The 56,198-nt window shown below is 51.6% G+C and carries 58 protein-coding genes and 1 pseudogene (1 of these 59 only partly in view); 20 read left to right on the forward strand and 39 right to left on the reverse strand.

From position 1 onward, the window contains the following. Window positions 1-250: 250 nt before the first annotated feature. On the forward strand, window positions 251-340 hold the full coding sequence (gene cydH, locus OGV69_RS12740) for a cytochrome bd-I accessory subunit CydH (protein ID WP_003029209.1): 90 nt from the start codon (window positions 251-253) through the stop codon (window positions 338-340). A gap of 175 nt (window positions 341-515) precedes the next feature. Then, a complete protein-coding gene (locus tag OGV69_RS12745; RefSeq protein WP_069324203.1) occupies window positions 516-1,685 on the forward strand; it encodes an MFS transporter in 1,170 nt (389 codons plus the stop codon). 39 nt (window positions 1,686-1,724) lie between these two features. On the opposite strand, the gene sodB is transcribed toward OGV69_RS12745, so the two are convergent. Then, window positions 1,725-2,306 (reverse strand): superoxide dismutase [Fe], encoded by a 582-nt coding sequence (gene sodB / locus OGV69_RS12750; RefSeq protein WP_069324202.1) that lies wholly within the window; start codon window positions 2,304-2,306, stop codon window positions 1,725-1,727. Window positions 2,307-2,433: 127 nt separating this feature from the next. Next, entirely contained in the window at window positions 2,434-3,264 is an 831-nt protein-coding gene (locus OGV69_RS12755; protein ID WP_038640372.1) for a C40 family peptidase, read from the reverse strand. Window positions 3,265-3,598: 334 nt separating this feature from the next. Here OGV69_RS12755 and grxD point away from each other — a divergent pair, with 334 nt between their 5' ends. Further along, window positions 3,599-3,946, forward strand: a complete 348-nt coding sequence (grxD, locus tag OGV69_RS12760; protein WP_003832760.1) for a monothiol glutaredoxin 4 — start codon at window positions 3,599-3,601, stop codon at window positions 3,944-3,946. A 53-nt stretch (window positions 3,947-3,999) separates the two neighbouring features. Here the strand turns inward: grxD and rnt are convergent, their stop codons facing one another. The 4 genes from rnt to OGV69_RS12780 form a co-directional block, all read right to left on the reverse strand. After that, entirely contained in the window at window positions 4,000-4,647 is a 648-nt protein-coding gene (gene rnt, locus OGV69_RS12765) for a ribonuclease T (protein WP_038640374.1), read from the reverse strand. Between the two features lie 95 nt (window positions 4,648-4,742). After that, the gene (gloA, locus tag OGV69_RS12770; RefSeq protein ID WP_038640376.1) at window positions 4,743-5,150 is read right to left on the reverse strand and encodes a lactoylglutathione lyase; all 408 of its coding nucleotides are present in this window, start codon (window positions 5,148-5,150) and stop codon (window positions 4,743-4,745) included. Window positions 5,151-5,247: 97 nt separating this feature from the next. Beyond that, on the reverse strand, window positions 5,248-6,345 hold the full coding sequence (locus OGV69_RS12775) for an alkene reductase (protein ID WP_204563467.1): 1,098 nt from the start codon (window positions 6,343-6,345) through the stop codon (window positions 5,248-5,250). Window positions 6,346-6,399: 54 nt separating this feature from the next. Further along, window positions 6,400-6,999, reverse strand: a complete 600-nt coding sequence (locus tag OGV69_RS12780; RefSeq protein ID WP_038640379.1) for a TetR/AcrR family transcriptional regulator — start codon at window positions 6,997-6,999, stop codon at window positions 6,400-6,402. A 100-nt stretch (window positions 7,000-7,099) separates the two neighbouring features. On the opposite strand from OGV69_RS12780, the gene OGV69_RS12785 reads away from it, so the two are divergent. The 3 genes from OGV69_RS12785 to sodC all read left to right on the forward strand — a co-directional run bounded on the left by OGV69_RS12785 (window position 7,100) and on the right by sodC (window position 8,891). Further along, window positions 7,100-7,339: a DUF1289 domain-containing protein gene (locus OGV69_RS12785; protein WP_038640381.1), complete on the forward strand. Its 240-nt coding sequence runs from the start codon at window positions 7,100-7,102 to the stop codon at window positions 7,337-7,339. Between the two features lie 49 nt (window positions 7,340-7,388). Next, window positions 7,389-8,285 (forward strand): aldo/keto reductase, encoded by an 897-nt coding sequence (locus OGV69_RS12790; RefSeq protein ID WP_069324199.1) that lies wholly within the window; start codon window positions 7,389-7,391, stop codon window positions 8,283-8,285. 81 nt (window positions 8,286-8,366) lie between these two features. After that, on the forward strand, window positions 8,367-8,891 hold the full coding sequence (gene sodC / locus OGV69_RS12795) for a superoxide dismutase [Cu-Zn] SodC (protein ID WP_038640384.1): 525 nt from the start codon (window positions 8,367-8,369) through the stop codon (window positions 8,889-8,891). Here the strand turns inward: sodC and OGV69_RS12800 are convergent. The 3 genes and pseudogenes from OGV69_RS12800 to OGV69_RS12810 all read right to left on the reverse strand — a co-directional run bounded on the left by OGV69_RS12800 (window position 8,867) and on the right by OGV69_RS12810 (window position 12,006). After that, window positions 8,867-10,907, reverse strand: a pseudogene (locus tag OGV69_RS12800) (FUSC family protein). The gene sodC and the pseudogene OGV69_RS12800 sit on opposite strands and share 25 nt — an antisense overlap. Then, a complete protein-coding gene (locus OGV69_RS12805) occupies window positions 10,904-11,767 on the reverse strand; it encodes an efflux RND transporter periplasmic adaptor subunit (protein WP_038640386.1) in 864 nt (287 codons plus the stop codon). Before OGV69_RS12805 ends, OGV69_RS12800 begins: the two are co-directional and overlap by 4 nt. Window positions 11,768-11,769: 2 nt before the next feature. Further along, a complete protein-coding gene (locus OGV69_RS12810) occupies window positions 11,770-12,006 on the reverse strand; it encodes a DUF1656 domain-containing protein (protein ID WP_069324197.1) in 237 nt (78 codons plus the stop codon). A gap of 192 nt (window positions 12,007-12,198) precedes the next feature. Here OGV69_RS12810 and slyA point away from each other — a divergent pair, with 192 nt between their 5' ends. Beyond that, window positions 12,199-12,639 (forward strand): transcriptional regulator SlyA, encoded by a 441-nt coding sequence (gene slyA / locus OGV69_RS12815; protein WP_019076732.1) that lies wholly within the window; start codon window positions 12,199-12,201, stop codon window positions 12,637-12,639. A 46-nt stretch (window positions 12,640-12,685) separates the two neighbouring features. On the opposite strand, the gene slyB is transcribed toward slyA, so the two are convergent. Next, entirely contained in the window at window positions 12,686-13,153 is a 468-nt protein-coding gene (slyB, locus tag OGV69_RS12820) for an outer membrane lipoprotein SlyB (RefSeq protein WP_003029175.1), read from the reverse strand. Window positions 13,154-13,426: 273 nt separating this feature from the next. On the opposite strand from slyB, the gene anmK reads away from it, so the two are divergent. The 5 genes from anmK (at window position 13,427) to pdxY (ending at window position 18,007) form a co-directional block, all read left to right on the forward strand. After that, complete coding sequence (anmK, locus tag OGV69_RS12825) at window positions 13,427-14,548, forward strand: anhydro-N-acetylmuramic acid kinase (protein ID WP_069324196.1); 1,122 nt, start codon at window positions 13,427-13,429, stop codon at window positions 14,546-14,548. A gap of 93 nt (window positions 14,549-14,641) precedes the next feature. Next, window positions 14,642-14,965, forward strand: coding sequence for a C-type lysozyme inhibitor (gene mliC / locus OGV69_RS12830; RefSeq protein ID WP_038640393.1), 324 nt, complete (start codon window positions 14,642-14,644; stop codon window positions 14,963-14,965). Between the two features lie 59 nt (window positions 14,966-15,024). Then, window positions 15,025-15,681, forward strand: coding sequence for a pyridoxamine 5'-phosphate oxidase (gene pdxH / locus OGV69_RS12835; RefSeq protein ID WP_038640396.1), 657 nt, complete (start codon window positions 15,025-15,027; stop codon window positions 15,679-15,681). A gap of 126 nt (window positions 15,682-15,807) precedes the next feature. Next, window positions 15,808-17,082 carry a tyrosine--tRNA ligase gene (gene tyrS / locus OGV69_RS12840; RefSeq protein WP_038640399.1) on the forward strand — a complete coding sequence of 425 codons (1,275 nt, stop codon included), beginning with the start codon at window positions 15,808-15,810 and terminating at the stop codon, window positions 17,080-17,082. Between the two features lie 64 nt (window positions 17,083-17,146). Further along, entirely contained in the window at window positions 17,147-18,007 is an 861-nt protein-coding gene (gene pdxY, locus OGV69_RS12845) for a pyridoxal kinase PdxY (RefSeq protein ID WP_038640402.1), read from the forward strand. Between the two features lie 107 nt (window positions 18,008-18,114). Here the strand turns inward: pdxY and gstA are convergent, their stop codons facing one another. The 12 genes from gstA to blr form a co-directional block, all read right to left on the reverse strand. Then, entirely contained in the window at window positions 18,115-18,720 is a 606-nt protein-coding gene (gene gstA, locus OGV69_RS12850; protein ID WP_069324194.1) for a glutathione transferase GstA, read from the reverse strand. Window positions 18,721-18,824: 104 nt separating this feature from the next. Then, entirely contained in the window at window positions 18,825-20,330 is a 1,506-nt protein-coding gene (dtpA, locus tag OGV69_RS12855; protein WP_038640405.1) for a dipeptide/tripeptide permease DtpA, read from the reverse strand. Window positions 20,331-20,943: 613 nt separating this feature from the next. Then, window positions 20,944-21,579, reverse strand: coding sequence for an endonuclease III (nth, locus tag OGV69_RS12860; protein ID WP_038640407.1), 636 nt, complete (start codon window positions 21,577-21,579; stop codon window positions 20,944-20,946). Further along, window positions 21,579-22,271 (reverse strand): electron transport complex subunit E, encoded by a 693-nt coding sequence (locus OGV69_RS12865; protein ID WP_038640410.1) that lies wholly within the window; start codon window positions 22,269-22,271, stop codon window positions 21,579-21,581. Before OGV69_RS12865 ends, nth begins: the two co-directional genes overlap by 1 nt. Before the next feature lie 3 nt (window positions 22,272-22,274). Next, complete coding sequence (gene rsxG / locus OGV69_RS12870) at window positions 22,275-22,895, reverse strand: electron transport complex subunit RsxG (protein WP_038640412.1); 621 nt, start codon at window positions 22,893-22,895, stop codon at window positions 22,275-22,277. A gap of 9 nt (window positions 22,896-22,904) precedes the next feature. After that, window positions 22,905-23,957: an electron transport complex subunit RsxD gene (gene rsxD / locus OGV69_RS12875; RefSeq protein ID WP_038640414.1), complete on the reverse strand. Its 1,053-nt coding sequence runs from the start codon at window positions 23,955-23,957 to the stop codon at window positions 22,905-22,907. Beyond that, complete coding sequence (gene rsxC, locus OGV69_RS12880; protein ID WP_069324193.1) at window positions 23,958-26,075, reverse strand: electron transport complex subunit RsxC; 2,118 nt, start codon at window positions 26,073-26,075, stop codon at window positions 23,958-23,960. It abuts the gene before it with no gap. Beyond that, window positions 26,068-26,646 carry an electron transport complex subunit RsxB gene (gene rsxB / locus OGV69_RS12885; protein WP_032943340.1) on the reverse strand — a complete coding sequence of 193 codons (579 nt, stop codon included), beginning with the start codon at window positions 26,644-26,646 and terminating at the stop codon, window positions 26,068-26,070. The genes rsxC and rsxB overlap by 8 nt, the downstream gene beginning before the upstream one ends. Continuing rightward, complete coding sequence (rsxA, locus tag OGV69_RS12890) at window positions 26,646-27,227, reverse strand: electron transport complex subunit RsxA (protein ID WP_003029144.1); 582 nt, start codon at window positions 27,225-27,227, stop codon at window positions 26,646-26,648. Before rsxA ends, rsxB begins: the two co-directional genes overlap by 1 nt. Window positions 27,228-27,303: 76 nt before the next feature. Beyond that, window positions 27,304-27,744, reverse strand: a complete 441-nt coding sequence (locus OGV69_RS12895) for a DUF2569 domain-containing protein (protein WP_038640418.1) — start codon at window positions 27,742-27,744, stop codon at window positions 27,304-27,306. Between the two features lie 91 nt (window positions 27,745-27,835). Next, window positions 27,836-28,051 (reverse strand): transcription modulator YdgT, encoded by a 216-nt coding sequence (ydgT, locus tag OGV69_RS12900; RefSeq protein ID WP_008784684.1) that lies wholly within the window; start codon window positions 28,049-28,051, stop codon window positions 27,836-27,838. Window positions 28,052-28,340: 289 nt separating this feature from the next. Then, window positions 28,341-28,466 (reverse strand): division septum protein Blr, encoded by a 126-nt coding sequence (gene blr / locus OGV69_RS12905; RefSeq protein ID WP_038643149.1) that lies wholly within the window; start codon window positions 28,464-28,466, stop codon window positions 28,341-28,343. A 240-nt stretch (window positions 28,467-28,706) separates the two neighbouring features. Here blr and OGV69_RS12910 point away from each other — a divergent pair, with 240 nt between their 5' ends. After that, complete coding sequence (locus OGV69_RS12910; protein ID WP_038640423.1) at window positions 28,707-29,747, forward strand: oxidoreductase; 1,041 nt, start codon at window positions 28,707-28,709, stop codon at window positions 29,745-29,747. A 77-nt stretch (window positions 29,748-29,824) separates the two neighbouring features. Here the strand turns inward: OGV69_RS12910 and add are convergent, their stop codons facing one another. From add to OGV69_RS12940, 6 genes are all read right to left on the reverse strand, one after another. Then, window positions 29,825-30,826 (reverse strand): adenosine deaminase, encoded by a 1,002-nt coding sequence (add, locus tag OGV69_RS12915; protein WP_038640426.1) that lies wholly within the window; start codon window positions 30,824-30,826, stop codon window positions 29,825-29,827. Window positions 30,827-30,987: 161 nt separating this feature from the next. Next, window positions 30,988-31,998, reverse strand: a complete 1,011-nt coding sequence (gene cydB / locus OGV69_RS12920; protein WP_069324192.1) for a cytochrome d ubiquinol oxidase subunit II — start codon at window positions 31,996-31,998, stop codon at window positions 30,988-30,990. Further along, entirely contained in the window at window positions 31,998-33,404 is a 1,407-nt protein-coding gene (locus OGV69_RS12925; RefSeq protein ID WP_069324191.1) for a cytochrome ubiquinol oxidase subunit I, read from the reverse strand. The genes cydB and OGV69_RS12925 overlap by 1 nt, the downstream gene beginning before the upstream one ends. 50 nt (window positions 33,405-33,454) lie before the next feature. Then, on the reverse strand, window positions 33,455-33,961 hold the full coding sequence (locus OGV69_RS12930) for a ferritin-like domain-containing protein (protein ID WP_038640433.1): 507 nt from the start codon (window positions 33,959-33,961) through the stop codon (window positions 33,455-33,457). A gap of 24 nt (window positions 33,962-33,985) precedes the next feature. Continuing rightward, window positions 33,986-34,483, reverse strand: coding sequence for a YciE/YciF ferroxidase family protein (locus tag OGV69_RS12935; protein WP_038640435.1), 498 nt, complete (start codon window positions 34,481-34,483; stop codon window positions 33,986-33,988). A gap of 92 nt (window positions 34,484-34,575) precedes the next feature. Beyond that, window positions 34,576-34,761, reverse strand: a complete 186-nt coding sequence (locus OGV69_RS12940; RefSeq protein ID WP_006684659.1) for a con-10 family general stress protein — start codon at window positions 34,759-34,761, stop codon at window positions 34,576-34,578. Between the two features lie 484 nt (window positions 34,762-35,245). Between OGV69_RS12940 and OGV69_RS12945 the strand changes: the two genes are divergently transcribed. Next, on the forward strand, window positions 35,246-36,445 hold the full coding sequence (locus tag OGV69_RS12945; protein WP_069324190.1) for a zinc-dependent alcohol dehydrogenase: 1,200 nt from the start codon (window positions 35,246-35,248) through the stop codon (window positions 36,443-36,445). Between the two features lie 68 nt (window positions 36,446-36,513). Here OGV69_RS12945 and OGV69_RS12950 read toward each other — a convergent pair whose 3' ends face one another. After that, window positions 36,514-37,686: a MalY/PatB family protein gene (locus tag OGV69_RS12950; protein ID WP_069324189.1), complete on the reverse strand. Its 1,173-nt coding sequence runs from the start codon at window positions 37,684-37,686 to the stop codon at window positions 36,514-36,516. 10 nt (window positions 37,687-37,696) lie between these two features. Next, entirely contained in the window at window positions 37,697-39,289 is a 1,593-nt protein-coding gene (malX, locus tag OGV69_RS12955) for a maltose/glucose-specific PTS transporter subunit IIBC (RefSeq protein ID WP_038640441.1), read from the reverse strand. Window positions 39,290-39,458: 169 nt separating this feature from the next. Between malX and OGV69_RS12960 the strand changes: the two genes are divergently transcribed. Further along, entirely contained in the window at window positions 39,459-40,487 is a 1,029-nt protein-coding gene (locus tag OGV69_RS12960; protein WP_038640443.1) for a Mal regulon transcriptional regulator MalI, read from the forward strand. 45 nt (window positions 40,488-40,532) lie between these two features. Here the strand turns inward: OGV69_RS12960 and OGV69_RS12965 are convergent, their stop codons facing one another. Both OGV69_RS12965 and manA read right to left on the reverse strand, forming a co-directional pair. After that, window positions 40,533-42,041, reverse strand: coding sequence for a YdgA family protein (locus tag OGV69_RS12965; RefSeq protein WP_069324327.1), 1,509 nt, complete (start codon window positions 42,039-42,041; stop codon window positions 40,533-40,535). A gap of 106 nt (window positions 42,042-42,147) precedes the next feature. Continuing rightward, window positions 42,148-43,323: a mannose-6-phosphate isomerase gene (gene manA, locus OGV69_RS12970; RefSeq protein ID WP_069324188.1), complete on the reverse strand. Its 1,176-nt coding sequence runs from the start codon at window positions 43,321-43,323 to the stop codon at window positions 42,148-42,150. Window positions 43,324-43,585: 262 nt separating this feature from the next. Here manA and fumB point away from each other — a divergent pair, with 262 nt between their 5' ends. Beyond that, window positions 43,586-45,232, forward strand: coding sequence for a class I fumarate hydratase (fumB, locus tag OGV69_RS12975; RefSeq protein ID WP_061381392.1), 1,647 nt, complete (start codon window positions 43,586-43,588; stop codon window positions 45,230-45,232). 140 nt (window positions 45,233-45,372) lie between these two features. Continuing rightward, a complete protein-coding gene (gene fumC / locus OGV69_RS12980) occupies window positions 45,373-46,776 on the forward strand; it encodes a class II fumarate hydratase (RefSeq protein ID WP_038640450.1) in 1,404 nt (467 codons plus the stop codon). On the opposite strand, the gene tus is transcribed toward fumC, so the two are convergent. Both tus and rstB read right to left on the reverse strand, forming a co-directional pair. Beyond that, a complete protein-coding gene (tus, locus tag OGV69_RS12985) occupies window positions 46,773-47,702 on the reverse strand; it encodes a DNA replication terminus site-binding protein (protein WP_038640452.1) in 930 nt (309 codons plus the stop codon). The two genes, fumC and tus, sit on opposite strands and share 4 nt — an antisense overlap. Before the next feature lie 74 nt (window positions 47,703-47,776). Then, a complete protein-coding gene (gene rstB / locus OGV69_RS12990) occupies window positions 47,777-49,078 on the reverse strand; it encodes a two-component system sensor histidine kinase RstB (protein ID WP_069324187.1) in 1,302 nt (433 codons plus the stop codon). Window positions 49,079-49,143: 65 nt separating this feature from the next. On the opposite strand from rstB, the gene OGV69_RS12995 reads away from it, so the two are divergent. Next, window positions 49,144-49,488, forward strand: coding sequence for a DUF1294 domain-containing protein (locus OGV69_RS12995; RefSeq protein ID WP_069324186.1), 345 nt, complete (start codon window positions 49,144-49,146; stop codon window positions 49,486-49,488). A gap of 25 nt (window positions 49,489-49,513) precedes the next feature. On the opposite strand, the gene OGV69_RS13000 is transcribed toward OGV69_RS12995, so the two are convergent. Beyond that, window positions 49,514-50,305: an MBL fold metallo-hydrolase gene (locus tag OGV69_RS13000; protein ID WP_069324185.1), complete on the reverse strand. Its 792-nt coding sequence runs from the start codon at window positions 50,303-50,305 to the stop codon at window positions 49,514-49,516. A gap of 344 nt (window positions 50,306-50,649) precedes the next feature. On the opposite strand from OGV69_RS13000, the gene OGV69_RS13005 reads away from it, so the two are divergent. Then, on the forward strand, window positions 50,650-51,678 hold the full coding sequence (locus OGV69_RS13005) for a HoxN/HupN/NixA family nickel/cobalt transporter (protein WP_038640460.1): 1,029 nt from the start codon (window positions 50,650-50,652) through the stop codon (window positions 51,676-51,678). Window positions 51,679-51,732: 54 nt separating this feature from the next. Here the strand turns inward: OGV69_RS13005 and OGV69_RS13010 are convergent, their stop codons facing one another. Both OGV69_RS13010 and rstA read right to left on the reverse strand, forming a co-directional pair. Beyond that, window positions 51,733-53,073: an L-cystine transporter gene (locus OGV69_RS13010; RefSeq protein ID WP_069324184.1), complete on the reverse strand. Its 1,341-nt coding sequence runs from the start codon at window positions 53,071-53,073 to the stop codon at window positions 51,733-51,735. 264 nt (window positions 53,074-53,337) lie between these two features. After that, entirely contained in the window at window positions 53,338-54,060 is a 723-nt protein-coding gene (gene rstA, locus OGV69_RS13015) for a two-component system response regulator RstA (RefSeq protein ID WP_069324183.1), read from the reverse strand. Window positions 54,061-54,177: 117 nt separating this feature from the next. On the opposite strand from rstA, the gene OGV69_RS13020 reads away from it, so the two are divergent. Continuing rightward, window positions 54,178-54,513 carry a GlpM family protein gene (locus OGV69_RS13020; RefSeq protein WP_069324182.1) on the forward strand — a complete coding sequence of 112 codons (336 nt, stop codon included), beginning with the start codon at window positions 54,178-54,180 and terminating at the stop codon, window positions 54,511-54,513. On the opposite strand, the gene folM is transcribed toward OGV69_RS13020, so the two are convergent. Both folM and OGV69_RS13030 read right to left on the reverse strand, forming a co-directional pair. Next, complete coding sequence (gene folM, locus OGV69_RS13025; RefSeq protein WP_069324181.1) at window positions 54,510-55,232, reverse strand: dihydromonapterin reductase; 723 nt, start codon at window positions 55,230-55,232, stop codon at window positions 54,510-54,512. The two genes, OGV69_RS13020 and folM, sit on opposite strands and share 4 nt — an antisense overlap. A gap of 36 nt (window positions 55,233-55,268) precedes the next feature. Then, window positions 55,269-56,198, reverse strand: partial view of an amino acid permease gene (locus tag OGV69_RS13030; protein ID WP_069324180.1) — the 3' portion only. 453 nt of this gene lie beyond the right edge of the window; the window shows 930 of its 1,383 coding nt (coding positions 454-1,383); the start codon falls outside the window, past its right edge; it ends in the stop codon at window positions 55,269-55,271.

Genomic DNA, 56,198 nt, shown 5'->3' on the forward strand with positions numbered 1-56,198 from the left:
TAAACGTTTGCCTTCACACACCCTTAACGCAACGTAGGGGTTGCGGCACGCCGGGAAAACGACACGGAACGTCAGGAAGGGGTCAATGGCCGGTACGCTAATCAAGTAAGCGTGGAATTTTGTCTGATCTTAACGAAAAGGGGAAGAGTTAAAAGCAGTTATCAATATAAATCGTGAGAGATTTTTGCTTTCAAGTGTGTAAAAATGCGCAATATCACTTTTTGTGTGGGAATAAAAAGGAGAAAACTTGATGAGCACCGATCTGAAATTTTCGTTAGTGACTACCATTATTGTTCTGGGTTTGATCGTCGCGGGTGGCCTGACCGCAGCGCTGCATTGATTTCCCCGAGGGAGTTAGCTCTCCCTCATCCTTTCCGCATCTATTCCCCCTCTATTGTTTGCGAATAAGCAAAAGTCTTTTGCAATTTTGTTAACTTTATTAATTTTGCGATCAATGTCATGCTTTTGACTCTTATTTTATGTCGCGCCACGGCTCGACGTTACGGAGTCGATATATGAAAATCAATTATCCCTTACTGGCGCTGGCGATTGGCGCGTTTGGCATTGGCACCACCGAATTTTCGCCAATGGGATTATTGCCCGTGATTGCCAAAGGGGTGGATGTCTCGATTCCCGCGGCCGGGATGCTGATTAGCGCGTATGCGGTTGGCGTGATGGTGGGGGCTCCGCTGATGACACTGCTGCTGTCCCATCGCGCGCGACGTAATGCGCTGATATTCCTGATGACTATTTTCACGCTGGGCAACGTGCTTTCCGCTATCTCGCCGGATTACACCACGCTGATGCTGTCACGTATTTTGACCAGTCTTAATCACGGCGCCTTTTTTGGTCTCGGCTCTGTGGTCGCCGCAAGCGTGGTACCTAAACATAAGCAAGCCAGTGCCGTGGCAACCATGTTTATGGGGTTAACGATTGCCAATATTGGCGGTGTTCCCGCGGCGACGTGGCTTGGTGAGACAATCGGCTGGCGGATGTCGTTTATGGTGACGGCGGGTCTGGGCGTCATCGCTATGGTCAGCCTGTTCTTCTCATTACCGAAAGGTGGGGCAGGAGCGCGCCCTGATGTCCGCAGTGAACTGGCGGTACTTATGCGCCCACAGGTGCTGTCGGCTCTGCTGACCACTGTGCTGGGCGCAGGCGCGATGTTCACGCTTTATACTTACATCTCGCCGGTGCTGCACAGCATTACCCATGCCACACCGGCGTTTGTGACCGGAATGCTGGTATTAATTGGCGTCGGATTCTCGATCGGAAACTATCTTGGCGGCAAACTGGCGGATCGTTCTGTCAACGGTACGCTTAAAGGCTTTTTGCTGTTGTTGATGGTTATTATGCTGGCCATTCCCTTCCTCGCGCGTAATGAGCTAGGGGCGGCGGTCAGTATGGTCGTCTGGGGCGCGGCGACGTTTGCGGTGGTTCCGCCGTTACAGATGCGGGTGATGCGCGTTGCCAGCGAAGCGCCAGGGTTATCATCGTCAGTCAACATTGGCGCGTTTAACCTGGGAAATGCGTTAGGTGCGGCAGCCGGTGGGGCGGTGATTTCCGGTGGTCTGGGCTACAGTTTTGTACCCGTGATGGGAGCGATTGTGGCGGGGCTTGCGTTACTGCTGGTCTTTATCTCGGCAAGAAGGCAATCTGAAGAAGTCTGCACTGCCTCCAGCTAAGGCTAAAACGCAGAAGGGGGGCCCTTCTGCGTTATCATTTTATGCTGCGAAGTTCATCGCAACAAATTCCCAGTTCACCAGCGCCCAGAAGTGCTCCAGGTAGCCAGGACGGGCATTGCGATAATCGATGTAGTAGGCGTGTTCCCATACGTCAACGGTCATCAGCGGCGTCGCGTCGGTCGTCAGCGGAGTACCTGCGTTGGAAGTAGAAACGATAGCCAGTTTGCCATCCGTTCCTTTAACCAGCCAGGTCCAGCCAGAACCGAAGTTTTTGATAGCGGCATCGGTGAATTGCGCTTTGAAATCCGCAAAGCTGCCAAAGGAGGCGGCAATTGCATCGGCCAGTTTACCGGTCGGCTCGCCACCTGCGTTCGGCGCCAGGCAGTTCCAGTAGAACGTGTGGTTCCATACCTGTGCAGCATTATTGAATACACCGCCTTCAGAGCTACGAACGATCTCTTCCAGTGATTTACCTTCAAACGCCGTGCCTTTGATCAGGTTGTTCAGGTTGGTCACGTAGGTTTGATGGTGTTTGCCATAGTGGTATTCCAGCGTTTCGGCAGAAATGTGCGGTGCCAGAGCATCTTTGGCATACGGTAATGCAGGTAATTCAAACGACATTGCTTCTCTCCTTATTATTTATATTGAGTACACACAATAGCCTCATTGTGAGTAAGGATAGGGTAGCAAATTGAAAGGTTATGCAAAAGAAGAACTTACCCTACAGCATGTTCTGTAGGGTAAGTTTTTAGCGAATTGTTTTTGGTGTCATTACCCGACGCGCGCCGACATAGTGGCGCTGCCAGTAATCTTCGCTCAGAGAAGTGATTTGAATTTCCTGACCGCTGCGCGGTGACTGAATAAATTTACCGTTACCCACGTAAACACCGACGTGATCGGCTGTGCCGCGACCTTGGGTGCGGAAAAAGACCAGGTCACCGTTTTTCAGCTCGCCACGTTCAATCGGTGCGGCGTCACGCAGGTGGTACATTTCATTCGCCGTACGCGGAATGCGGAATTTAACCAGATCTTTATAGGCGTAATAGACCAGACCGCTGCAATCAAAGCCGGTTCTTGGCGAAGAGCCGCCCCAACGGTAAGGTTTGCCGATTTGGTTCATCAGGGTGGACATAGCGGTTTTCGTCGCTTTCTGCACTTTAACTTTATGCGCCTCAGCAAGCGTTGTCGGTGCGGCGGTTTTCACTTTCACACAGCGCGGCTTATGACCTTTGCGCGGCGTGCATTTTTCAGTCCAGGTAACGGCAGCGGTCTGTGCTGCGGCATTTTTACTGCGACGGTTTACCGTTTTAGTCGATTTTGCCGGAGTGGCTGTGCGTTTTTTAGAAGAGGAGGCTGTTTTGCTACTGGTTTTGCTGGTGGTTTTTGTCGCCGATTTCTTGTTGGTCCTGGCTGTTTTTTGGCTGGTTGTTGCGCTTTTCTTTTTATCTACCGTTTTGACGGTGTGGGAACTGGTAGGTGTCGTCCTGGCCTGCTTGGAAGCATGCGCCATAGGCGTAAAAGGCAGTGTAGTAAAAAGTAAAGCACAGAGCGTGATCGAGATTCGGTTTATCCGCGCCACTGAGCAGTCCTCTGTTAAGGCAGGTCTATCATACCTGCGTGTGATTTTCAAAACTTGATGATTCTAATCTATCGAAACGGGGAAAGTTAATAGCTTTTTTTGTTTAACGCGGCGTTTCGTTACCGACCGCAAAAAAAAACAGCAAATCAAAGTGTAGCCGGTGAATAAATAATCAAAACCATACACTTCGAGCGGGTAAGTAAGATTAAGAATGCAACTTTTAACGGCAGGCGATAAAATAATAACGCGTAATGAAAATGTTATTTTCCGTTGCCTGCCTGACCCGCTACAATGTCAGACTACTGCCGTAAAAGAAGTTTAAGGAAGCAAGATAATGAGCACCACTATCGAAAAAATCCAGCGCCAGATCGCTGAAAACCCAATTCTCCTGTACATGAAGGGTTCCCCTAAACTGCCAAGCTGCGGTTTCTCCGCTCAGGCCGTACAGGCGCTGTCCGCCTGTGGTGAACGCTTTGCTTATGTTGATATTCTGCAGAACCCGGATATTCGCGCCGAGCTGCCGAAATACGCAAACTGGCCGACCTTTCCACAGCTGTGGGTTGATGGCGAGCTGGTTGGCGGTTGTGACATTCTCATTGAAATGTACCAGCGCGGTGAGTTGCAGCAGCTGATTAAAGAAACAGCGGCGAAATACAAAACCGAAGAGCCGGACGCTGAGTAATATCAGCTGAAATAAAAAAGCGACCTGTGAGGGTCGCTTTTTTTATCGGTCCGTTATGCGTCTTCCGGTACGGGGAGAGGCCAGCCGCCGAGGCGTTTCCAGCGGTTAACGATTTCACAAAACAGCACGGCCGTACGTTCGGTATCATACAGCGCCGAGTGCGCCTGAGTGCCATCAAATTCCATTCCTGCCGCCAGGCATGCTTTTGATAACACAGTTTGCCCCAGCGACAGACCGCTTAATGCCGCAGTATCAAAGGTAACGAACGGGTGAAACGGGTTACGTTTCAGTGAGGCGCGTTCTGCAGCGGCCATCATAAAACTGTGGTCGAATGTGGCGTTATGCGCCACCATGATTGCCCGATTGCAGCCGCTGTCTTTAATGCCTTTACGTACCATTTTAAAGATGGCATGCAGAGCGTCGTATTCGCTGACCGCGCCACGTAAAGGATTGTTAGGGTCAATACCGTTAAAGGCGAGCGCTTCAGGCTGCAAATTTGCCCCTTCAAACGGCTCTACGTGGAAATGTAACGTCGTGTCCGGCATCAGCCAGCCTTGTTCATCCATTTTCAATGTGATGGCTGCGATCTCAAGTAGCGCATCGGTTTTGGCATTAAACCCTGCGGTTTCGACATCAATGACGACAGGGTAAAAACCACGAAAACGGTCACACAGACCGGAAAGTTGAGCGTTATCGGACATCTGGGTCTCTTAATACGGGAAAATTGCAGCGCGTATTATGGCAAAATGATGATGATAAAACTACGGGCACAGACGATCTGCGCCCGAGGGGGAGGTTAGTCGCCCAGGCCGCGCCCGGCGTCTTTCTCTTCAATTAATTCAATTTTGTAGCCGTCCGGATCTTCAACAAACGCGATCACGGTTGTGCCGCCTTTTACCGGGCCAGCTTCACGCGTCACGTTACCACCGTTCTGACGAATACGTTCGCAGGCTTCAGCCGCGTTGTCTACGCTCAGGGCGATATGACCGTAGGCTGTGCCCAGCTCATAGTTGTCAACGCCCCAGTTATAGGTCAGTTCGATCACGGCTTCACTGGTTTCAGGACCGTAGCCAACAAAGGCCAGAGAGTACTTGTATTCAGGGTTTTCGCTGGTACGCAGCAGCTTCATGCCCAGCACGTTGGTATAAAACTCGATGGAACGCTGCAGGTCACCCACGCGCAGCATGGTATGAAGTAAACGCATCTTTTTCCCCTTCGAAAATGGCTAATACATTCAAAATGTTGTTTTAGTATAGCGGCGTTGTTACGCCGCTATCAATGGCAGAACGGAGATTGTGACGTTAGAGGGTCGGGTAATCGGTGTAACCTTCCGCGCCACCGCCGTAGAAGCTTTCGGCACGCTGTGGGTTCAGTTCCGCTTTATGTTGCAGACGCGTCACCAGATCCGGGTTAGCGATATAAGCGCGACCAAAAGCAACGGCGTCGATCAGACCTTTCTCGATCAGCGTTTCGGCTTTTTCAGGCGTGTAAGCGCCCGCGCCAATGATCGGACCGTGGAAACGGGCACGCACTTTCTCGCGGAACGCGTCGGAATACGGCTCACCACCAGCCCAGTCCGGTTCAGACATATGCAGATAAGCGATACCGCGCTTGCCCAGTTGTTCAATCAGATACAGCGCGTCGGCTTCTTCATTCGGACCGTTGTCGACGTTCTGGAAAGAGCCAATCGGAGAGACGCGAATGCCAATGCGATCGGCACCCCATTCTTTAATACCGGCATCGACAACTTCCAGCACCAGACGCGCACGATTCTCGACGCTACCGCCGTATTGATCGGTACGCTGGTTAGAGGTTGGCGACAGGAACTGGTGCAGCAGGTAGCCGTGGGCGGAGTGCAGTTCTACCATGTCGAAACCCGCTTCACGCGCGTTAGCAATTGCCTGACGGAAATCATTAACGATACCCGGAATTTCTTCCGTTTCGAGTGCGCGCGGCATAGTCGTATCGGCACGCGTCGCCAGACCGTTTTCATCGCGCAGTGAGGTGCGGGTACCGGCGCTAATCGCGGAAGGTGCTACCGGTGGCTGGCCGTTTGGCTGCAGACTGGCGTGGGAGATGCGCCCGGTGTGCCACAACTGGACAGCAATATGACCTTGCTCAGCATGTACGGCTGCAGTGATTTTCTTCCATGCGGCAATCTGCGCTTCGCTGTGTAGTCCCGGCGCACCGGCATAGCCTTTCGCCTGGGCGGAAATCTGCGTCGCTTCACTGATGATGAGTCCCGCGCTGGCGCGTTGACGGTAATACTCGGCCATCAGCGGAGTAGGGATGTCGCCAGGCTCAATGCTGCGCAGACGCGTCAATGGCGCCATAAAAACGCGGTTTGCTGCCGTAATGGCACCCACTTTCAGTGGGGAAAACAATTTTTCAGATGACATGTGGTACTCCTGAATAGACCGGTCGTCTAGTAATAAAAGAAATAAAAACGCCTGTTAAACGGCAGGCGTTGTAATGATGGTTTTAACGTGCGCCAGCGCATTTTCCAGCGGCGTGGCGCTACGAGAAATCTTGGCCTGAAGATTGGCGCCCAGCCACAGCGCATACAAAACCTGCGCCTGCTGTAATGGCTCGCCAACAAAAGACAGACAATGATTGGCCTGACCTTTCTCCAGCGCCTGCGCCAGCAACGCAATAATGTGTCGCGCGCCTTTATCCATCGCGGTACGCATATCTTCTGACAGATCGCACACTTCGGCAGACAGTTTAACGGTTAAACAACCGCTAATAATGCCGTGCTGGCTAAACTGATTCAGGGTTTCCTGATAGTAAGCCAGAATCCTGTCGCGGTAATTTCCCGCCCCCGTATCAAAATGCGTAGCCAATCGCTGATGATAAGCCGCATAGTGGCGTTCCAGCATCGCGACGCCGAACGCTTCTTTTGAGCGAAAATAGTGATAAAACGAACCCTTAGGCACTTCAGCGGTTTTCAGTAGCTCACTCAGACCCATGCCGGTGAAGCCACGCTGCATGCACAGCAGCTCGCCAGTCGCCAGAAGATGTTCGCGTGTATCGTGTTCAGTGACTTTGTTCATGAAAGAAGCATAATAGACCAGTCGGTCTAATGCAATAGCGCTTGCGAGAAATTCAGTTAACGTCTTCAATAGATATATCAATCTTACTACAGGAGGGGATGTGGCCGAACAGCTGGAATTTTTCCCCGTCCAGAGCCCATGCCGTGGTATATGTCAGTCTGACGAGCGCGGCTTTTGCCGTGGCTGTTTTCGTAGCCGGGATGAGCGTTTTAACTGGCAAAAAATGAGCGATGCCGAAAAGCAGGACGTGCTGCGTCTTTGTCGTCAGCGCCTGATGCGTAAATTACGTGCAAACAAACCCAACCCGCCGGAAGAACCGCAACAACCTTCACTCTTTTAAAAGCGTAATTGCGTATACTCGATGCACATTCATTTATAAGGAAGCTGCTATGGTTCAGCGTATTACTATTGCGCCGCAAGGCCCGGAATTTTCTCGCTTTGTGATGGGTTACTGGCGCCTGATGGACTGGAATATGTCCACGCGTCAGTTAGTCAGCTTTATTGAAGAGCATCTTGACCTGGGCGTTACCACCGTCGATCACGCCGATATCTACGGCGGATACCAGTGTGAAGCAGCGTTTGGCGAGGCGATGAAGCTGGCTCCGCATTTACGTGAGAAAATGCAGATTGTCACCAAATGCGGGATCGCCACGACGGCACGCACGGAAAATGCGCTCGGGCACTACATTACCGACAGCGACCATATTATTGCCAGCGCGGAACAATCGTTAAAGCTGTTGGCGACCGATCATATTGATTTGCTGCTGATCCATCGTCCCGATCCACTGATGGATGCAGACGATGTGGCCGACGCATTTAAAAAATTGCACCATAGCGGCAAAGTGCGCCACTTTGGCGTCTCTAACTTTACCCCTGCGCAGTTCTCGCTGCTGCAATCGCGTCTGCCGTTTACTCTGGCGACCAACCAGGTTGAAATTTCACCGGTGCATCAGCCACTCCTGCTGGATGGCACATTAGATCAATTGCAACAGCTGCGTATCCGCCCGATGGCCTGGTCCTGCCTCGGAGGCGGTCGTCTGTTTAATGACGATGCCTTCCAGCCGCTGCGCAATGAACTGGCCGCGATCGCAGAAGAGTTGAACGCACAGTCTATTGAGCAGGTGGTGTACGCCTGGATCTTACGTCTGCCTTCGCAACCGCTGCCGATTATTGGTTCGGGTAAAATCGAGCGTGTTCGTGCCGCCATTGAGTCCGAAGCGCTGAACATGTCTCGCCAACAATGGTTCCGAATCCGTAAAGCCGCGCTCGGTTATGACGTGCCTTAATCGCGTTTTTGGCGCTTCACCGTTCAAATTTGTGTCACTGGTTTACACTTATCAATCAGACACCTTTTAGACGGAGGTCTTATGAAGCGTTTGAGTTTAGCCATTATTACCTTACTGGCCTGTGCAGGTGCGCAGGCTGCCAGTGAAGAAAAAGTGACGATGAATCTGGTGACGTCGCAAGGCGTCGGCCAGGCGATTGGTACTGTCTCAATTACTGAAACCGGAAAGGGGCTGGAATTTACCCCCGATTTGAAAGCGTTGCCGCCGGGTGAACATGGTTTCCATGTGCATGCCAACGGCAGCTGCCAACCGGCGATTAAAGACGGGAAGGCGTCAGCGGCGGAATCAGCGGGAGGACATTACGACCCTCACCAAACGGGTAAACACGAAGGCCCGGAAGGTGCAGGCCACATGGGTGACCTGCCGCTGCTGGTGGTGAATAACGATGGTAACGCCACAACACCGGTCGTTGCGCCCCGGCTTAAATCCCTGGATGAGGTAAAAGGTAAGGCGCTGATGATTCATGTGGGCGGCGATAATATGTCCGATCAACCGAAACCGCTTGGCGGTGGCGGAGCGCGCTACGCCTGTGGCGTTATCAAATAATCAGCTGCTTAGCGTACCCGGTGGTGGTGCCTGTTCAAGCTGTGACAGCGAGCAATGCAGCCGCCAGACGAGGGCCGACAACTCCTGCGCAGCAGGTTGGTGATGGTGGGCGAGCGTATCGCAGATACGTTGTAGCTCGCTTAGCGTGGCATTCAACGGTCGTTGTTGGACGCCGCGCTCACTCATCACGTCGCGAAGCAACGCGATACATACGTCCCTGACGCGAGCCAGCGGATCTGAGCGCGCCTCCCAGGTACGCAGTTGCCACACCACATGCGAGCAGTTCAGCAAGACAACCCCCCAACGTAATAACCAACGCCTCGCCAGCGCATCCTGACTGTTACTCAGCTGGCTGACGTGATGATAGGTCAACGATTCAAATTCATTCTCACTGAGTGCAGGATGTCGGCTGAGCTGATCGACAAAATCCCGACGTAGGGCGCGAATATGACGGCGGCTTTTCCGCGCATCCGATCCGGGGCGTAGAATGGCGAATGCCAGCCATGACAGCGCCACGCCGGTGATTTTCGCCAAATTGTCATTCAGAAAATCAGCAAAATCGTATACCGGGGGATTCGTTACCGCGATGAATGATCCCATAAACACGATAAGCTGCCCCCAAAGCCCCGCCAGCGCAGGCATTTGTAGCTTTAACAACTGCATAGTGGCGAGGAGCGGGAAGAGAAACAGGATGAACTGCCAGAGGTCGGTAATTTGTACCATCAAACCAAACTTGACCACAAAGCTAAACAGCGACAACAGAACCAACGTGCGCATTAACAAGGAAAGTGATTTGAAGGGCGTGGCAACGGCGGAATACAACACGCTGCTGATGGCCGCGAGCGTGAGTGCGCCAGATCCTGATTCCCATTGTGCGCCAATGCTCCATGCGCCGATAAGCATCAAAGTGCAGAACGTGCGCAACCCGCTCCAGATAGCTTCCGCATTATCGGTATGGCGGGCAAGCCCTGGCGTACGAGCAACATTGATACGTTCGGCGGTAACGCCATTTTCCAGCAAATGCAGGTAATGGCTGCTACGTAAGTAGAGGCGGCAAAAATAGCGCAGCCGTTGCCAGAAGGCGACGTGTCGATAATCGCGGGCATCGACGGGCCGCAGTGGGGCGATAATACGCGCGACGGTATAGCTGTCGGTATTGGATTTGACCAGCGCGCCAAGTAATTGCTCAATGATATCGCGGGTATTAGCGGGAGGGTTAGGCCAGTTCAGCAGCATTCTGCGCAGGCTGGAAATCACGCTGGTCATACGTAGCTGCTGATGCAACAGCGAATTGAGTAAGGCATTTTGGCGGCGAAAGCGGTAGTGACTCCAGAACGCCTGTATACGCAACAGGTTCATGGTCAGAATCTGACCGATAACACCTTCATGTGCCGTGCGGATGGCATCCGTTGTCTCCGGTTGCCAGAGCAAACTGGCATGTTCCAGCAAACGCGTATGCATGTTTTTCAGTGCTGTAAGCAACGTGGTGCCATCGGAGGTGCTGGGTAGGATCATCATCATCATACCCCCGCACAAGATGCCGACAATGACCTCGCATACGCGGGCCTGCGCGATATCCCATAACTGCGTGATCTCGACGGTATTGACCATGGGAAACGCGATGATCGCCGCCGTGTAACCCGCCAGTTGAAAGGCGTAGGCGACGTTATTAGTAAAATGCGCGCAGGCCCAGGTACAAAAGCCGATCCAGACTGACATGCTCAGCAGAAAAAGCCACGGTTCATTGAGGGTATGGCCGGCAATAATCAGTGCGGCTGTCGCGCCAAGTAAACTACCAGCTACACGGCCCAGGCTTTTGCTGATCACCCCGCCGACGGTAGGGAAACTCACCACCGCCGCCGAAGTCATCGCCCAATAGGGCTCGTCCAGATTGAGATAATAGGCGAAGGTTAACGCCAGACACATTGCAATGGTGTTACGCAGCGCATAACGCCACTGTGCCGGCGTGGCTTTAAACCATGGCCAATTGCCTGGCGTCAGGGGGGGCATTTTCATTTACGCTGGCCGATGGAGACGCTACAGGTGGTACCAGAAACCAGTGTGACATCCTGCGGCAAAGCGTCAAATTCAATGCGTACAGGGACACGCTGCGCCAGACGTACCCACGGCACGTTAGGTTTGATGTCGGGAATCAGACCGGAATCGCTTTCAACACTTTGGTCATAAATTGCGCGACCGATGCTGGAGACGTGACCCTGTAACTTAACGTTGCCGCTGTAGAGCGTAATTAACGCCGGTGCGCCTTCGCGTATGTGACGCAACTTCGTTTCTTCAAAATACCCCATTACATAAAAAGAGTGGCTGTCGACAAGAGCAAACAGCGGCTTACCGGTTGAGGCGTAGTCGCCGGTGCGGGTTGAAAGGTTGGTGACCCAGCCCGCTACGGGCGCTTTGACGACCGTTTGCGACAGTTGCCATTGCGCCTGGCGCAAACTGGCCTCGGCTGCTTCAACGCTTGCCTGCATCGCTTTTACGTTGAGGTTGGCGGTATCCAGATCTTCGGCTGAGATATAATTTTGCGATAAGTGACGACGGCGATTGGCTTCGTTATTCGCTTTTGCCAGATCGGATTGAGCTTTCGCCAGCTGTGCTTGCGCATTCAGTTCAGCAATGTGAAACGGCGTCTTGTCGATAGTAAACAGGACATCACCTTTATTCACGAACTGGTTATCTTTTATATTGAGTTCATTAATGCTGCCCGAAACCTGCGGTGTGATGCTGACCTGTTCTGCGCGCACTTTGCCATCACGTGTCCAGGGCGATTGCATATAGTAATTCCACATCCACCATCCGGCAAAAACTGCGATTGCAGCGACTATAATGGTTGAGAAGTATTTAATGGTTTTGAGCGACATAATCACCACACAATCAGCAGAACAAAGGCCAGACCTACGCTAAGCGTAAAGAGAGACAGATCCATCAACAGGGGATGCCAGATCTCACCGGAATAAATCCAGTCGCGCAGCAGGCGATGAATAACCAACCAGAGAATAAACCCTGCGACAAACGCCTTGAAAATGGGAGGGAAGTAGACAGATGCACCGATCATTAAATCTTGTAGGGGCAATCCTGTTGCATTAAACATAAACTTCACGGGCAAAATCCTTGACGGAAGAGAGCATTGCTATAGGTTTAGCAAAAAAGAGACGATGAGTCTCTGTAACACATAATGTCTGAAAAAATGTCAACCGGTAAGCAAATTTGGCAATACATTTGTTTTGAGAATACAAATGCTGCACACTATTCTAAAATCAGTACAATAACTTAGCAAGCTAATTATAAGGAGATGAAATTGGAATCGCCATTAGGTTCTGATCTGGCACGGTTGGTGCGCATTTGGCGTGCTCTGATTGACCATCGCCTGAAACCTCTGGAGTTGACGCAGACGCATTGGGTTACGCTGCACAACATTCATCAGTTGCCACCGGATCAATCGCAGATCCAGTTGGCTAAAGCGATAGGCATCGAACAGCCTTCGCTGGTACGTACGCTTGACCAGTTGGAAGAAAAGGGACTCATTTCACGACAGACTTGCGCCAGCGATCGTCGGGCAAAGAGAATTAAACTGACCGAGAAAGCCGAACCACTGATCGCAGATATGGAAGCGGTTATCAACAAGACACGTGGAGAGATTCTGGAAGGGATTTCAGCTGAGGAAATTGATCTGCTGATAAAACTGGTCGCCAGACTGGAACACAATATTATTGAACTGCAGTCTCAGGGCTGAGACGAGAGATAACGTGTGGCCAGAGCCTGACCACACGTAAATTCGATTAACGTGGAGACACGGTAACCTGGCTACCGTTATTCGCCATAACAACACGCTGACCCGCAGAGAATTTGGTCGCGCCCTGTTTCTGAACCACCATGATGGTATTACCATCATCCTTACGGATTTCCAGTTCGACACCCTGAGTTTTATTCATCGCGCCTTGCACGCCCTGGCCCGCAACGCCACCGGCAACTGCGCCTGCAGCCGTCGCTAATGAACGACCCGTACCGCCGCCGACGGTGTTACCCAGGAACCCGCCAAGCACCGCACCACCGATAGCGCCAATAACGTTTGCGTCATCGCCACCCTGGATTTGCACCGGACGAACATGAACAATCGTACCGTAGGTAACGTTCTGAACTTGTTTCGCTTCGGATGCGGTATATACGTCGCCTGAAAGGCTATCATTGTTCACGCAGCCCGCTAAAGATACGCCCATTAATGAAACAATCAGCACACGTTTAATCATTTACAAATCTCCTTTGTCACCACGAAACGCTAATAAAGCCCCATCATGGTTAAATTATATGGCATTTGTGAGCCTGAGGTCACATGTTCCACTGGCACAATATGAAAATCTTAACCGAAATCGGATCAACCGAGTATAAACGAATCATTCATATAATTGATGTAATTAAGCGACCGTTGGCATGATTTCCTCTCAAAAATCATTCAGGAAGCATGGCATTAGTCTGCACTTTATGGTTGAGTGTCAAGGCTAATTTGCTTAAAAGGATGACGTATGAAATCGGGCCGTTTTATCGGTGTTATGTCTGGAACCAGCCTTGATGGCGTCGATGTTGTGCTGGCGACAATAGATGAAACGATGGTTGCACAGCAGGCGAGTCTGACCTGGCCTATCCCTGGTCATGTAAAACAGGCGATTCTGGATATCTGCCAGGGGCAGCAGCTTACGCTTTCTCAGTTTGGTCAATTGGACGCGCAACTGGGTTATCTTTTTGCTGAGGCGGTAAATGCGCTACTGGCGAAGGAAAAATTGAAACCGCAGGATATCGTGGCGATTGGTTGCCACGGACAAACCGTGTGGCATGAACCGAACGGCGCCGCGCCGCACACGCTGCAAATTGGTGATAACAACCAGATTGTCGCGCGTACCGGGATAACCGTCGTCGGCGATTTTCGTCGACGTGACATCGCGCTCGGTGGGCAGGGCGCGCCACTTGTTCCTGCGTTTCATCAGGCACTGTTGGCTCATCCTACGGAACGGCGGATGGTGCTGAACATCGGCGGAATTGCCAATTTGTCTCTGCTTATTCCGCAACAACCCGTTCGTGGATACGACACCGGGCCGGGCAATATGCTGATGGATGCCTGGATCTGGCGGCAATGCGGTCAACCCTACGACAAAGATGCGCAGTGGGCCATTTCAGGAACGGTAGTCCTGCCGTTGCTGCAAAATATGCTTAACGACCCTTATTTTTCCACGCCCGCGCCCAAAAGCACTGGTCGTGAGTATTTCAATTACGGCTGGATAGAGCGTCATCTGGCGCAGTTCCCGGGAATCAGCCCACGCGATGTACAGGCAACGCTTGCCGAGCTGACGGCCGTCACCATTTCAGAGCAGGTCTTGTTAAGCGGCGGTTGCGATCGCCTCATGGTATGTGGAGGTGGAAGCCGTAATCCCCTGCTGATGATGCGTCTGGCGGCGTTATTGCCAGGTACCGAAGTTACCTCTACCGATGAAGCCGGGATCAGCGGCGACGATATGGAAGCGTTAGCCTTTGCCTGGCTGGCGTGGCGAACGCTGGCTGGATTACCGGGAAATTTACCTTCTGTGACCGGGGCGTCAGAGCCGAGCGTGTTAGGGGCGATTTATCCTGCCAATCCGCGAACTCAGAGTTAACTGAAATTATTCAGCGCGGCATACCGGTAAACTAGGGATATTAGGGAGGGTGCCATTACCCTCCGGGACCAGGAAAGTCTTCAGGATAGGGCTATGAAAAAACTGTTGTTAGTATGTCTGCCGGTACTGCTTAGCGGGTGCAGCGTGTACAACCAATTTGTTGAGCGTATGCAAACCGACACGCTTGAATACCGCTGTGACGAAAAACCGCTTACCGTGAAGCTGAACAATACGCGCCAGGAAGTGAACTTTGTTTATGATAATCAGCTATTGAACCTCAAACAGGGCATGTCGGCATCGGGGGCGCGCTATACGGATGGTATCTACGTCTTCTGGTCTAAAGGCGACGAGGCAACGGTCTATAAACGAGACAGAATTGTGCTAAATAACTGTCAGTTACAGAACCCGAAGCGTTGAGATTTTCACCTGGGCGGCGCACAATAGCGTCACCCACTGACAATCCGTAGCCCAACATCATGTCTGATAACGACGAATTGCAGCAAATCGCGCATCTGCGCCGTGAATACACGAAAGGCGGTCTTCGCCGCCACGATCTTCCCGCCGAGCCCCTTGCGCTGTTTGAGCGTTGGCTGGGGCAAGCCTGCGATGCCAAACTGGCAGACCCTACTGCTATGGTTGTTGCGACCGTTGATGAAAACGGTCAGCCGTATCAGCGCATCGTGTTGCTCAAACATTATGATGACAAAGGGCTGGTTTTCTATACCAACCTCGGTAGCCGCAAGGCGCATCAAATCGAGAAGAACCCCCGTATCAGTCTGTTGTTCCCATGGCATACCCTGGAACGGCAGGTGATGGTGATTGGCAAGGCTGAGCGCCTTTCCACGCTTGAGGTGGTGAAGTACTTCCACAGTCGCCCACGCGACAGCCAGATTGGCGCCTGGGTATCTAAACAGTCCAGTCGAATCTCCGCTCGCGGCATTCTTGAAAGCAAATTCCTTGAGCTGAAGCAGAAGTTTCAGCAAGGGGAAGTTCCGTTGCCCAGTTTCTGGGGCGGCTTTCGCGTAAGTATTGAACAAATGGAGTTTTGGCAGGGCGGCGAAAATCGTCTGCACGATCGTTTTTTATACCAACGTGAAGATAACGCGTGGAAAATTGATCGTCTGGCCCCCTAAAGATGCAAAATTCTTGTTTTAAGCGCTGGTGCTGATCAATCCGGCGCTTTATTCTATGTTTCTTTCGCATCAGGCGAAAAGTCGTGTACCGGCAAAGGTGCAGTCGTTTTATACATGGAGATTTTGATGGCAAGCAGTAACTTGATTAAACAATTGCAAGAGCGGGGGCTGGTGGCCCAGGTGACGGACGAGGAAGCGTTAGCAGAGCGACTGGCGCAAGGCCCGATCGCGCTCTATTGCGGCTTCGATCCTACCGCTGACAGCTTGCATTTGGGGCATCTGGTTCCATTGTTATGCCTGAAACGCTTCCAGCAGGCAGGCCATAAGCCTGTTGCACTGGTAGGTGGCGCGACCGGTCTGATTGGTGACCCGAGCTTTAAAGCCGCCGAGCGTAAACTGAATACCGAAGACACCGTGCAGGAGTGGGTGGATAAAATCCGTAAGCAGGTTGCACCGTTCCTCGATTTCGACTGTGGCGACAACTCGGCGATTGCTGCGAACAACTACGACTGGTTTGGCGGTATGAATGTACTGACTTTCCTGCGTGATATCGGCAAACACTTCTCTGTTAACCAGATGATCAACAAAGAAGCGGTTAAGCAACGTCTGAACCGTGACGATCAGGGGATCTCCTTTACCGAGTTTTCTTACAATCTGCTGCAGGGCTATGACTTTGCCTGCCTGAATAAACTGCACGGCGTGACGCTGCAGATTGGTGGTTCTGACCAGTGGGGTAACATTACCTCAGGTATCGACCTGACCCGCCGTCTGCACCAGAATCAGGTATTTGGTTTGACCGTTCCGCTGATCACCAAAGCGGACGGCACCAAATTCGGTAAGACCGAAGGCGGCGCAGTGTGGCTGGATCCGAAGAAAACCAGTCCGTACAAATTCTACCAGTTCTGGATCAACACCGCCGATGCGGACGTTTATCGCTTCCTGAAATTCTTCACGTTCATGGACATTGAAGAGATCAATGCGCTGGAAGAAGAAGATAAGAACAGTGGTAAAGCACCGCGCGCCCAGTATGTTCTGGCTGAGCAGGTCACACGTCTGGTTCACGGTGAAGAAGGTCTGGTTGCGGCAAAACGCATTACCGAAAGCTTGTTCAACGGCAACCTGAGCGATTTGAGCGAAGCGGATTTCGAACAGCTGGCGCAGGATGGCGTGCCGATGATTGAGATGGAGAAAGGTGCGGATCTGATGCAGGCGCTGGTCGATTCCGAACTGCAACCGTCTCGCGGCCAGGCGCGTAAGACCATTGCGTCTAACGCGGTGACCATCAACGGTGAGAAGCAATCCGATCCGGAATATTTCTTCCAGGAGAGTGATATCCTCTTCGGGCGCTATACCTTACTGCGCCGTGGCAAGAAGAACTATTGTCTGATTTGCTGGAAGTAAGATTTAGTTAGCAGGGGCGTGGGAAACTACGCCCCTTTATTTTTTCAGGGTTGTGATAAGTAAAATGAAAAATATCCTCGCCATCCAGTCCCACGTTGTTTTTGGTCATGCGGGCAACAGCGCGGCTGAATTTCCGATGCGTCGTCTTGGCGCAAATGTCTGGCCGCTAAATACCGTGCAGTTCTCTAACCACACGCAGTACGGCAAATGGACCGGTTGCGTTATGCCGCCGACTCATCTGACTGAAATCGTGCAGGGTATTGCCGATATCGATAAACTCCAGACCTGTGACGCAGTACTAAGCGGCTATCTTGGCTCGGCAGAGCAGGGTGAGCATATTCTGGGTATTGTGCGCCAGGTTAAAGCGGCCAATCCGCGGGCAAAATACTTTTGTGACCCCGTGATGGGGCATCCGGAGAAAGGGTGTATCGTCGCGCCGGGCGTGGCGGAATTTCATGTGCGTCATGCGCTTCCCGCTAGCGACATTATTGCCCCGAACCTGGTTGAATTAGAAATTCTGTGCGAACATGCAGTTCACAATGTAACTGAAGCGGTGATGGCTGCCCGTGAGCTGATCGCCCAGGGGCCAGAAATTGTGCTGGTGAAGCATCTGGCTCGCGCAGGTATTAGCACCGATCGTTTCGAGATGCTGCTGGTCACTGCGCAACAGGCGTGGCATATCAGCCGCCCATTAGTTGATTTTGGCGCGCGTCAGCCGGTTGGCGTGGGTGACGTTACCAGCGGCTTGCTGCTGGTGAAACTGCTCCAGGGCGCGTCTTTACAGCAGGCGCTTGAGCATGTGACGGCGGCAGTGTACGAAGTGATGATCGCCACCAAAGAAATGCATGAGTATGAACTGCAGGTGGTAGCCGCTCAGGATCGTATCGCGATGCCTGAACACTACTTTAGCGCGACGCAGTTGTAATCAATGCCCGATGGCGCTCACGCTTATCGGGCGTACGTTTGGCCGTCGGCCAGCCAAGTAAGTAGGCCGGATAAAGCGCCTGGCGCCGCCATCCGGCACATTAGTGATTAGCTCAACCCTTCTGCTTTAAGCGCTGCGGCAACCGCCGGGCGTTCAGCCATACGCGCCATATACGCCTCGATATGGCTTAATCCTGCCATATTCAGCTTAACCGCATAAGCCCAACGCAGCACGGTGAACAGATAAGCGTCTGCAATGCTGAAGCGCGGGCCGCAGATCCATTGCCCATCTTTCAGCGATTCATTCACGTACTGCATTTTTTTCTCCAGCTGCGCGCGAACGGTTGGCTTGAAGTCTTCCGGTGTATCGGGACGGAACAGCGGGGTAAAACCTTTATGCAGTTCTGTCGCAATGTAATTAAGCCATTCGATGGTTTTGTAACGGGAGAGGCTGCTGGTAGGGGCGAGGAGGTGGCGGTCTGGCACTGTGTCCGCCAGGTACTGCATGATGGCGACGCCTTCGGTTAGTAATGTACCGTCGTCCAGCAGCAGCGCGGGAACTTGTCCTTTGGGGTTTACCGCGAAAAAATCATCGCCGTTTTCCAGACGTTTCTTCATCAAATCGACACCATCCAGCGTGAAATCTTTACCGCTCTCACGCAGCGTGATGTGGGAAGCGAGAGAACAAGCGCCCGGTTTGTAGAATAGTTTCATCGGTAACTCCTTTTGGCTGAGGTTTATCGTATGGTAGTGCTACCTCAGGTAAAAAAAAAGCCGCTAACAACAGTTAGCGGCCTGAAAATGAGTTTCCCTGAGAATTACGCTGTCGCGGCCTTAGAGGCTTTCTCATTAACGTCATCGTCCTGAGTCATACGATTCAGTTTCGGCGCCGTCAGCAGCATCAGAACAGCGATAACCGCCGTTGCAACACCAATCTGCAGGAACACACGACCGTAGACTTCCAGAGACATCAGCGGGTCAGTCACGTTTTCTGGAACTGCCATCATGTTGGCGACGTAACCGCCGATGATGTTTGCACCGGCAGTGGTCAGGAACCAGCTACCCATGATGAAGCCCATCAGACGCTGCGGAACCAGCTGCGCCACCATGGCCAGACCCAAACCGGAAATCATCAGCTCACCGATGCTTTGCAGGCCATAGCAGATGATCAGCCAGTTAACAGAAACAATGCCCGCATCGGTGGCGAATTTCGCACCCAGCGGCAGGATCAGGAACGCACCGGAGCACAGCACCATACCAATCGCGAACTTGGTCGGCATCGGCAGCGTATCACCCATCTTGTTATAGATAGCGGCGAGGATTGGGCTACCAATGATGATCCAGAACGGGTTCAGCGCCTGGTACTGCTCAGGTTCAAAAGCAATACCCAGAATAGAGTGTTCAACGTTACGAATCGCGAAGAAGTTCAGTGAAGTCGGCATCTGGCTGTACAGCACGAAGAAGATAATCGCTTCCAGCATCAGAATGAAGGCGACGATCATTTTACGACGCGCAGCACCGTGCATGGTGAAGGCTTCTTTACCGAAGATAAATACGATACCAATGGCAATCACACCCAGAACCATACGGGCGATTTCCTGGTTGTGCAGCAGCCAGGTCGCAATCGCAATCAGAACCACAACGCCAGCGATGGTCAGCAGCAGGTTACGGAAGTTGATCGGCTCAAAGTCAGGTTTAGAACCGTACTGTTTAACCCAGCGCTGACAGAATGCGAAGTTAACCACGGTGATCAGCATACCTACGACGCTCAGCGCGAACGCGGTGCTCCAGCCGTAACGCGCAGCTAACCATGGCGTTGCCAGCATAGAGAAGAATGAACCGATGTTGACGGACATGTAGTACATGGTAAATGCACCATCAAGACGCGGGTCATCTTTTGCATAGCAGGTAGAGAGCAGGGAGGATGGGTTGGCTTTAAACAGGCCGTTACCGACCGCGATGGCCGCCATGCCCATATAAACAATACCGGCATCGTGACCGGACCATGCAACCAGCGCATAACCGATGGCCAGAACAATGGCGCCCAGCATAATGACACGTTTTGTTCCCAGAACTTTATCACCTAACCAGCCGCCGATGGCAACCAGACCATACACCAGGGCGCTAAAGGACGAGAAAAGGGTGATGGAATCCGCTTCTGACATACCCAGTTGCTTAACCAGGTAGACGGCCATAATCCCTTGCAGGCCGTAATAACCAAAACGTTCCCACAGCTCTATCGAGAAAATGAGATAGAACGCTTTCGGTTGTTTGAAGGCGTTTAAACTAACGCTTTCTGTTGGTTTATTGTTTGCAGTAGACACTTTTACCTCTTTTTTTACATCCCATATCAACGGGGGTGTTCAGGTACGTGATGAATCAAGTTCATCCGTCCGATTGTTATAGTGGGAGGGGAAACGGCAAGTAATGTTCACTATCTTGACCATTCAGACAAGTGGTTTGTAATAATCTGTTACATATATCCTGGGTGGTGAAATCATCGGTACAGAGAAATGTTATCTAGCGTTAAATTTTTTCATTTGAAAAATCGCAGATTTTTACACTGTTTAAGTCACCCAAAAACCGTAATGCGGCGATATGTTCTGCTATTTGCGGTTGAATCCAGTGATATAGGCCATTATCTGAAAAATAGCCAGTGTAATGTTTTGTTTAGAAACTGTTCAGTAAGGTCATCTGATTGTCACTTTAACTAAAAAATAAAAATTATTTAACATTGTGTTGTCTGAGTGATCTGCATCACGTATAGATAGAAATTTCTATTACTAAAAAAACGATTAACCTGCTCAGGTGTTTATACGCAAGAATAATGCGTTAGATATGCGCAGTTGAATGGCATCATCGACGGGAAAAGATTGTTTAGGGAGTGCATAACTAATCGTTATGTGTCAAAGGGGCAAAGGGAACGCCCCATCAGTATCAGATATCAACTTTCTCTTTGAATTCGCAGAGATCTTCGATGATGCAAGAACCGCAGCGCGGTTTTCTGGCAATACAGGTGTAGCGGCCATGAAGGATTAACCAGTGATGGCAATCGACTTTAAATTCACTCGGTACGACTTTCAGTAATTTTTCCTCTACCTGCTCGACGTTTTTGCCTGGCGCAAATTGCGTGCGATTACAGACGCGAAAAATATGGGTATCTACCGCAATGGTAGGCCAACCGAAGGCGGTATTTAACACCACATTGGCTGTTTTTCGCCCAACCCCGGGCAGGGCCTCTAATGCGGCCCGGTCTTCTGGCACTTCGCCATTATGTTTTTCCAGCAGAATGCGGCAGGTCTTAATCACGTTCTCCGCTTTGCTGTTGAACAACCCGATTGTCTTGATGTAGGACTTAACCCCGTCTACGCCGAGCTCCAGCATAGCGGCAGGGGTATTGGCGACAGGGTACAGCTTAGCCGTGGCTTTATTGACGCTGACATCGGTGGCCTGCGCGGAGAGCAAGACCGAAATCAGCAGTTCGAACGGCGATGTAAAATTCAGCTCAGTGGTCGGATGCGGATTGTTATCACGCAGGCGTGTCAGTATTTCCAGCCGTTTTGCTTTGTTCATTACACATTCCCTGTTTCACCAACCGGACTGTCTGCAACAGCCGCTTCGGCACGACGTTTCTTCATTTTCTCATCGATCAGATATTTCACCGCCAGCATCAGACCCAGACCAATGAAAGCGCCCGGTGGCAGCATGGCCAGCAGAAACGGCGTATCGGTATGGAAGATCTCTACGCGTAGTACTTTAGCCCAACTGCCTAACAGACCGTCTGCGCCATCAAATAGCGTGCCGTTACCAATTATTTCACGCAGCGAGCCCAGAACAAACATGGCCCCAGTTGCGCCCATACCGATGGAGAACCCATCAAGGGCGGATAATGCCGGGCCTTTTTTAGCCGCGAAGGCTTCAGCACGACCAACAACAATACAGTTGGTCACAATCAGCGGAATAAAGATCCCCAGAGACTGATACAGGCCAAAAGCGTAAGCATTAATCAGCATCTGTACCGCACTCACGACGGAAGCGATGATCATGACATAAATCGGAATACGAATTTCAGACGGTGTCCAGCGACGCAGGGCTGAAATGGTCAGGTTCGTCAACGTCAGGACGAGCGTAGTCGCCAGTCCCAGACCTAACGCATTGGTGGCGGTAGACGTTACCGCCAACAGCGGGCACATACCAAGTAACTGCACAAGCGCGGAGTTATTTTTCCATAACCCCTGGACAATGACATCTTTAATTTCGCTCATGGTTTATTCTCCACAGGCGCTAAGTTGAGGGAGTTGCGCTGGCAACGTCTGCGCATACAAACCGGCGCGTTTCACCGCATTAACTACCGCACGCGGCGTAATGGTTGCGCCAGTAAACTGGTCGAAGTCGCCGCCATCTTTCTTCACCGCCCAATGGGCATCGTTACCCGCGCCGATCGTTTTGCCGCTAAAGTGGGTGATCCAGTCGGACAGACGCAGCTCAATTTTATCGCCCAGCCCCGGCGTTTCATGGTGTTCAGTCACGCGTGTGCCCAATACGGTACCTGTGAAATCCACACCAACCAACAGCTGAATAGCGCCGGAATAACCATCTGGGGCAGTGGCTTCGAGAATTGCCGCAACAGGTCGATCGTCCTGGCGCGCGATATACACACGGTGAGTCCCTTTACCTAACGCCTGCGCGTTCACCAGATAGCAACTCTCAGACAACGCGTTATTGTAGCGATCGCCAGGCAGAACCTGATCAAACAATACTTTTTGCTGCAACGCCGCTTGTTCATCGATAGTGGATTTGGTTAATTGATTGATTGCCGCGGTTAACCCCGTAGATCCAGCGGCAAATAGCGCCAGAGTAATACCGTGTTTACGAATCGTTTTCAGCATATGTTGTCCTTAGCGATGTCCGTACACGCGAGGGCGGGTGTAATAATCAATCAGGGGAACCGTAATATTTGCCAGCAACACGGCAAAGGCCACGCCATCAGGATAGCCACCAAAACTGCGGATTAACCACACTAACAAACCCGCAAGCGCGCCAAAAATCAGGCGACCACGGTTGGTGGTCGATGCCGTAACGGGATCGGTAAGAATAAAGAAAGCGCCGAGCATCGTCGCGCCAGAAAGTAGATGTAACTGAGGCGATGCCAGCGACTCTGGCGAGAAAATCCAGCCTAAAGTAGCGCAAACAGCGAGCGACAGCAGGAAACTAACCGGGATATGCCAGCGAATCGCTTTTTGCCATAACAGCACAATGCCGCCAGCCAACCAGGCAAGGTTAACCCACTGCCATCCGGCGCCCGCGAGCATGCCGCTGTAAATCGGGTACTGCATTACCTGTTCAACCGTTCGTCCCGCATGCAGAGAGGTCTTGAAGGTATCAAGGGGCGTAGCCTGGCTGATGCCGTCGATTCCCATACGGAGCGCGTTCATATCGCTGCCGCCCGCGGTATGTCCGGTAAAGATTACGTTCAGAGCGTCAAAGAATCCGGGGACCGTGGCTGCAATTTCCTGCGGCGGCAGCCAGCTTGTCATCTGCACCGGGAATGAGATAAGCAGTACGACGTAGCCAATCATGGCGGGATTGAACGGGTTTTGTCCGAGGCCGCCATACAGCTGTTTTGCAATGATAACGGCAAATACCGTGCCTAATACCACCATCCACCAGGGGGCCAGCGGAGGAATACTCACGGCCAGTAGCAACCCCGTAAGGAGCGCGGAGTTATCTTTTAAAATCGGCGCAATGGGTTGTTTCCGCAGTTTAAGTACGACCGCTTCGGCGCCGATAGCGCTAATGGCGGCCAGAACGATCTGCAACAACGTCCCCCAGCCAAAGAACCATAGCTGCGCGACGATTCCCGGCAATGCAGCAAGTAACACCAACATCATGATGCGTGATGTCTGACGTTGGTTATGGGTATAAGGGGAGCTTGCTATTCTGAATACCATTTATTCCTCGTTTACAACCTGCTGCTGTGCGGCTTTTTTAGCCTGGGCGCGTGCGATAGCGGCCGCGACGGCGGCTTTACGCGGATCCACCGGTTCAGCGCTTTCAGTCACCGGCTGCTGCTCAAGCTTACGGGCTTTGGCGCGGGCGATTGCCGCTTCGACGGCGGCTTTACGCGGATCCACCGGTTCAGCGCTTTCAGTCACCGGCTGCTGCTCAAGCTTACGGGCTTTGGCGCGGGCGATTGCCGCTTCGACGGCGGCTTTGCGCGGATCCACCGGTTCAGCGGTTTCAGTCACCGGCTGCTGCTCAAGCTTACGGGCTTTGGCGCGGGCGATTGCCGCTTCGACGGCGGCTTTACGCGGATCCACCGGTTCAGCGGTTTCAGTCACCGGCTGTTGCTCAAGTTTACGGGCCTTGGCGCGGGCGATTGCCGCTTCGACTGCCGCTTTACGCGGGTCGGTACCCGCGCTGCTGTCTTCAATTTTGTTTGAATTTTCCGTCCGGGCCGCACGAGCCTGTGCTTTACGCGCCTCGCGAGCGGCAATCACTGCGCTATTGTCAGGTTTTTCGCCAGCCTGAATAACAACCGGTTGCATTGCCTGAGCCTGTTTCTCTTTTACGCGAGCCAATGCGGCGGCGATGGCATCATGATCTTTAGCCGCAGGCTGTACGGCAGCGCTTTTGTGGCGTTCAAGACGTGCGGCTTTTTCACGCTCAAGTCGCGCCTGTCGAGCTTCAAAACGTGCTTTGGCTTCCGCGGCGCGTTTTTCTTCCTGGCTAATAGCATAAATCTCGGCCTTTTCCTGGCGGAAATACTGTACCAGCGGAATGTTGCTCGGGCATACCCATGCGCAAGCGCCGCATTCGATACAGTCTGCAATATTGTGAGTTGTGGCTTTATCGTGCTGCTGCCCTTTACTGAACCAGTAGAGTTGCTGCGGCAGAAGATCGGCCGGGCAGGCATCGGCGCAGGCGCTACAGCGAATGCAGCCTTTCTCCTCCGGCGTTTCACCCATTTCACTGGCAGAGGGGGCCAGAAGGCAGTTGGTGATCTTCACCACCGGTACATCCAGCCATGGCAGCGTAAACCCCATCAGCGGCCCGCCCATAATCACCATCTGGTCGGCGGAAGGGCAGAAACCCGCGTCGCTGAGCAAATGACGAACCGGCGTGCCTAAACGCGCCCAGACGTTGCCTGGACGGCTGACGGCTTCGCCTGTAAGCGTCACAACACGCTCGGTAATAGGTTCTCCGTCAATGACCGCACGTTTAATCGCGTAGGCGGTCCCGACGTTTTGCATCAGCACGCCAATATCTGAGGAGCGTCCGCCATGAGGTACCTGCTTACCGGTCAGAATTTGCGTTAACTGCTTGGCGCCGCCGGACGGGTACTTGGTTGGGATCACGCGTAAGCTGATATCGTGGGAATCGGCCAGCACCGCACGCAGCATGGAAATTGCCTGCGGTTTGTTATCTTCTATTCCCAGCAGGATCTCACGCGGCTGAAGAATGTGCGCGAGGATGCGGATACCTTCGACGACCTGAGCCGCGCAGTCCTGCATCAGACGGTCATCCGCCGTAATGTACGGCTCGCATTCTGCGGCGTTGATGATCAGCGTTTCAATTTTATCGCCGCCGCCCTGTAGCTTAACCCCGGTTGGGAAACCTGCGCCGCCCAGACCGGCGACGCCGTACTGATGAATACGTGCAATAAGCTCTTCCCGACTACGGGAACGGTAATCGGCCCAGCCATCACGCTCAATCCAGCGGTCTTCGCCATCGGCATCAATGATGACGCTTAGCTCGGCTAATGCCGAAGGGTGTGCGGTGGAGTGTGGCGCAATAGCAACAATAGTGCCTGACGTTGGCGCATGTACCGGCAGCATTTTGCCACGCCCGATGGTTAACGCCTGGCCACGCAGGACGGTGTCGCCCACGTTGACACACAGTTCACCTTCCGCGCCAATATGTTGTTTCAGGGGAATAACGAAGCGCGGCGCCAGCGGAACCTGCCGCAGCGGCGTACCGTTTGACTGGGTCTTCATTTCTGGTGGATGAATGCCGCCATCAAAATCCCAGATTTTGTTTTTTCTGAATGCAGAGAATAACTTAAACATGTTGTTCCACAGGAATGATGCGCACAGGGATAGTGTTTAAATCCCATTTCCAGCTATCGGGCGTCTCAGCCACCGGGCGTAATTCGATACATTGCGTTGGACATGGGTCAACGCACAGGTTGCAGCCGGTGCAGAGATCGCTCATCACTGTGTGCATGGCGCGGGTCGCACCCACAATGGCATCGACCGGACAGGCCTGAATGCACTTTGTGCAACCAATACAATTATTTTCATCAATGACCGCCAGCATTCGCACGGGCGTAACATCTTGTTCATCACCATCAATCGGCTGCGGGTCGACGTTCAACAGGGCAGCGATTTTTAACATCACGGCTTCACCACCGGGCGCGCAACGATTGATTTTTTCACCCTGCGAGCCGATCGCTTCAGCATAGGGATGACAGCCTGGATAACCGCACTGTCCACACTGGCTTTGCGGGAGAATTTCATCAATTTTCTCCACGACCGGGTCATCCTCAACGGCAAAGCGTCGCGAGGCGTAACCCAAAATAGCGCCGAACGCCAGACCCAGCAGACTCACTGCGGCAACGGCAATCCAGATAGCATTCATTACAACTTCACCAAACCACTAAAGCCCATAAAGGCCAATGACATTAAACCGGCGGTAATCAGCGCAATCGCATTACCGCGAAACGGAGCAGGGACGTCTGCCACAGCGAGGCGTTCACGAATGGCGGCAAACAGTACCATTACCAGTGAGAAGCCGACGGCGGCAGAAAAACCGTATAGCGCCGACTGTAAGAAGTTATGGCCGAGGTTAATATTCAGCAACGCCACCCCCAACACCGCACAGTTTGTGGTGATCAGCGGTAAGAAGATCCCCAGCAGGCGGTAAAGCGCAGGGCTGGTTTTACGGACCACCATCTCGGTAAATTGCACGACGACGGCGATGACCAGAATAAAAGCCAGCGTGCGCAGATAGATGAGATTGAGCGGAATAAGGATCCAGGTATCAATCAACCATGCGCAAATAGAGGCCAGCGTCATGACAAACGTCGTGGCCAGGCCCATACCCATTGCGGTTTCCAGTTTTTTGGAAACGCCCATAAACGGACAGAGGCCCAGAAACTTAACCAGTACAAAGTTGTTGACCAGCACAGTTCCGACAAACAGCAGCAGGTAATCAGTCATTTTTCGGCCTGAAATAAAAAAGCCGCCTATTATCTGACAATCTACAACAGGCGACAACAGGTTAACTGTAGGGTTATTACGGGTTCACAAACGTCGACTTAACGCGCTGTGAGCGCTTGAAGTAGGGCACCAGCAGTGCTGCTGCTAACAAAGGGAACAGCAGTTGGCGCACGGCAAAGGCGTCCGGGACGGGTGAAAACGCAAACGCTTTAATCGCCAGTAACACGGAGATCAACAGCCATAAAATATAGTGCTTCGGCACGCAGGTTCTGCGTTTGAAAAACGCAATCGTCAGCCATAACGTGTAATACCACATGGCGATAGCCGTAATAAAAGAGACGCCCCATAACAACAAATTGGTCGTACTTTGCTCACCAAGCGTTTGGAAGGTTTGCGGTGTGGCCAGCGCAGTGACGTAAAGTAACAACGCCAGCGAAGCACTCAACAACGCAACTAACAGCCAGGCCAATGGCCCAAGTAGCCAGCCTCCGATACGTTGTGCCGGTGTGGTAGTCATCTCTTCTCCAGGTTTACGCGCGCGATCAAACATGCCATTCATTTTGGGGCAATTATTATAAAGCTTTTAACGTTGAGCGCTACTTTCTTCTTTATTGCACGTAATGCCAGACTGATTTAGGCACCTGACCGACGTCAAACAGACGACCTCCGGAGATGAGCTCCGCACGACGGTGGTCTGCTGCACGGTACATATTGATAATGTCGTTATCGTCGGTGAGCGTGTAGTTAAGATGATCGAACAGTTTTTCCAGACTTTCGAGTGAACTAATTTTACGGAATTTTAATAAGTAATCCTGAACAGTCATAAAGAGCAATCCATATATAAAATAATACCAACGGAGTAGAAAATATTAAGAAATAAACAACGTGCACAGGTAAAAGCGGATTTGCGCGCAAATGTAAGAAGAGTATGCATACCTGTAAAAAGCAGGCGCTATGTACGCCTGCGGCAAGGTTAGCGCGCTTCGCGATCCCAGGCAATACGCGCGGGAGCGGGATGCGGCATAATTCGCTTTTTTTGACAGAATTGGATCTTTTACAGCCGGACCCAGCAATGCGTGAAGGTGAATTGCGGGGCAAAAAAGCTGATGACGCTTATTTTTTCTGCACTGCTGCAATTGGCTCCGGTGGCTGGTAATTGTCAATATGATTGGCAATACCCAGCAGGATCACGGAGACCGCAAGAACAATCCAACCTGCTAACTCAATAAGACGATTCATTACTGATGACATTTGCTTTGATTTATCCATAAACACAGGCTGCAAATGTTACTAATCTCTCCATAATACAGCAAGAAGATTGGGAACGATTTCAGCCACTTTTTCGCGGCAAATTCAGCTTAAGAAGCATATGTTTGACTTAAGTTAATAAACAACCTTTGTAGCGCAAAGGTTATTAAACTATTGAGACGTTGCAATGTATGGTGTGAAATAGGTCAGTCTGAATTGAGAGGCAATAACATGAGTGACAACATCCGCGTTGGGCTAATCGGCTATGGTTACGCCAGTAAAACCTTCCATGCCCCCCTGATTGTGGGCACACCAGGCCTGGAACTGGCCGCGGTGTCCAGTAGCGATGAAGCAAAAGTGAAGGCCGACTGGCCTACAGTGACGGTTGTTGCTGAGCCTAAGCACCTTTTTAACGATCCTAATATTGACCTGATTGTGATCCCTACGCCAAATGACACGCACTTCCCGTTAGCGAAGGCCGCACTGGAAGCGGGTAAACATGTGGTTGTTGATAAACCGTTTACCGTGACACTGTCACAAGCTCGTGAGCTGGATGCTCTCGCGCGTAGTCTGGGGCGCGTACTATCCGTTTTCCATAACCGGCGCTGGGACAGTGATTTTCTGACGTTGAAAGCGCTATTGGCCGATGGCGTTTTGGGCGAAGTTGCCTATTTTGAGTCCCACTTCGATCGTTTCCGCCCGCAGGTTCGGGACCGTTGGCGTGAACAGGGCGGTCCGGGCAGCGGTATTTGGTATGATTTAGCGCCACATCTTTTGGATCAAGCGATTAATCTGTTTGGTTTGCCGGTCAGTATGACGGTGGATCTGGCGCAACTGCGTCCGGGCGCACAATCGACAGATTACTTCCATGCCATTCTGACGTATCCACAGCGTCGTGTGATTCTGCATGGAACCATGCTGGCGGCCGCAGAATCGGCCCGCTATATCGTGCACGGCTCACGCGGGAGCTACGTCAAGTATGGTCTTGACCCACAGGAAGAACGTCTGAAAAATGGCGAGCGCCTGCCTCAGGAAGACTGGGGTTACGACATGCGCGATGGCGTATTGACGCGAGTTGAAGGCGATGAGCGGGTTGAAGAGACCTGGCTGACCGTGCCAGGTAATTACCCGGCGTACTATGCAGGCATCCGTGATGCGCTGAACGGTAATGGTGAAAACCCGGTCCCGGCGAGACAAGCTATCCAGATTATGGAGCTGATTGAGCTTGGCCTTGAGTCCGCAAAACACCGCTCCACGCTTTGCCTTGCCTGATAAGGCACATGCCGGATGGCGGATGCCCCGGTATTTGATCCGGCCTACAATGCAACGCCACGTAGGCCGGACAAGCGTCACGCTGCGGCGACTTTCTCGCGCAGCGTACGTTTCTCTTCGTTACTCAGGAATGCCATTTCCAGACCATTGATTTGCGCCTGGCGGATCTGTTCGCGAGTTAAACCTGCGGCAGGAGCGGCAATGGTGTACTCGTGAATAATATCGACACCCTGAACAGCCGGATCGTCCGTATTCAGACTGGCCACAACGCCATGTTCAAGAAATGTTTTCAGCGGATGGGTCGCCAGCGTAGCGACGGTGCTGGTCTGGATGTTCGATGTCAGGCAGGATTCAATGCCGATACGGTGTTCGGCGAGATAATCCATCAATGCGCGATCTTCGACCGCTTTAACACCATGACCAATGCGTTCAGCGCCCAATTCTTTAATGGCCTGCCAGATACTTTCTGGTCCCGCGGCTTCGCCGGCATGGACAGTGATATGCCAGCCTGCATCGCGTGCCTGGTTGAAATGTGACAGGAACAAACTGCCCGGGAAGCCCAGTTCGTCACCGGCCAGATCCAGCGCAGTAATATGGTCACGGTGTGCTAACAGCGCATCAAGTTCCTGCAGGCAGGCGGCTTCGCCGAAGGTACGACTCATAATGCCAATTAAACGCGCTTCAACGCCAAAGGCCTTGCAGCCTTCGCGCACGCCTGCAATAACGGCTTCAACCACGCCTGCTACAGGGAGTTGATGGGTCATTGCCATGTAGCCAGGGGAAAAACGTAGTTCAACATAGTGCAGGCCGTTACGTGCGGCATCCTCAATATTTTCAAACGCGACGCGGCGGCAGGCGTCCAGCGAGGCCAGAACCTTTACGCCCCAGTCCAGTTTGGATAAAAAACTGACCAAATCAGGCTCGGTTGACGTCACTTGCACATGAGGGATCAACGTTTCCAGCGTCTGTGCCGGGAGGGTTAAATTGAACTGGCGACCCAGATCGAGGATCGTTTGGGCACGGATGTTACCATCAAGGTGGCGATGGACGTCGGTTAAGGGGAGAGAAGTATCAATCATGGTCGCACTCGTATTTTTAGGTAAAGTGCAGGGCATTATACAACAGAATCATAATTCTCTAATAACTTTGAATAAAGCGCGCCAACACTTTGTAAAAGGGTCACATTGTGGACATTTATTTCAGATTTTCAATGAGTCAGGCGATCGGCGCGCTATTCTGGTCAATGGTAGCCTTCTCCGTCAGATACTTTGCCGCGAAAGACATAGTAGCTCCATGCCGTATACATCAGAATGACCGGAATAATAATAAGCGTGCCAACCAGCATAAACATCTGGCTTGCAGGGGGAGCCGCCGCATCCCATAAGGTAATATGCGGCGGAATAATATAGGGCCACAGGCTGATGCCTAAGCCGCTAAAACCCAGAAAGATTAATCCCAGCGTCAGGATAAAAGGTCGTGCATGGCTGGTGTTGTCGCTGCTCAGACGCCAAATCCACAGGCTGAGTATCGTCACCAGAATGGGGACCGGCACAAACCAGTAGAAATTAGGTAGTGTGAACCAGCGCTCTGCGATGTATTGCCAGCTAAGGGGGGTCCAGATGCTGACCACGGCAATCACCGCCAGCAGAGCGAGCAGAACATGGCGCGTTAATTTACGCATCCGTTCCTGAAGCGCGCCATCGCTTTTCATTATCAGCCAGGTGGTGCCGAGTAACAGATAGGCGGCAACCAGTCCGAGTCCGCAAAACACATTAAATGGGGTCAACCAATCCAAGGCCGACCCGGCAAAGCGTCGTTCTGCTATATCGAAGCCGTTAATCACGGCGCCAACAACGATCCCCTGACTCACGGTCGCCAGCAACGAGCCGCCGGCAAATGCGTAATCCCAAAATAGCCGATGCGAAGGCGTGGCTTTAAAGCGAAACTCAAATGCCACGCCGCGAAAAATCAACCCAATTAGCATCATCGTGAGTGGAATTGCCAGTGCGTCAGCAATCACAGCATAAGCCAGAGGGAATGCGCCAAAGAGACCGGCACCACCGAGCACCAGCCAGGTTTCGTTCCCGTCCCAGACGGGGGCCACGCTGTTCACCATCACATCTCGCTCGCTGGGGGCATGTACAATGCTAAACAACATACCAATGCCCAAATCGAAACCGTCCATTACGATGTACATCAGCGTGGCAAAGACAATGATAATAAACCAGATTACGGTGATATCGATGTCCATCAGATTTTCTCCTCTTCATCCGTTACCGGTTCTGCGGCGGAAAGCGGACGCGCAGGGGTGCCATCGGTTTGTGAGGTCAGTTCACTGACCGGCTGAGGTCCTTTTTTAATCAGCCTGAATATGTAGTGATAACCCACGCCAAAGACGGTGCTATAAACGACGATAAATACCAGCAAACTGATGACCATTTGCGTTGTGCTGTGCAATGAAACGGCATCTCTCGTGCGCAAAAAGCCGTATACGACCCAGGGCTGGCGGCCAACTTCCGTGGTCACCCAGCCGGCCAGTAAGGCCAATAGTCCGGCAGGCCCCATCAAAAGCGCAAACCACTGAAATGGGCGGGAATGGTACAGGCGTTTGCGCCAACGTAACCAGACACTGCAGATACCCAGGGCGATCATCAACACGCCCATGCCAACCATGATGCGAAACGACCAAAATACAATTGCGGAGTTGGGGCGATCTTCCTTGGGAAAATCCTTCAGCGCTGGAACCTGCTTGTCCAGGCTATGGGTCAGAATCAGACTGCCCAGCGCAGGGATCGCCAGAGCGTATTTGGTGCGCTCTTCCTCCATGTCAGGCATGCCAAACAGCGTCAACGGCGTCGCCTCTCCGGGGGGATTCTCCCAGTGTCCCTCAATGGCCGCTATTTTCGCAGGCTGATGCTTAAGGGTATTGAGGCCATGCATATCTCCAACAACGGCCTGAATAGGGGCGACAATCAGAGCCATCCACAACGCCATCGAAAACATTTTACGAATGGCAGGGGTATCGTTACCGCGGAGTAAATGCCAGGCGGCAGATGCGCCAACGAACATCGCGCTACTCAGAAAAGCAGCAATCGACATATGCAATAAGCGATATGGAAATGAAGGGTTAAATATGATAGCCAGCCAATCCTGGGGAATGACATGCCCATTTTCGAGGCTAAAACCTTGAGGTGTTTGCATCCAACTGTTGGAAGCCAGGATCCAGAAGGTAGATAGCAACGTGCCCAGCGCCACCATACAGGTGGTGAAGAAATGCAGCGCTGGAGATACTTTGTTCCAGCCGAATAGCATTACGCCAAGGAAGCCCGCTTCGAGGAAAAAGGCGGTCAGGACTTCATAAAGCAGCAGTGGTCCGGTAATACTGCCGGCAAATTGCGAAAAGCCGCTCCAGTTGGTACCGAACTGATAAGCCATCACCAGGCCGGATACGACGCCCATCCCAAAATTGACGGCGAAGATTTGCAGCCAGAAATTATAGAGCGAGCGCCAGAGATTGTTTCGCGTGCGCAGCCACATCCCCTCCAGCACCACCAGATAGCTGGCCAGCCCAATCGTAATCGCGGGAAAAAGAATATGGAAAGAGACAGTGAAGGCGAACTGAAAACGGGCTAAATAAAAAGCGTCAAGTTCAGGCACGGTACAGACCCCATCCGAGGAAGCTCTGCCTGAAGCAGAGCGTAATGAGATTATTTTTTGGCTACAACGCCGTCAGCGTCAGACCGTAAGAGAAATTGTTCTGTCGTTTGCGGAATATGTTTAATCAGCCAGTCGGCCATCTCACGTTCCTCTGCCAGAATCGTTTCGATAGCGGGGATAGAGGCGGTATCACCGACCTTTTTAGCGGCGGCCAAAAGCGATGTGTAGCAGGCTATTTCAAATTGCTCGAATACATAGCCGCTAATTGCGCCTTTTACAATTTCGTCAGAAGGAAACATGCCGCCAATCGACTGACCAAAAGCCGCCATTTTACTCATTGAGTCTTTTAATACAGAGCGCGAGATATCGTTTCGATCGAGGATCTCTTCCAACAGAGTAATTTGCCGTTTTGTTTCATTAATATGTTGCTCAATTCTGGCACGCAAATCAGGATAATTATCGATACGACTCGCCATCGATTCCAGCATTGACTCCGCTTGCTTTTCCATCGCGTGCGCATCGCGTAGCCAGTCATGGTAATGTTCTAAGTGATTCATCGTAATTTCCTCGTGTCAGTATGGTTATCGTTTTTCAGCGTCTTTATTAATGTTACCAACCGCAAGATCGGTTAATTTCAGATCGGTTTGTTTCTCTTCTTCAAGCGTTTCTGCGAGGAGTTTTACGGCTTTTTTATATCCAAGTTGTTCTGCCAGCGTTGCCAGTGTGCCGTAGCTGGCAATTTCATAATGTTCCACTTTCTGTGCGGCTGCGATTAATGCCGCATCGCGTACTTCATTTTTCTCGGTGCTTTCAATAACCTCATTAGCCTCTTCAATTAAGCCTTCCATCGCCACACATTTCATGCGTTTAATCTTAATTCCCGGCTCTTGCTCAACGATTTGGTCAATTCGTTCAATTTGCCCCTGGGTTTCTTCCAGGTGGGCATTAAAGGCTTTGCTGAGTTTTTCACTTGATGCGGCTCTGGCGAGTTTGGCCAGTCCGCGCGTTAATTGTTTTTCAGCGCTATAGGTATCTGAAAGTAGGTGAATAAATACGTCTTCAATGCTTTTCATATGCATATTAATATCCTGTAGAGGTTAAAAATAACTGCGAGCCTCATACAGACCCGCAGGACACTCTTTTCATTAAAAGATGAAAATAACGCTAACTATCAGGAGTTGTCAGACTTACGGCCACCACCGTGGCTGCTTTGTCCACCTTTTTTGCCTGCTTCAGATGCGCGTTGCGGATCGTTTTTGAAGTTACCACCGCTATGTTGACCGCCTTTACGGCCCGCTTCTGATGCTTTTTCTCGGTCTTCTGCGAAGTTACCGGAACCACCACGATGCTCTGCCATATATCACCTCATATATCGGTTATGTCAGTCAGATACAAAAAATAATTTCGTATCCGTCGTTGTTCAAGGATTAAAGTTAGCGGCTATTTGTATTAAGTCAAATTTAATGTTGATAGGCGGATTAGTCCGTATTGATAATTTTCAATGGATTGCGGGAAATACCGCTTCGTTTATTATGGTTGACGTTTAATTAATAAATCGCTGTAACCGTCTGAGATTTAGAAGGAATAAAGGCATGATTGCCTGAACAGGATTATTCTTGTAAATTTTCTTAAATTATAAATAGATCGCAATAAAATCGAAGCGTTCCGCCCAGTCTTAAAATGACATTATTAAATGTCATGGTATTCATTTTGTTCTACGCTTACTACTCTTTTGGGCAAAAACAATACGGAGCGAAAACATGGTTAACCTAAATAATGAAGGAACCAGCCAAATACGATAATTTTTAACTTTTAAGATGATGACTTAAAGGAGAAAAATGATGAAAGCACTGACTTATCATGGCCCTCATCATGTTAGCGTTGATAATATGCCAGATCCCGGCATAGAAGAGCCGGATGATATCATTCTGCGTGTTACTGCGACTGCTATATGCGGTTCGGACCTGCATCTTTATCGCGGTAAGATCCCTGGAATTCATCATGGCGATATATTTGGTCATGAGTTTATGGGCGAAGTGGTTGAAACGGGATCGCAAGTGACGGCTGTAAGTAAAGGTGATCGCGTGGTGGTACCCTTCGTTATTGCCTGTGGCGAATGTTTTTTCTGTCAACTTCATCAGTATGCCGCGTGTGAAAGCACTAACAGTGGCAACGGCGCAGCGCTGAACCGCAAGAATATCACGCCACCGGCGGCACTGTTTGGCTACAGCGATCTGTACGGCGGTATTCCTGGCGGTCAGGCCGAATATGTTCGGGTACCAAAAGCGAACACAGGTCCATTCAAAGTGCCGGATACGTTGGCAGATGATAAGGTTCTTTTTCTGTCTGATATTTTACCGACGGCATGGCAGGCTGTGAAGAATGCCGACATTAAGCCAGGCTCCAGCGTTGCTATCTTTGGCGCTGGACCGGTAGGGTTATTAACAGCTGCCTGTGCTCGTCTCAACGGTGCCGAACAGATATTTATCATTGATCATAACGATTACCGCCTTGAATTTGCACGACAACGTTATGGTGCGATTCCAATTAACTTTGATAAAAACGACGATCCCGCAAAATGGATTATTGATAACACGGCAGGTCATCGTGGCGTGGATGCGGTGATTGATGCCGTCGGTTTTGAGGCAAAAGGGAGCCTCACTGAAACTGTACTCAGCACATTAAAAATTGAAGGCAGTAGCGGAAAAGCGCTCAGGCAATGCATTGCGGCAGTGCGCCGGGGAGGAATTGTCAGCGTCCCTGGCGTTTACGCCGGTTTTATCCACGGATTCATGTTTGGTGATGCCTTTGATAAGGGACTGACGTTCAAAATGGGGCAGACACATGTGCATGCTTACTTACCTGATCTGCTTAATTTGATCGAGAAGGGATTGCTTACCCCGGAAGAGATTGTGACGCACCATATGCCGCTTGAAGATGCCGCAAGAGGATATGAAATTTTTGAGAAACGGGAAGATGGGTGTCGAAAAGTTATTCTGGTACCGGGAATGAAAGCGGGATTATCCACGGTGAATGATTGAGGCTGGGTTAATGGAGGAGGCGTCAGGCTGATAAGGCGCGCAATGAGGTTTTCATTGCGCAAACCTGCTTAACGAATTGTACGGATGGCGTTAATCAATCCCTGAACGCCTTTTTCAAGTTTTGAGCGCGGGCATCCGGCATTCAGGCGCACAAAACCGCGTCCTTCTTCGCCGTAGGTGTATCCTGGCATGATGGCGACTTTCTGCTGGTGGATAAGCGCTTCCTGCAATTCGCGATCATCAATGTTGAGCGGACGCAGGTCAATCCACGCCAGATAGGTAGATTGCGGAACCTGCCAGCTCAGTTCGGGGAATGCGGCATTAAGCTCGCGTGAGACGTAATGCAGGTTGCTGGCAAGGTAATCCCGCAGTGCATTAAGCCAGCTTGCGCCCTGTTGATAGGCGGCAATATGAGCGGTCAGCGCCAGTACCGCCGGCGAGGAAAGACCATCGCGACCTTTTAATGCGCTGAGATAATCGTTACGACTTTGAGCGTCTTCAATCATCCCATAAGCCCCGGTCAGTGCCGGAATATTAAAACTTTTTGAACCGGAAGTGAGCAGCGCCCAGCTGTCACGCGCGACGTTACTCCAGGGAATATGTGGGTGATCTCCCCATACCATATCCATATGGATCTCATCGGAAATAACTTTTACACCATGGCGCTGACACAGTTCCGCCATGGTTTCCAGCTCATCACGCGTCCACACTTTACCCGTCGGATTTTGTGGGCTACAGAGCAGAAGAATTTTGCTCTCTGGACGAGACAGGGCATTCTCCAGCGCGGTCATGTCGCAGTACCAACCGTCAGTGCGTTTTTCCAGTTCGACAGCGCGCACCACGCGCTGATTACCCTCGATAGCTTTGTAAAACGCGTCGTAAGCCGGAGTGTGGATAACCACCGCATCACCCGCGGAAGACCACTGGCGAATCAGCTCTGACACCATATAGATGACCGAGGGACCATATACCAGCGACTGAGGATCGATTTTTGTATTGTGACGCGTAAGAAACCAGTGCTGAATGGCCGCCAAAAATTCATCATTTTTCCAACGGCTATAACCCAATACGCCATGGGACAGGCGCTGGGTAAGCGCCTCAAGAATGCAGGGGGCAGTGGCAAAATCCATGTCAGAGATGGTGAACGGTAGCAGATCGGCTGAGCCAAAACGGTCGGCGACGTAATCCCATTGGGTACACCAGGTGCCGTGTCTGTCCACAACCTTTGAAAAATCAAACATACTGTTGTCCTTAAGCCTGTACGGTATTCATCAGAACCGCGATTTCGTCTTTCACTGACTGGACCTGCGGACCAATAACAACCTGGAGGTTATGCTGATTGAGTTGTACTACGCCAATGGCACGATTGTCCTTCAGAGCTTGTACGTTAACAAGCGACATATCTTTTACTGACAAGCGCAGACGAGTAATGCAGTTATCCAGGCTAACAATGTTTTCCGCGCCGCCCAACGCCGCCAGAATAGCTGGCACGTTGTATCCCGATTTACCTGGCGCTCCAGCCATCACTTTTTCGATAGTGCTGGCCATTTCGACTTCGCGACCCGGTGTCTTCAGATTGAAGCGCGTGATGGCGAAGCGGAAGATAACGTAATACACCGCGAACCAGATAGCTGCGACGACAGGGACCAGATACCACTTGGTAGACAATCCATGCAGGATGCCGAACACCACGAAGTCGATCAGGTTACCGTCAGTGTTACCGATGGTAACGCCAAGCACCGCCATCACGGTGAAGCCGAGGCCGGTAAGCAAAGCATGGATCACATACAGAACCGGGGCCACGAACAGGAACAAGAACTCAAGAGGTTCGGTCGTACCACCAATTACACAGGCAATCAGACCGGAAATTAATAACCCTTTAATTTTATGACGATTCTCTGGACGTGCGCAGTGATACATCGCTAACGCTGCACCCGGTAACCCGCCGAGGAACGCTGGCATTTTACCCTGGGACAGGAAGCGGGTTGCGCTTTCAGAGAAGCCTTGGGTTGTCGGGCAACTCAATTGAGCCTGGAAAATAGTCAGTGCGCCGCTCACGCTATGACCACAGACTTCCTGCGTGCCACCGGCTTCGGTAAAGCGAATCAATGCCACCAGAATATGATGCAGGCCAAAAGGCAGCAACAGACGTTCGCCGGTGCCAAACAGCATAGGACCAAATTCACCTGCACTGTTGATGATGTGACCGAGTCCGGTAATGCCCATGGCGAAAACCGGCCAAATCAGGGGAATGACCAGACCGACCAGGCCCATCACTACCGAGGAGATGATGGGAACGAAGCGAGTGCCGCCGAAGAAGGCGAGAGCATCCGGCAGACGAATGTTATGGAAGCGTTCATGCAGCATCCAGACGATGATCCCGGCGATGACGGCGCCGAGGATCCCGGTGTCGATCGACTGGATCCCTAGAATATTTTGCACGTTGTTGGCTTTCAGGATCGCCGCATCAGTGGTGGGTAAGATACCTTTTGCGGTTAACCAGAAGTTGACGGCAAGGTTCATTACCGCGTAACCGACAAAACCAGCAAACGCCGCCACACCTTTGTTCTCGCGCGCCAGGCCAAGAGGAATGGCAATACAGAACATCACCGGTAGGAAGCTAAACGCAAATGAGCCAACCTTGCTCATCCAGGTAAAGATGGCCTGTAGCACCGGATTTCCTAACGCCGGGATTAACGTTAAGACGTCGTGGCTGCTTAACGAACTGCCGATCCCTAACATGATCCCGCAAAATGAGAGCAGAGCCACGGGCAACATAAAAGTTTTGCCCAACTGCTGGAAAAATTCCCATAACGTTATTTTTGGTGTGGTTCTCGTCGTCATTAAACGACTCCTTGTTAAATCAGGCTGGCTAATGATGGCGAGAAGATAAAACGTTTTACCTAATTTTAGTGCGGTATAAATCACATTATCGAACGATAATAGGGGGTATAAATATAAGTGATTGATAAAACGTTTTATCCGTCACGTTATCAGGGAGTTTTCTGTTTTTATGGCTATAGCCAAAAAAATAACGATCCATGATGTTGCGCTGGCTGCGGGTGTTTCGGTCAGTACCGTCTCATTGGTACTCAGTGGCAAAGGACGTATTTCATCAGCAACCGGTGAACGGGTAAATGCTGCCATTGAGCAACTGGGGTTTGTGCGTAATCGACAAGCATCAGCCCTGCGCGGTGGGCAGAGCGGGGTAGTGGGGTTGATCGTGCGCGATCTTTCTACGCCGTTTTACGCCGAGCTAACAGCGGGGCTGACGGAAGCATTAGAAGCTCAGGGGCGCATGGTCTTCTTACTGCATGGCGGTAAAGACGGCGAACAGCTGACACAGCGCTTCACCCTGTTACTTAATCAAGGGGTTGATGGCGTGGTGATCGCCGGGGCCGCAGGCAGCAGTGACGCGCTACAGCAACTGGCCGCTGAGAAAGGGATCCCGGTGGTGTTTGCGTCACGCGCCAGCTATATGGATGACGTTGACACCGTCAGACCTGATAACATGCAGGCCGCGCAACTTCTGGTTGAACAACTGATACGTCATGGGCATCAGCGCATTGCCTGGCTGGGCGGGCAAAGCTCTTCATTAACCCGGGCAGAGCGCGTCGGCGGCTATTGCGCGACATTGTTAAAGTATGGCTTGCCATTTCATAGCGACTGGGTGCTGGAGTGCTCATCCAGCCAAAAGCAGGCCGCGGAAGAGGTGACGGCGCTGTTACGCCGGAATCCCACAATCAGTGCGGTGGTGTGCTACAACGAAACCATTGCCGTAGGCGCCTGGTTTGGCCTGATGAGAGCAGGGCGACAGAGTGGTGAAACAGGCGTGGATCGCTACTTTGAACAGCAAATATCCTTGGCCGGATTTGCCGATGTGGCGGAAAGCGCGCTGGATGACATTCCCATCATTTGGGCCTGCACGCCTGCCCGTGAAATGGGATACACCCTTGCGGAACGCATGCTACAACGCATTGGCCACGATGAAAGCCATTCGCGCAATCTGACGCTTGCCGCCCGACTGGTCGTCGCGAAATAAAAAAAGCCCGATAAGCAATGTTATCGGGCCTGTCGTAAGGGATATTTACTGTTGCGGGGCAGCAGGCGCGTCTGGCTCAGCAAAGGCAGGCATACCGAACATGCCAACAAACTCATCCAGCGACATTTTCTGTCCGTTCAGTGTTACCTGACCGTTCGCATATTGCAGGCTGGAACCGATAACGTTGTCCTGCAGCGTCGTAATACGGAACATCTGACCCATCGCCGCGAGGCCATTAACCTGCTGCTTCGCCAGACCCGCCGCTTCTTCCTGCTGATATCCTTCCAGTTTGGCAATCTGCGTCATGAATTCAGTCGCCATATCGACAGGGATCGTCAGCTTAGCGTCCAGTGATTTGACGGAGCGATCCACTTCCTGGGCCAGCGTTTGCGGCTCCACGGTGTTTGCGGTCGGATCTTTCAGCAGTAGAGACAGATTAAAGGCGGTTTCACCTTTCGCATTTTTCCAGCTCAGTGGCGCAATGGTGATAACCGGTTCGCCTTTCATCAGAATCGGCAGGGCACTAAAGAAGGCTTCGGTGACTTTCTGCTGATATAGCTCCGGGTTTTGCACCACATCTACCTGTGACATCAACGCCTTGGTCTGGGCGCTATACTGCTGACTGAACTGGTGCAGGGCTTCACCATCAATCTGACCCACTTTCAGCGTCAGTTTGCCGCTACCCATATCCTGGCCCTGCAGTTTAAGGCTGTTCAGAGTGTAATCCAGCTGGCTGTTAACGGTTTTACCCTCGTTGATCAGATCGGATTTACCATCGATACCCATGCCTTCCAGAACCGCCAGCTCTTTACCCTCGACTGAAATTGACAGTTTTTCGAGTGACAACTTCTGGTCGCCAATACGCTCACCAAAGCTGGCGATACTGCTGGAACCTTCAGTTTTCAGGTTATTGAAGGTAATTTGTACCTTCTGGTTGTACTCATTGACCGCATTAACCAGACCACTTTGCGCATCGCCAGTCAGCGAAACCGCATTACCGTCTTTGTCAGCCGTAAACTGGAATTCCCCGCCGCTGAAGGCCACTTTTTCATCGCCATTCTCGTAGTTCAGCGGTTTGAGGGAGAGATCGGAGCGGGTATCGCCGCTGTAACCGATACGAGAGTTAATGATGAATGGCGTTTCACCTTTGGCAATGTCGAACAGTGGTTTGGTGACGTCGTTATTCACCAACGTTGTTTTCACCGAGGCCATGGCGGGGACCAGATTCAGCGACTTCAGCTGTGCCAGCGGGAAAGGACCGTGATCAACCGTTTCATTAAGGACGATGCTTTGCCCCGGCTTCAGCCAGGAATCTTGCTGCCCGGTGATGGGTTTAACCACCAGTTGCAGTTGGCTATTGAACACGCCGCGCTGATAGTTTTGATAACTCAGTTCAATTCCCGCCTCAGGGGAGTAGCGTTTCAACTGATTGTTTGCCTGTGTCACCATCTCGGCGAGATGCGTTTCGAGTTTTTTACCTGTGTACCAGGCGCCGCCCGTCCAGACGATACCCAGTGCAACCACTACACCCGCAGCTACCAGCGATTTTTTCATTTTGATATCCATAAAATAAAACCAGGCGTTTGAAGACGCCTGGAGGAGTGACTTGTCTTTAACTCACTACAGCTTAGCAAGAGTTGTTAAAAATATCAGTATCTTGCTACAGCTTGTTATAAACCCGAGCTAAACGGCCCTTGCCGCTGACGTTTACCGGCGATTCATTCGCACTAATAAAGGCCGACTCACCCGGCTGCAGTACCAGACGCTGCTCACCTTTGCTCAACACGGCTTCACCCTCAATGCAGAACAGAATTGCGGCGCTTTGCTGGCCGACCACTGCGCCAGTGGCCGTTAACTCGTGTAGAGAAAACGCGAAATCGTCGACCGGAATGGGGAAGTCCAGTTCGCCATCCGTTTTAACCGGTGTGGTCAGCAACCGGTTTGCAGGTTTAGCGACAAATTTAACGTTGGCGACCAGTTCCGGGATATCAATATATTTTGGCGTCAGTCCGGCGCGCAGCACGTTATCTGAGTTCGCCATCACCTCCAGCGCCACACCCTGCAGGTAGGCGTGCGGGGTTTCAGCAAACAAGAACATGGCCTCGCCGGGATTGAGTTTAACCACGTTGAGCAGCAGTGGGGAAAAGAGTCCGCTGTCGTTAGGGTAGAAGTCGGCGATCAGGCGGATGGTTTGCCAGGGTTCACCCTGCTGGCTGTTCAGCGCCGATTTCAGGATCGCCAGAGCATGGGATTTCTCCTCATCCTGCATATTCAGCAAACTGGCGAATAGATAGCTCAGACGCTCTGCACTCGGCTCCTGCAGGAAATGCGCAATAGCCGGATGCGCGGCGGAAACGGGTTGTAACAAGGCAACAATTTCGGAGAACTCACGAAATGCGTTCATTGCCAGGAAAGGCGTCAAAGCAAAAACCAGTTCTGGTTTGTGGTTAGGATCTTTGTAGTTACGCTCGGCGGCATCCATTGGGATCCCGGCGGCGTTTTCTTTGGCAAACCCGATTTCAGAATTGTGCTTGTTAGGATGAACCTGAATCGAAAGGGGTTGCGCGGCGCAGAGCACTTTAAACAGGAAGGGCAGTTCACCAAAGCGTTTGGCAACGGCATCACCTAATAGCGCGGATTTATTGTGTTCAATAACGTCGCGCAAAGCAACCGTCTGACCATCAGCGCTCTGAACCTGCGAACTGCTTTTTGGGTGCGCCCCCATCCAAAGTTCAGCCATCGGTTGCTGAGTTGGGTTGGCAATCCCATAAAGTTCCGTTAACGCAGTTTTACTTCCCCAGGCGTAGTTCTGCACTGAGTTGATGAGTTTTTGCATTCTCAAGCCCTGTTTGAATGTGGAATTTTCTCTGGCTATTAAACCAAGAAACCCTGAGGGAAGTAACCTGCGCATGTAAAAAGTCGTACTTGTCTCAGTTTTTGTTAAAAAATTGTGTAGGATATGGTGACTCGCTTTTAATACCCTGAGTATTTCCGGTTGCAGAAAGCCTTGCCTTCTCCAACCCGACTTACGGCAGGGAAGCAGGGCAATGGAACATCTGCCCAGAGAATAACCAGACCTAGCAGTAAGTGAGAGCACAATGTCAAACAAACCCTTTCATTATCAGCATCCTTTCCCGCTTAAAAAGGATGATACCGAATACTATCTGCTGACCAGCGACTATGTCTCCGTTGCCGAATTCGAAGGGCAGGAGGTTATTAAAGTCGCGCCGCAAGCGCTAACCCTGCTGGCTCGTCAGGCTTTTCATGATGCGTCGTTTATGCTGCGTCCTGCACATCAGCAGCAGGTTGCTGATATCCTGCGTGACCCTGAGGCCAGCGAAAACGACAAATATGTGGCCCTGCAATTCCTGCGTAACTCCGACATCGCGGCGAAAGGTATTTTGCCGACCTGTCAGGATACCGGCACAGCGATAATCGTGGGTAAAAAAGGTCAGCGTGTCTGGACCGGCGGCGGAGATGAAGCGGCACTGGCACGAGGGGTCTATAACACCTACATCGAAGACAACCTGCGCTATTCACAAAACGCCGCGCTGGATATGTATAAAGAAGTGAACACTGGCACTAACCTGCCGGCGCAGATCGATCTGTATACCGTTGACGGCGATGAATACAAATTCTTGTGTATTGCTAAAGGCGGTGGTTCGGCAAACAAAACCTATCTGTACCAGGAAACCAAAGCGCTGCTCACGCCGGGCAAATTAAAAAATTACCTGGTCGAGAAGATGCGTACGCTGGGAACAGCGGCTTGTCCGCCGTATCATATCGCGTTTGTGATTGGTGGAACGTCGGCGGAAGCGACGCTGAAAACCGTCAAGTTGGCTTCGGCGAAATACTACGACGAACTGCCGACCGAAGGTAACGAGCATGGTCAGGCATTCCGCGATGTGGAGCTGGAAAAAGAGCTGTTGATAGAAGCGCAGAATTTGGGGCTGGGCGCGCAGTTCGGCGGGAAGTACTTCGCTCATGATATCCGCGTGATCCGTCTGCCGCGTCACGGCGCGTCGTGTCCGGTTGGCATGGGCGTTTCTTGCTCAGCCGATCGAAATATCAAAGCTAAGATCAACCGTGAAGGCATTTGGATCGAAAAACTGGAGCATAATCCGGGTAAATACATACCAGAAGAGCTGCGTCAGGCAGGCGAAGGCGAAGCGGTGCGCGTTGACCTCAATCGGCCGATGAAAGAGATCCTGGCCCAGTTGTCGCAGTACCCGGTGTCCACGCGTCTGTCGCTCAACGGAACCATTATTGTTGGTCGTGATATTGCGCATGCGAAACTGAAAGAACGTCTGGATAACGGTGAAAGTTTGCCGCAATATGTTAAAGATCACCCGATCTATTACGCCGGTCCGGCAAAAACGCCGGAAGGCTATGCCTCTGGTTCACTTGGCCCAACTACAGCCGGACGTATGGACTCATATGTCGACCAGCTTCAGGCCGCGGGCGGCAGTATGATCATGCTGGCGAAAGGCAACCGCAGCCAGCAGGTGACCGATGCCTGCCATAAGCACGGCGGCTTCTACTTAGGTAGCATTGGCGGCCCCGCAGCGGTGCTTGCCCAGGGCAGTATCAAGAGTCTGGAATGCGTGGAATATCCTGAACTGGGGATGGAAGCCATCTGGAAAATTGAAGTGGAAGATTTCCCGGCGTTTATCCTGGTGGATGACAAAGGTAATGATTTCTTCAAGCAAATTCAGACGTCGCAGTGCGCACGCTGCGTTAAGTAACGTCAGCCGCCCTTAGGGGCGGTTTTTTTTCCGCACGAACCACCAAACGACAGTTTAATCCTCGTTAATACTGATAAGACCAATGCAAGTGGGCAATGTCGAAACATAACCTAATCAATTCTTAATGTAAGGAGCAGGTAATGGTAACGGTACGCCGCGAGAATGATTCAATGGGCGCAATTGATGTTCCTGCCGATAAGCTTTGGGGGGCGCAAACCCAACGTTCGCTGGAGCATTTTCGTATCTCTACGGAGAAAATGCCGGTCTTGCTGATCCATGCGCTGGCGCTGACGAAACGGGCGGCTGCCAAGGTTAATTTAGATCTCGGGCTGCTGGCGGAAGATAAAGCCACCGCGATTATGCAGGCCGCAGATGAGGTATTGGCGGACAAACATCGGGATGAGTTTCCGTTGGCCATTTGGCAGACGGGGTCCGGCACGCAAAGCAATATGAATATGAATGAGGTGCTGGCAAACCGTGCCAGCGAATTGCTGGGCGGCGTGCGGGGAATGGAGCGAAAAGTTCACCCCAACGATGATGTTAATAAAAGCCAAAGCTCGAATGATGTCTTTCCAACAGCGATGCATGTTGCCGCGCTGCTGGCGCTGCGCAAATCACTGATCCCGCAATTAACGGTGTTGACCAAAACGCTCAGTGATAAATCCCACGCGTTTGCCGATATCGTCAAAATTGGCCGGACGCATCTGCAAGATGCGACCCCGCTTACGCTTGGGCAGGAAATTTCCGGCTGGGTGGCAATGCTCGAACATAACCTCAGACACATTGAAAACAGTTTACCCCATGTGGCGGAACTGGCGTTGGGGGGAACGGCGGTGGGAACTGGACTGAACACCCATCCTGAATATGCGCGTCGGGTCGCGGATGAGTTGAAGGTCATTACCTGCGCGCCGTTTGTTACTGCACCGAATAAATTTGAAGCACTGGCGACCTGCGATGCGTTGGTTCACGCCCACGGAGCGCTCAAGGGGCTGGCGGCGTCACTGATGAAAATCGCCAACGATGTGCGTTGGCTGGCATCCGGTCCGCGCTGTGGTATTGGTGAAATTTCAATTCCTGAAAACGAACCGGGTAGCTCCATTATGCCGGGTAAAGTCAATCCGACTCAGTGTGAGGCGCTGACCATGCTTTGTTGCCAGGTGATGGGCAATGATGTTGCCATTAATATGGGCGGGGCGTCAGGTAACTTTGAGCTTAACGTTTATCGACCGATGGTCATTCACAACTTCCTGCAATCAGTGCGTTTGCTGGCGGACGGGATGGAAAGCTTTAACGAGCATTGCGCGACGGGTATTGAACCCAATCGTGAGCGAATCGACCAGTTACTCAACGAGTCGCTGATGCTGGTTACCGCACTCAATACCCATATCGGTTACGACAAAGCCGCTGAGATAGCCAAAAAGGCGCACAAGGAAGGGCTGACGTTAAAAGCATCAGCCCTGGCGCTGGGATATTTAACCGAAGCGGAGTTCGACAGTTGGGTACGACCGGAACTGATGGTTGGCAGCATGCGACCGGGCAGTTAATCAGCAACGTACAGGTGCAGTCGGGGAATAATCAATCTCAACGGCTGCGCCTGAGGTTTAAAACGATGCTGAACGTTGTCGGCATCGTAATTCAGTAACTCGCCGATATCGGGTACGGTCATACCGTTGTTGTTGTTGATTAGCGCAATCAGCGGCGTCGGGCAGGCGTATTGCACCTGTTTTTGCTCTCCTTTGTACCAGACGCGGGCGATGGGCTGCACTTTCACCGGTCTTTTAATCTTCAGTTTTGCCTGCTGTGGCAGGGCTGCGATGTCCTGATATTCCCGCTCCAGCTTCGCCTGCCACTCTTCACGCGTCCATGGATGTACGCTGCGCGGCGACGTCAGACTCTTTTCCAGTTGCTGCAGGACTTCATCGCGTTTCAGGTTTTTAATGATGTGTTTGTTAGCCCAGCCAAAGCGCAGGGTGGCGGGTTCTTTCACCAGCGTGAGCGTACGATAGGCATTCAACGTAATCAGTCCTGGCAGGTGGCGATGCACCCATTCGAAACGTGCCGCCGGCGCCAGTCCCGATTCCACCGTGACAATGCGCTCAAACGTCGTTTTCAACTGGTTAATACGCTGAATTTGTTCTTCCAGAGCGCGCTGCGCCGCGTTATCCACCTGATAGCACAACACGCCAGGAAGACGGACGGCCGCTTTGCTGCTGCGGTTCTCAGATTGCTGCTGAATAAACAGATGGCGATAGTGACGCAGTGCCAGCGATTCAGCCTCTTTGCCTAAATGTTGTTTTACATCGATGCTCTGCAAAGGGGCATGTTCTGCCTCCTTGACGACTTCTGGTAGCGAGAACACGCGCGCAATCAGCAGTGTCTGCTGCAACAAATTTTCGCTCAGAAGCGCCAGTTCCTGTTCCATCTGGCGGAAGGTGCTGTTCAGACGGTCAACGAGATCGTAACGGGCCATGTGTTTTACCATTTTAGTTACAACATACTTTTTTATAGCACAACATTTGCCGCCTGACCACCGAGCGGCATGGGTCAGGCAGAGGGAAATTCAGGAATGTTATGCCAGACGGGCCAACTGAAAGAAAAACGAGCCCCGCCCAGTTCACTTTCATCGCAAACGACCGTACCGCCCATAGCCAATGCGATCGAGTGGACGATGGCTAACCCAAGTCCGCAACCACCGGTCGCCCGGTCACGACTGGGATCGAGGCGTACAAATGGCTCAAAAACTTGTTCACGCGCCGCAGGTGCGATACCCGGACCGTCGTCTTCCACGATCAGTGTCGCCTGGTTGCCGTCCAGCTGCAGACTGGCTTGTACCGTCGACTGGCAATAGCGCAGGGCGTTATTCAGCAGATTATCCAGCACACGCTCCATCAGGCGCATATCCAGCGCGCCGTAGTCGCCACTCTGAAGATGGCGTAGCCGCACCTCATGGTCAGGATTGACGCTTTGCACATCCTCAAGATGGGTTGTCAGCCAAAGGGGCAGGTCGGGTACGCTAAGCTTCAATTCATTTTGTGGGCGATCCAACCGGGCGTAGGTCAGTAACTCTTCGATCAACGCTTCCAACTGGCCGATATCACGATTCAGTGCCTGAGATTCATGCTCGGTGAGGTTCTCACTCATCTCCAGTCGGTAACGTAAGCGTACCAGTGGAGTCCGAAGCTCATGGGCAATACCATCAATAAGCTGTTTTTTACTGGCGATCAGCGCATTGATATTGTCCGCCATCTGGTTAAACGCCACACCAAGACGCTCAAAACTGGAACCGTTATCAAAATGGAGGCGTTCGCCCAGATGTCCCTCACCAAAACGTTGTGCTGCGGCTTCCAGTCGGAGCATTTCCTGCCAGTGGGGGCGCATCCAGATAAACACCGGGAAGGCCAGCGAAATGGCAATGAACGCCATCAGCGCGATGTCCAGCAAGCGCATTTGATGCAGAAAATAGAGATAGGGTACCGGGCCGACGGCCAGCACGTAATGGCTGCGCGGGATTCGTTGAATAAAAGTGTACTGATCGTCAAGCGCGACAATATCGCCTTCGCGCAGGCGCTGCATGGTTGGGGCATCCAGCGTGTATTTATTCAGCGGTTCAACGCGCAGATCAAAAGAGAGGTTCAAATCCATCTCCTTTAGCGTCTTACCCCAGTCACGTGGTGGGATCTCGCGCAGTTCACTGCGCATCAGGTACAACGAGCTTTTCATTAAATCGTCGAGCGACTGTCTGCCCGCGCGTTCTGCGGTGAATTTGTATACAAGGCCGACCAGCAAGGTCATCACCAGAAAGCAGACAAACAGCAGGAGATAAAACTGTACAAACAGCTTCTTCATATAAAATCACCGAATACGCAATATAATGCGTACTGATACTCTCAAAATTGTTGTGATATAAAAATATGAATTTCAATCGTTGTTGTTATTTGCTACTCATTTTCGCAGCAACAGGCTGTATTTTCACCGCACATCCCGTGGTTATGTGGCTAATAGTTGCCAATATACTGACGATGGTGCTATACGGCGTCGACAAAATGGCCGCTCGTAAGGCCTGGCGCAGGGTGCCTGAGTCTACTTTGCTGATGTTTGGTGTTGTTGGCGGGTGGGGGGGCGCGATAGCGGGTCAACAAATTTTCCGCCATAAAACACAAAAGCAGCCATTCAAAACCTATTTTATTATTAGCGTGATAGTCAGTCTCTCGCTGATGGGGGCGGTTTATCAGTTCTATCCATTTTCATCTTCCTGAGTGAGGGAGAGAGTAAACGGCCCGTTTATCTAAGGCAGGAAATATACTTTTCGCCTGAACGGCGTACGATTTCATCGGCATTGTCCTTAATATCTTTTCCCTCAAATGCGCCGTAGAGTTGTTTAAATTTTACCGTACTCAGGCGGTGAGTGATGTCGCTGACCGTTGCGGCTGGCAGCGGCAGCATATTGGGGTAACTCCACATAAAGGAGACGGCATGCGTTCCTGGTGTGACCTGAACGATGTCGCCGGAAAGCACCAGGCCTTCATTTCGTGCCCAGTGCAAAACACAGCCACCGGAAAAGTGTCCCCCCAGTCGTATCACACTGACGTCCTGGGCGAGTTCAAGGGTGTCGCCTTGCCAAAATCTAATCCACGGGCTGTCGCGCATCACCCACTCGCTATCACTGGCATGGAGGTAAATCGGAGCATTAAATTCTGCAGCCCAGTCCTGCATCGTTGTGTAGTAGTGAGGGTGTGATATCGCAATAGCCTTAAGCCCGCCCAGAGACGATATTAGCATTTTCGTGGCATCATCGAGCGTAGCAATACAGTCCCACAGAATATTGCCCCCGGGAGTACGTAGAATAAATGCCCGCTGGTTAATCGCAAAATCCGGAACGGTGCGGATGCTGAGAAGATCGCCGTTGTGTTGTTGCCACTTATTTGTATGTGAAGCACAAAGGGCGGAAAAATCGATCCATTTCTGCCCTGTCGCGGGGACATACTGGCGTTCATCATTACAGATAGCGCAATGTTGTGGATGAGAATCCGTTTTCTCATAGGATGTCCCGCAGGCTTTGCATAAAACAATCATCGCGTTTCCTCATTTAACAACCACAATCAGCATGGCACACGGAGACATAAGAATGTGCCCGTTAGTGCTCTGGCCCATAATCTTCTGCGGAATGCTTCAATGCCTGATTCTTGATTTCGGAGTTAAAGCCGGTTTTTGTAAGAGGGGGGACAACGCGACTATATACCCCTGTGCGTAGCGGAGTGAGCGATGGCGGAACTCGCATCAGTGGTAATCAACTTTGATCTATGACACTGGGTTGGTAATTCTTAAGAGTTATCATTAGCCTGGTAAACGTTTTATTAATCAATCAGTGAACGGCGGTGTAGTGTGTTGTTTAGCGCAAATTTGACAGGCTGGAAACAATGAACGCATTGTTTTCAATATTAAAAAAACGCCCAAACATTATTTCGTTGATGGTTTTACTCATCGGGGCAAACATTGTGGCGTGGCTGTGGGCTTTTACCGCGTTTAGCAACAACACGTCGTTACTGGCGCTGTGTCTAATCGCGTGGTGCTATGGTTTGCGCCATGCCGTGGATGCCGACCATATTGCTGCTATAGATAGCGCGACGCGCAAACTGATGCAGCAGAAAAAACGCGCCCTGACGACGGGAGCCTGGTTTTCCCTTGGTCACTCCACCATTGTGGTGCTGGCAAGCATTGGCATTGCGCTGACCACCAGCGTTTTTAAGCAGCATATGACCTGGTTTCAGAATGTCGGCGGTCTTATCGGTACCACGGTCTCTGCCGCATTTCTGCTGATTCTGGCCACTATCAATCTCATTATCTTCTGCCATGTCTGGAAGGCTTTTCGCCATCTTAAACGCACCGGTACTTACGCTGGCAACACGGAAAATATTACGGTTTCAGGTCCTTTGAACTGGATTTTTCGCTCAGCTTTCCGCCTGGTAGGTAAAGACTGGCATATGTATTTTGTCGGTTTTCTGTTTGGTCTGGGTTTTGATACCGCCACTGAAATTTCTCTGCTGGGTATTTCCGCTTCAAGCGCGTCCAGTGGCATGTCGGTCTGGTCAATATTAGTTTTCCCGGCGCTGTTTACCTGCGGGATGGCGCTGATTGATTGCCTTGACAGCATCCTGATGGTTGAGGCCTATGGATGGGCGTTTAATAAGCCGCAGCGCAAGCTTTATTACAATATGACCATCACCGGAACCTCGGTGATTGTTGCGCTATTTATCGGTGGACTGGAGGCGTTGGGACTTCTCTCTGACGCATTTTCACTCCAGGGAGGATTATGGGATACCGTCAGCAATTTGAGTGACCATATGGGCAATGTCGGCTTTGTGATTATTGGCGTTTTTATCTGTTGCTGGATTATTTCTGCCGTGAATTACCGTTGGAAAAAATACGACGGACTGACATTCAGTTGACACAAAAGAAAGCCTTCCGTTTACAGGAAGGCTTAGTTCTTACTGGAAGGCTGGTTAATTCGCGTTCACGCGTTGCGGTTCTTCTGCTCTTTTTTTCAGGAGTCTGTTAGCCAGTACGCCTGACATCATCGAACCATTCACGTTGAGTGCCGTTCTGGCCATATCAACGACAGGCTCGATAGCAATGAAAATCCCCACCAGCGCGACAGGGAAGTTCAGCGTTGAAAGGACGATCAGCGCAGCAAATGTTCCGCCGCCACCAACGCCCGCCACTCCGATGGAACCCAGCGCAATCGCAGGTAGCATGGCGAGCAAAAAATGCACCGATAGCGGGTCAATGCCAATTGTTGGCGCAATCATCGCCACCATAATAGCCGGATAGATCCCGGCGCAGCCGTTTTGACCCATGCTGGAGCCGAATGAGGCCGCAATATTGGCAATGGTGTTTTGCACGCCAAACTTTTCCTGCGCGGTAATAGCCAGTGGAATGGATGCCGCACTGCTGCGTGACACAAAGGCAAAGGTTAATACTGGCCAGACGGTTTTAAAATAGTGAACCGGATTATTGCCACTCAGCACCAGTATTAGCGCGTGGACGATAAACATCATCAGAATGGCAAGGTAACAGGCTGCAATAAAGCCTAACAGACTGGCAAATTGTTCAAGTCGATACGCGGAAAATACGCCTGCCATTAATGCCATCACGCCATAAGGGGTGAGGGCAATAACGATACGTACCATCTTCATCACCCAAATCTGGATGGCGTTAATGCCGGCACTTAATTTTTCACCTTCTTGCGGGGCGTCTTGTTTGACCTTTAATAATGCCACGCCGGCAAGTAGCGTGAAGATAACAATGCCTATGACGGAAACACTTCTGGCCCCGGTTAGATCGAGGAAAATGTTCGTGGGGATCAGGGAGGTCATCAGTTTTGGTAGTGAAATGGCGGCAGTTTTACTCACATCATCCGCCGTCAGCGTGGACTGCATATGAACAAATGCGCTGGCGTCCAGACCTAATACATGCGCAGTCAGTAGCCCAATAAACCCGGCAATCATTACCAGGCAGAGCATGCATCCGACGATGGTTAACGACATTTTCCCAATGCCTGCACTATTTTCGAGCTTATTAATGGCTGAGAGAATAGAGATGAAAATCAGCGGAACCGCAACCAGCTTTAGTAAATTCACATAGCCATTGCCGATAACGTTATACCAACCGATCACTGTTTTACTGTCGTCGGCAGCAATGAGATGCAGGGATAAGCCGATAACGGCACCAAGAAAAATAGCGATGAAGACACTTTTTGAAAGAGAGTGACTTTTTTGGTTGATTCTGAAAATTGCCCATGAACAAACCAAAAAGAACGCGATATACGCGAGCGTAACGAACATATTGTAGCCTCTTGCCTCATTCAGCACCTGAAATGCCGGAAAGAGTTTTGTTATTGCGAAATAAACCTGAACCATAAGGTTCAGGACCGCAACGGATTATAGGGAGGGGGGACGTCAGCAGCCACACAAAAAATGTGGAAACTAACCGGATAGCGGTTGTATGCCTGTTCTGTAAACAATTTTTCGTGACAGTGTAACGTATTGTGGTAAATCCAGCCGATCCGCGAGACCGGCCTGATGGCATTATTTCTGTGGCTCGTCGTCTCAGGCGTGCGGTGCAAACAGGTAACCTTTGTTGCGTACCGTTTTGATTCGATAGGGCTCAGTGGCGTTATCAAGCAGTTTTTTACGTAATCGGGAAATCGCCACATCAACGCTGCGATCCATACCGTCATAGCTTACACCGCGCAGGTTCTTCAGCAGCGCATCGCGGTCCATAATCTGCCCGGCATGAGTCGCCAGCTCCCACAATAATTCAAAATCGGCGGTGGAAAGAGAGACTTGCTCGCCGCCGAGTAGCACGGAGCGGTTGGTTGGGTCGATAGCGAGTGTACCAAAGCGTAGCGTTGTGTGCGGCGTGATGGTCGCTGCCTGAATACCTTTAGACTGGGCTGATTGTTCGCTCTGACGCAAATGCAGGCGTAGCCGCGCAAGCAGTACGGCCGGAGGGGTTGTTTTAAGGATGTAGTCGCAGGCCCCCATTTCCAGCGCCAGGATGTGGTTCATGTCGCTGTCCAGAGAGGTCAGCAGAACAATCGGACCCTGCCAGCGTCCACGTAAATCGCGGCAGATTGTCATCCCGTCTTTGCCCGGCAGCATGATATCTAATAACACCAGATCGGGTTGAACTTGCAGGATTCTCTCCTCGGCCAAATCACCACGAGGTTCAAGCATAACCTCAATGTCATGCCGGGCCAGATAGGCGGCAATTAGAGAGCCAACTTCAGGATCATCTTCAACAAATACAATGGTGTTCATATCATTCATTTTGAATATAAAACGCCAACATACACCGCCCTCGTTTTTCCTTCCATTAATCTTTTCTAAACAAGATTGCTTCCGTTATGCTAGGGACTGATGTTATTGATGTGTTAAGGCAGGGTAATGGGACTCGTTATCAAAGCGGCGCTGGGTGCGCTGGTGGTGGTGTTGATTGGTTTGCTCGCTAAAACAAAGAATTACTATATTGCTGGATTAATCCCGCTGTTCCCGACATTCGCGTTGATTGCCCATTATATCGTGGCCAGTGAGCGTGGAATCGAGGCGTTGCGTACCACCATTGTATTCAGCATGTGGTCGATTATTCCCTATTTTGTCTACCTCGTTTCGCTGTGGTATTTCACCGGCTTTATGCGCTTATCCGTCGCGCTCGGCGGGTCAGTGGTGTGCTGGAGCCTGAGCGCGTGGTTGCTGATTTTTTGTTGGATTAAACTGCATTAACGCAGATGACGCCCGCCATCAAGGGCAAAACTACGTCCTGTGACAAAGCAACTGGTCAATAGATAGTCAATTAAATCAATGACTTCTTTTTCACCGGGCGCCGTTTTCATCAGTGATTTATTCAGAGCCTGCTGGCGATATTCAGCATCGTCACTCTCGTTGAACAGGATCAGCGAGGGGGCAATCGCATTCACTTTGACTTCCGGCGCCAGTTTGCGGGCGAACGAGCGAGTCATATTGTCCAGCGCCGCTTTACTGGCAGCATAAGCGATGTGCTTGTCGCTGCCACGCTCCACAACATAATCCGTAAAATGGATAATATCGCTGGCTGCATGTCCATGACCGCGTAACAACTCTTCCAGGGCGTGGTTGAGTAAGTAGGGCGTATTGACATGAATCTGCATCATGGCCGACAGCACTTCGGTTAGCGGCGTGCCCGGCTTTTCTGCAACCCAGGCACTGGCATTATGCACAATGGCGCGCAAACCGGTCGTCTGCCTTTTAACCTCATCAGCAAAGGCTAATACGCCTTTATCGGTAGAAAAGTCAGCCTGGATACACAACGCGCCAGCTTCGCACAAGCCATCAATGGCCGGGTAATGCGTCCGATAGCTGACAATAACTGGCTGTCTTTGATTGAGAAAATGCCATGCGACGGCGAGGCCGATGCGACGACCTCCTCCAGTGATAAGTATCGGCAAAGGGGGCTTTTTACCCATCGTAATCTCCAGGTTTCGCGAACGATGGGGATAGCGTTACCCCACCAACATCCAGGTCGCCGGAACTGCTGCAATAAGCAGCAGGCCGATCAGCGCCATCTCCTGACGTTTTAATACATTTTCATGCGCGTGTGTTTTACGGGCATAAAGGAAAACCAGTAGTCCCGGCGCATATAGCACCACAGACAGCAGCAGGTGCATCGGACCTGACGCATACAATAACCATATGCCATAAATGCTCGCACCGACACCGACGGCTTTATGCAACGGACGGGTAGCGATTTTCAGCAAAAATGCGCCGACCAACAAATAGGGCACCAGAATCATCTCTGAGGCAATAGTCAGTAGCGTATTGTAGTCGGAACCTGTGAGCCAGATCAGCACCAGACAGATTTGGACGCAGATGTTGGTCAGCCACAGCGACGCGGATGGCGCACCTTGCGCATTCTGACGCGCGAAAATCCGTGGAAACGCTTTGTGGGTTGCGGCGAGGAATGGCACTTCCGCTGCCATAATCGTCCAGCTTAAATAGGCACCGCAAACGGAGACAATCAGACCCGCGGCAATAATAATTTCGCCCCATGGTCCCATCATTTTTACCATCAGACCGGCCATTGATGGGTTGCGGATTTCTGCCAGTTCTGGACGCGCGACAACACCCAGCGACAGCAGGGTAACCAACAGATAAACGCCCAGCGCGGCAAGCACCGCCAGCAGCGTGGCGCGTCCGACATCGCGTTTATTTCGTGCGCGGGCGGAAACCACCACTGCGCCTTCCACACCGATGAATACCCAAAGGGTAATGAGCATAGTGTTTTTGACCTGCTCCCAGACGGGGACGCCCAACGCGACGCCGGTAAAATCCAGACTGAAGGTATCGAGCTTAAACAGCATGAACGCCAACACGATAAACAGGCCAAGCGGCAGCAATTTGGCCAGGGTCGCGACCAGGTTTATGCTGGCTGC

It is taken from the genome of Citrobacter sp. Cc139 (genome assembly GCF_030334645.1).
Classification (GTDB): Bacteria; Pseudomonadota; Gammaproteobacteria; order Enterobacterales; family Enterobacteriaceae; genus Citrobacter; species Citrobacter werkmanii.

What these genes read in the sequence shown, in the direction of transcription:
- manA (WP_069324188.1), bottom strand. Translation starts at nt 43,323, where the DNA reads ATGCAAAAACTCATCAACTCAGTGCAGAACTACGCCTGGGGAAGTAAA.
- tus (WP_038640452.1), bottom strand. Translation starts at nt 47,702, where the DNA reads ATGGCCCGTTACGATCTCGTTGACCGTCTGAACAGCACCTTCCGCCAG.
- pdxH (WP_038640396.1), top strand. Translation starts at nt 15,025, where the DNA reads ATGTCTGATAACGACGAATTGCAGCAAATCGCGCATCTGCGCCGTGAA.
- sodC (WP_038640384.1), top strand. Translation starts at nt 8,367, where the DNA reads ATGAAGCGTTTGAGTTTAGCCATTATTACCTTACTGGCCTGTGCAGGT.
- slyA (WP_019076732.1), top strand. Translation starts at nt 12,199, where the DNA reads ATGAAATTGGAATCGCCATTAGGTTCTGATCTGGCACGGTTGGTGCGC.
- OGV69_RS12745 (WP_069324203.1), top strand. Translation starts at nt 516, where the DNA reads ATGAAAATCAATTATCCCTTACTGGCGCTGGCGATTGGCGCGTTTGGC.
- OGV69_RS12790 (WP_069324199.1), top strand. Translation starts at nt 7,389, where the DNA reads ATGGTTCAGCGTATTACTATTGCGCCGCAAGGCCCGGAATTTTCTCGC.
- OGV69_RS12960 (WP_038640443.1), top strand. Translation starts at nt 39,459, where the DNA reads ATGGCTATAGCCAAAAAAATAACGATCCATGATGTTGCGCTGGCTGCG.
- OGV69_RS12930 (WP_038640433.1), bottom strand. Translation starts at nt 33,961, where the DNA reads ATGAATCACTTAGAACATTACCATGACTGGCTACGCGATGCGCACGCG.
- rnt (WP_038640374.1), bottom strand. Translation starts at nt 4,647, where the DNA reads ATGTCCGATAACGCTCAACTTTCCGGTCTGTGTGACCGTTTTCGTGGT.
- OGV69_RS12995 (WP_069324186.1), top strand. Translation starts at nt 49,144, where the DNA reads ATGAATTTCAATCGTTGTTGTTATTTGCTACTCATTTTCGCAGCAACA.
- OGV69_RS13020 (WP_069324182.1), top strand. Translation starts at nt 54,178, where the DNA reads ATGGGACTCGTTATCAAAGCGGCGCTGGGTGCGCTGGTGGTGGTGTTG.
- sodB (WP_069324202.1), bottom strand. Translation starts at nt 2,306, where the DNA reads ATGTCGTTTGAATTACCTGCATTACCGTATGCCAAAGATGCTCTGGCA.
- OGV69_RS13000 (WP_069324185.1), bottom strand. Translation starts at nt 50,305, where the DNA reads ATGATTGTTTTATGCAAAGCCTGCGGGACATCCTATGAGAAAACGGAT.
- fumB (WP_061381392.1), top strand. Translation starts at nt 43,586, where the DNA reads ATGTCAAACAAACCCTTTCATTATCAGCATCCTTTCCCGCTTAAAAAG.
- slyB (WP_003029175.1), bottom strand. Translation starts at nt 13,153, where the DNA reads ATGATTAAACGTGTGCTGATTGTTTCATTAATGGGCGTATCTTTAGCG.
- OGV69_RS12780 (WP_038640379.1), bottom strand. Translation starts at nt 6,999, where the DNA reads ATGAACAAAGTCACTGAACACGATACACGCGAACATCTTCTGGCGACT.
- OGV69_RS12950 (WP_069324189.1), bottom strand. Translation starts at nt 37,686, where the DNA reads ATGTTTGATTTTTCAAAGGTTGTGGACAGACACGGCACCTGGTGTACC.
- OGV69_RS12895 (WP_038640418.1), bottom strand. Translation starts at nt 27,744, where the DNA reads ATGACTACCACACCGGCACAACGTATCGGAGGCTGGCTACTTGGGCCA.
- anmK (WP_069324196.1), top strand. Translation starts at nt 13,427, where the DNA reads ATGAAATCGGGCCGTTTTATCGGTGTTATGTCTGGAACCAGCCTTGAT.
- rsxG (WP_038640412.1), bottom strand. Translation starts at nt 22,895, where the DNA reads ATGCTGAAAACGATTCGTAAACACGGTATTACTCTGGCGCTATTTGCC.
- cydH (WP_003029209.1), top strand. Translation starts at nt 251, where the DNA reads ATGAGCACCGATCTGAAATTTTCGTTAGTGACTACCATTATTGTTCTG.
- malX (WP_038640441.1), bottom strand. Translation starts at nt 39,289, where the DNA reads ATGACGACGAGAACCACACCAAAAATAACGTTATGGGAATTTTTCCAG.
- pdxY (WP_038640402.1), top strand. Translation starts at nt 17,147, where the DNA reads ATGAAAAATATCCTCGCCATCCAGTCCCACGTTGTTTTTGGTCATGCG.
- blr (WP_038643149.1), bottom strand. Translation starts at nt 28,466, where the DNA reads ATGAATCGTCTTATTGAGTTAGCAGGTTGGATTGTTCTTGCGGTCTCC.
- gloA (WP_038640376.1), bottom strand. Translation starts at nt 5,150, where the DNA reads ATGCGTTTACTTCATACCATGCTGCGCGTGGGTGACCTGCAGCGTTCC.
- cydB (WP_069324192.1), bottom strand. Translation starts at nt 31,998, where the DNA reads ATGGACATCGATATCACCGTAATCTGGTTTATTATCATTGTCTTTGCC.
- add (WP_038640426.1), bottom strand. Translation starts at nt 30,826, where the DNA reads ATGATTGATACTTCTCTCCCCTTAACCGACGTCCATCGCCACCTTGAT.
- rsxA (WP_003029144.1), bottom strand. Translation starts at nt 27,227, where the DNA reads ATGACTGATTACCTGCTGCTGTTTGTCGGAACTGTGCTGGTCAACAAC.
- OGV69_RS13010 (WP_069324184.1), bottom strand. Translation starts at nt 53,073, where the DNA reads ATGTTCGTTACGCTCGCGTATATCGCGTTCTTTTTGGTTTGTTCATGG.
- gstA (WP_069324194.1), bottom strand. Translation starts at nt 18,720, where the DNA reads ATGAAACTATTCTACAAACCGGGCGCTTGTTCTCTCGCTTCCCACATC.
- mliC (WP_038640393.1), top strand. Translation starts at nt 14,642, where the DNA reads ATGAAAAAACTGTTGTTAGTATGTCTGCCGGTACTGCTTAGCGGGTGC.
- OGV69_RS12775 (WP_204563467.1), bottom strand. Translation starts at nt 6,345, where the DNA reads ATGTCATCTGAAAAATTGTTTTCCCCACTGAAAGTGGGTGCCATTACG.
- rsxC (WP_069324193.1), bottom strand. Translation starts at nt 26,075, where the DNA reads ATGTTTAAGTTATTCTCTGCATTCAGAAAAAACAAAATCTGGGATTTT.
- rsxD (WP_038640414.1), bottom strand. Translation starts at nt 23,957, where the DNA reads ATGGTATTCAGAATAGCAAGCTCCCCTTATACCCATAACCAACGTCAG.
- rstA (WP_069324183.1), bottom strand. Translation starts at nt 54,060, where the DNA reads ATGAATGATATGAACACCATTGTATTTGTTGAAGATGATCCTGAAGTT.
- OGV69_RS12935 (WP_038640435.1), bottom strand. Translation starts at nt 34,483, where the DNA reads ATGCATATGAAAAGCATTGAAGACGTATTTATTCACCTACTTTCAGAT.
- ydgT (WP_008784684.1), bottom strand. Translation starts at nt 28,051, where the DNA reads ATGACTGTTCAGGATTACTTATTAAAATTCCGTAAAATTAGTTCACTC.
- fumC (WP_038640450.1), top strand. Translation starts at nt 45,373, where the DNA reads ATGGTAACGGTACGCCGCGAGAATGATTCAATGGGCGCAATTGATGTT.
- OGV69_RS12805 (WP_038640386.1), bottom strand. Translation starts at nt 11,767, where the DNA reads ATGTCGCTCAAAACCATTAAATACTTCTCAACCATTATAGTCGCTGCA.
- OGV69_RS13005 (WP_038640460.1), top strand. Translation starts at nt 50,650, where the DNA reads ATGAACGCATTGTTTTCAATATTAAAAAAACGCCCAAACATTATTTCG.
- OGV69_RS12965 (WP_069324327.1), bottom strand. Translation starts at nt 42,041, where the DNA reads ATGAAAAAATCGCTGGTAGCTGCGGGTGTAGTGGTTGCACTGGGTATC.
- folM (WP_069324181.1), bottom strand. Translation starts at nt 55,232, where the DNA reads ATGGGTAAAAAGCCCCCTTTGCCGATACTTATCACTGGAGGAGGTCGT.
- nth (WP_038640407.1), bottom strand. Translation starts at nt 21,579, where the DNA reads ATGAACAAAGCAAAACGGCTGGAAATACTGACACGCCTGCGTGATAAC.
- rstB (WP_069324187.1), bottom strand. Translation starts at nt 49,078, where the DNA reads ATGAAGAAGCTGTTTGTACAGTTTTATCTCCTGCTGTTTGTCTGCTTT.
- OGV69_RS12945 (WP_069324190.1), top strand. Translation starts at nt 35,246, where the DNA reads ATGAAAGCACTGACTTATCATGGCCCTCATCATGTTAGCGTTGATAAT.
- OGV69_RS12940 (WP_006684659.1), bottom strand. Translation starts at nt 34,761, where the DNA reads ATGGCAGAGCATCGTGGTGGTTCCGGTAACTTCGCAGAAGACCGAGAA.
- OGV69_RS12865 (WP_038640410.1), bottom strand. Translation starts at nt 22,271, where the DNA reads ATGAGCGAAATTAAAGATGTCATTGTCCAGGGGTTATGGAAAAATAAC.
- rsxB (WP_032943340.1), bottom strand. Translation starts at nt 26,646, where the DNA reads ATGAATGCTATCTGGATTGCCGTTGCCGCAGTGAGTCTGCTGGGTCTG.
- OGV69_RS12910 (WP_038640423.1), top strand. Translation starts at nt 28,707, where the DNA reads ATGAGTGACAACATCCGCGTTGGGCTAATCGGCTATGGTTACGCCAGT.
- tyrS (WP_038640399.1), top strand. Translation starts at nt 15,808, where the DNA reads ATGGCAAGCAGTAACTTGATTAAACAATTGCAAGAGCGGGGGCTGGTG.
- grxD (WP_003832760.1), top strand. Translation starts at nt 3,599, where the DNA reads ATGAGCACCACTATCGAAAAAATCCAGCGCCAGATCGCTGAAAACCCA.